This is a genomic window from Ruegeria sp. HKCCD7628 (genome assembly GCF_057221005.1).
This window is the reverse complement of the sequence record NZ_JBWVBA010000011.1, coordinates 57,071-114,235: the sequence shown is the minus strand read 5'-3', so window position 1 is coordinate 114,235 and position 57,165 is coordinate 57,071. Positions and strand designations below refer to the sequence as shown.

General features: G+C 55.2%; 54 protein-coding genes (2 of these 54 only partly in view). 31 read left to right on the top strand and 23 right to left on the bottom strand.

What is annotated here, in order from left to right; all coding sequences use genetic code 11:
• The 3 genes in view from AC2TAD_RS18910 to AC2TAD_RS18900 are tightly spaced (at most 42 nt apart) and all read right to left on the bottom strand, a layout consistent with a single transcriptional unit that may run on beyond the window.
• Window positions 1–879: the 5' portion of a malonyl-CoA decarboxylase gene (locus AC2TAD_RS18910; RefSeq protein ID WP_480869554.1), read on the bottom strand. It extends 420 nt beyond the left edge of the window; 879 of the gene's 1,299 nt are visible here — the first part of the coding sequence; the start codon lies at window positions 877–879; the stop codon falls past the left edge of the window.
• Between the two features lies 1 nt (window position 880).
• Entirely contained in the window at window positions 881–1,546 is a 666-nt protein-coding gene (locus tag AC2TAD_RS18905; protein WP_170356864.1) for a GntR family transcriptional regulator, read from the bottom strand.
• Window positions 1,547–1,588: 42 nt separating this feature from the next.
• Window positions 1,589–1,975, bottom strand: a complete 387-nt coding sequence (locus AC2TAD_RS18900) for a YciI family protein (RefSeq protein WP_353394440.1) — start codon at window positions 1,973–1,975, stop codon at window positions 1,589–1,591.
• Window positions 1,976–2,059: 84 nt separating this feature from the next.
• On the opposite strand from AC2TAD_RS18900, the gene AC2TAD_RS18895 reads away from it, so the two are divergent.
• The 17 genes from AC2TAD_RS18895 to AC2TAD_RS18815 all read left to right on the top strand — a co-directional run bounded on the left by AC2TAD_RS18895 (window position 2,060) and on the right by AC2TAD_RS18815 (window position 19,670).
• Window positions 2,060–2,944 (top strand): fumarylacetoacetate hydrolase family protein, encoded by an 885-nt coding sequence (locus tag AC2TAD_RS18895; RefSeq protein ID WP_480869550.1) that lies wholly within the window; start codon window positions 2,060–2,062, stop codon window positions 2,942–2,944.
• The gene (locus AC2TAD_RS18890; RefSeq protein ID WP_480869549.1) at window positions 2,941–3,606 is read left to right on the top strand and encodes a malonic semialdehyde reductase; all 666 of its coding nucleotides are present in this window, start codon (window positions 2,941–2,943) and stop codon (window positions 3,604–3,606) included. Before AC2TAD_RS18895 ends, AC2TAD_RS18890 begins: the two co-directional genes overlap by 4 nt.
• 18 nt (window positions 3,607–3,624) lie before the next feature.
• Window positions 3,625–4,080 carry an OsmC family protein gene (locus AC2TAD_RS18885; protein ID WP_480869547.1) on the top strand — a complete coding sequence of 152 codons (456 nt, stop codon included), beginning with the start codon at window positions 3,625–3,627 and terminating at the stop codon, window positions 4,078–4,080.
• 31 nt (window positions 4,081–4,111) lie between these two features.
• On the top strand, window positions 4,112–5,185 hold the full coding sequence (locus tag AC2TAD_RS18880; RefSeq protein WP_170755664.1) for a C4-dicarboxylate TRAP transporter substrate-binding protein: 1,074 nt from the start codon (window positions 4,112–4,114) through the stop codon (window positions 5,183–5,185).
• 30 nt (window positions 5,186–5,215) lie between these two features.
• A complete protein-coding gene (locus AC2TAD_RS18875) occupies window positions 5,216–5,767 on the top strand; it encodes a TRAP transporter small permease subunit (RefSeq protein ID WP_170475503.1) in 552 nt (183 codons plus the stop codon).
• The gene (locus tag AC2TAD_RS18870) at window positions 5,764–7,068 is read left to right on the top strand and encodes a TRAP transporter large permease (protein WP_480869543.1); all 1,305 of its coding nucleotides are present in this window, start codon (window positions 5,764–5,766) and stop codon (window positions 7,066–7,068) included. Before AC2TAD_RS18875 ends, AC2TAD_RS18870 begins: the two co-directional genes overlap by 4 nt.
• 10 nt (window positions 7,069–7,078) lie before the next feature.
• Window positions 7,079–7,945, top strand: coding sequence for a dioxygenase family protein (locus tag AC2TAD_RS18865; RefSeq protein WP_480869541.1), 867 nt, complete (start codon window positions 7,079–7,081; stop codon window positions 7,943–7,945).
• A gap of 21 nt (window positions 7,946–7,966) precedes the next feature.
• The gene (locus AC2TAD_RS18860; RefSeq protein WP_480869538.1) at window positions 7,967–8,773 is read left to right on the top strand and encodes an amidohydrolase family protein; all 807 of its coding nucleotides are present in this window, start codon (window positions 7,967–7,969) and stop codon (window positions 8,771–8,773) included.
• The gene (locus AC2TAD_RS18855; RefSeq protein ID WP_170755669.1) at window positions 8,770–9,147 is read left to right on the top strand and encodes a hypothetical protein; all 378 of its coding nucleotides are present in this window, start codon (window positions 8,770–8,772) and stop codon (window positions 9,145–9,147) included. The genes AC2TAD_RS18860 and AC2TAD_RS18855 overlap by 4 nt, the downstream gene beginning before the upstream one ends.
• 59 nt (window positions 9,148–9,206) lie before the next feature.
• Window positions 9,207–10,271, top strand: a complete 1,065-nt coding sequence (locus AC2TAD_RS18850; protein WP_480869536.1) for a cytochrome-c peroxidase — start codon at window positions 9,207–9,209, stop codon at window positions 10,269–10,271.
• 535 nt (window positions 10,272–10,806) lie between these two features.
• Complete coding sequence (locus AC2TAD_RS18845; protein WP_480869533.1) at window positions 10,807–12,294, top strand: YfcC family protein; 1,488 nt, start codon at window positions 10,807–10,809, stop codon at window positions 12,292–12,294.
• A gap of 9 nt (window positions 12,295–12,303) precedes the next feature.
• On the top strand, window positions 12,304–13,683 hold the full coding sequence (locus AC2TAD_RS18840) for an amino acid permease (protein ID WP_480869530.1): 1,380 nt from the start codon (window positions 12,304–12,306) through the stop codon (window positions 13,681–13,683).
• A complete protein-coding gene (locus AC2TAD_RS18835; RefSeq protein WP_480869528.1) occupies window positions 13,680–14,906 on the top strand; it encodes an arginine deiminase in 1,227 nt (408 codons plus the stop codon). The genes AC2TAD_RS18840 and AC2TAD_RS18835 overlap by 4 nt, the downstream gene beginning before the upstream one ends.
• 55 nt (window positions 14,907–14,961) lie before the next feature.
• Entirely contained in the window at window positions 14,962–15,960 is a 999-nt protein-coding gene (gene argF, locus AC2TAD_RS18830; protein WP_170756246.1) for an ornithine carbamoyltransferase, read from the top strand.
• Window positions 15,961–15,963: 3 nt separating this feature from the next.
• Window positions 15,964–16,902 (top strand): carbamate kinase, encoded by a 939-nt coding sequence (gene arcC, locus AC2TAD_RS18825; RefSeq protein WP_353394467.1) that lies wholly within the window; start codon window positions 15,964–15,966, stop codon window positions 16,900–16,902.
• A 993-nt stretch (window positions 16,903–17,895) separates the two neighbouring features.
• The gene (gene sstT, locus AC2TAD_RS18820) at window positions 17,896–19,125 is read left to right on the top strand and encodes a serine/threonine transporter SstT (protein ID WP_480869525.1); all 1,230 of its coding nucleotides are present in this window, start codon (window positions 17,896–17,898) and stop codon (window positions 19,123–19,125) included.
• A gap of 290 nt (window positions 19,126–19,415) precedes the next feature.
• On the top strand, window positions 19,416–19,670 hold the full coding sequence (locus AC2TAD_RS18815) for an SH3 domain-containing protein (RefSeq protein WP_234899584.1): 255 nt from the start codon (window positions 19,416–19,418) through the stop codon (window positions 19,668–19,670).
• A 273-nt stretch (window positions 19,671–19,943) separates the two neighbouring features.
• On the opposite strand, the gene AC2TAD_RS18810 is transcribed toward AC2TAD_RS18815, so the two are convergent.
• Window positions 19,944–20,729, bottom strand: a complete 786-nt coding sequence (locus AC2TAD_RS18810) for a LysR family transcriptional regulator (protein ID WP_480869522.1) — start codon at window positions 20,727–20,729, stop codon at window positions 19,944–19,946.
• 111 nt (window positions 20,730–20,840) lie between these two features.
• Between AC2TAD_RS18810 and AC2TAD_RS18805 the strand changes: the two genes are divergently transcribed.
• Entirely contained in the window at window positions 20,841–21,764 is a 924-nt protein-coding gene (locus AC2TAD_RS18805; RefSeq protein ID WP_480869520.1) for an SDR family NAD(P)-dependent oxidoreductase, read from the top strand.
• 108 nt (window positions 21,765–21,872) lie between these two features.
• Window positions 21,873–22,157 (top strand): hypothetical protein, encoded by a 285-nt coding sequence (locus AC2TAD_RS18800; protein WP_480869518.1) that lies wholly within the window; start codon window positions 21,873–21,875, stop codon window positions 22,155–22,157.
• Between the two features lie 240 nt (window positions 22,158–22,397).
• Here the strand turns inward: AC2TAD_RS18800 and AC2TAD_RS18795 are convergent, their stop codons facing one another.
• Together AC2TAD_RS18795 and AC2TAD_RS18790 are read right to left on the bottom strand one after the other, a co-directional pair.
• Window positions 22,398–24,386, bottom strand: coding sequence for a DUF1214 domain-containing protein (locus tag AC2TAD_RS18795; protein WP_170388062.1), 1,989 nt, complete (start codon window positions 24,384–24,386; stop codon window positions 22,398–22,400).
• A gap of 167 nt (window positions 24,387–24,553) precedes the next feature.
• Window positions 24,554–26,065: a DUF1214 domain-containing protein gene (locus AC2TAD_RS18790; protein ID WP_217354419.1), complete on the bottom strand. Its 1,512-nt coding sequence runs from the start codon at window positions 26,063–26,065 to the stop codon at window positions 24,554–24,556.
• A 92-nt stretch (window positions 26,066–26,157) separates the two neighbouring features.
• Between AC2TAD_RS18790 and AC2TAD_RS18785 the strand changes: the two genes are divergently transcribed.
• Window positions 26,158–27,180 carry an AraC family transcriptional regulator ligand-binding domain-containing protein gene (locus AC2TAD_RS18785; RefSeq protein WP_480869514.1) on the top strand — a complete coding sequence of 341 codons (1,023 nt, stop codon included), beginning with the start codon at window positions 26,158–26,160 and terminating at the stop codon, window positions 27,178–27,180.
• 307 nt (window positions 27,181–27,487) lie between these two features.
• On the opposite strand, the gene AC2TAD_RS18780 is transcribed toward AC2TAD_RS18785, so the two are convergent.
• The 4 genes from AC2TAD_RS18780 to AC2TAD_RS18765 all read right to left on the bottom strand — a co-directional run bounded on the left by AC2TAD_RS18780 (window position 27,488) and on the right by AC2TAD_RS18765 (window position 31,458).
• Complete coding sequence (locus AC2TAD_RS18780; RefSeq protein ID WP_480869511.1) at window positions 27,488–27,769, bottom strand: HlyU family transcriptional regulator; 282 nt, start codon at window positions 27,767–27,769, stop codon at window positions 27,488–27,490.
• Window positions 27,770–27,973: 204 nt separating this feature from the next.
• Window positions 27,974–29,242, bottom strand: a complete 1,269-nt coding sequence (locus AC2TAD_RS18775) for an O-antigen ligase domain-containing protein (protein WP_480869580.1) — start codon at window positions 29,240–29,242, stop codon at window positions 27,974–27,976.
• Window positions 29,243–29,247: 5 nt separating this feature from the next.
• Window positions 29,248–30,729 carry a GumC domain-containing protein gene (locus AC2TAD_RS18770; protein ID WP_480869509.1) on the bottom strand — a complete coding sequence of 494 codons (1,482 nt, stop codon included), beginning with the start codon at window positions 30,727–30,729 and terminating at the stop codon, window positions 29,248–29,250.
• A 114-nt stretch (window positions 30,730–30,843) separates the two neighbouring features.
• Window positions 30,844–31,458 (bottom strand): response regulator transcription factor, encoded by a 615-nt coding sequence (locus tag AC2TAD_RS18765; RefSeq protein ID WP_170752082.1) that lies wholly within the window; start codon window positions 31,456–31,458, stop codon window positions 30,844–30,846.
• A 251-nt stretch (window positions 31,459–31,709) separates the two neighbouring features.
• Here AC2TAD_RS18765 and AC2TAD_RS18760 point away from each other — a divergent pair, with 251 nt between their 5' ends.
• The 4 genes from AC2TAD_RS18760 to AC2TAD_RS18745 all read left to right on the top strand — a co-directional run bounded on the left by AC2TAD_RS18760 (window position 31,710) and on the right by AC2TAD_RS18745 (window position 37,176).
• The gene (locus AC2TAD_RS18760; RefSeq protein WP_234899560.1) at window positions 31,710–33,083 is read left to right on the top strand and encodes a WecB/TagA/CpsF family glycosyltransferase; all 1,374 of its coding nucleotides are present in this window, start codon (window positions 31,710–31,712) and stop codon (window positions 33,081–33,083) included.
• A gap of 20 nt (window positions 33,084–33,103) precedes the next feature.
• Window positions 33,104–33,985 (top strand): UTP--glucose-1-phosphate uridylyltransferase, encoded by an 882-nt coding sequence (locus AC2TAD_RS18755; RefSeq protein WP_170752081.1) that lies wholly within the window; start codon window positions 33,104–33,106, stop codon window positions 33,983–33,985.
• A 101-nt stretch (window positions 33,986–34,086) separates the two neighbouring features.
• The gene (locus tag AC2TAD_RS18750; protein WP_480869505.1) at window positions 34,087–34,593 is read left to right on the top strand and encodes a putative pterin-binding protein; all 507 of its coding nucleotides are present in this window, start codon (window positions 34,087–34,089) and stop codon (window positions 34,591–34,593) included.
• 45 nt (window positions 34,594–34,638) lie between these two features.
• Window positions 34,639–37,176, top strand: coding sequence for an ATP-binding protein (locus AC2TAD_RS18745; RefSeq protein ID WP_480869502.1), 2,538 nt, complete (start codon window positions 34,639–34,641; stop codon window positions 37,174–37,176).
• Between the two features lies 1 nt (window position 37,177).
• Here the strand turns inward: AC2TAD_RS18745 and AC2TAD_RS18740 are convergent, their stop codons facing one another.
• Window positions 37,178–38,407 (bottom strand): polysaccharide biosynthesis/export family protein, encoded by a 1,230-nt coding sequence (locus tag AC2TAD_RS18740; protein WP_480869499.1) that lies wholly within the window; start codon window positions 38,405–38,407, stop codon window positions 37,178–37,180.
• 194 nt (window positions 38,408–38,601) lie between these two features.
• Between AC2TAD_RS18740 and AC2TAD_RS18735 the strand changes: the two genes are divergently transcribed.
• The 4 genes from AC2TAD_RS18735 to AC2TAD_RS18720 are packed head-to-tail and all read left to right on the top strand — an operon-like array spanning window position 38,602 to window position 42,683.
• Window positions 38,602–39,840 carry an oligosaccharide flippase family protein gene (locus AC2TAD_RS18735; protein WP_480869496.1) on the top strand — a complete coding sequence of 413 codons (1,239 nt, stop codon included), beginning with the start codon at window positions 38,602–38,604 and terminating at the stop codon, window positions 39,838–39,840.
• Entirely contained in the window at window positions 39,837–40,751 is a 915-nt protein-coding gene (locus AC2TAD_RS18730; protein ID WP_480869494.1) for a glycosyltransferase family 2 protein, read from the top strand. Before AC2TAD_RS18735 ends, AC2TAD_RS18730 begins: the two co-directional genes overlap by 4 nt.
• Window positions 40,752–40,771: 20 nt before the next feature.
• Window positions 40,772–41,758: a glycosyltransferase family 2 protein gene (locus AC2TAD_RS18725; protein WP_480869492.1), complete on the top strand. Its 987-nt coding sequence runs from the start codon at window positions 40,772–40,774 to the stop codon at window positions 41,756–41,758.
• A 13-nt stretch (window positions 41,759–41,771) separates the two neighbouring features.
• Entirely contained in the window at window positions 41,772–42,683 is a 912-nt protein-coding gene (locus AC2TAD_RS18720) for a glycosyltransferase family 4 protein (protein ID WP_108862101.1), read from the top strand.
• Window positions 42,684–43,112: 429 nt separating this feature from the next.
• Here the strand turns inward: AC2TAD_RS18720 and AC2TAD_RS18715 are convergent, their stop codons facing one another.
• The 4 genes from AC2TAD_RS18715 to AC2TAD_RS18700 form a co-directional block, all read right to left on the bottom strand.
• Complete coding sequence (locus AC2TAD_RS18715) at window positions 43,113–43,781, bottom strand: hypothetical protein (RefSeq protein WP_480869489.1); 669 nt, start codon at window positions 43,779–43,781, stop codon at window positions 43,113–43,115.
• Between the two features lie 354 nt (window positions 43,782–44,135).
• Window positions 44,136–45,116, bottom strand: a complete 981-nt coding sequence (locus AC2TAD_RS18710; protein ID WP_480869486.1) for a CobW family GTP-binding protein — start codon at window positions 45,114–45,116, stop codon at window positions 44,136–44,138.
• A 4-nt stretch (window positions 45,117–45,120) separates the two neighbouring features.
• On the bottom strand, window positions 45,121–46,593 hold the full coding sequence (gene gntH, locus AC2TAD_RS18705; RefSeq protein WP_170754789.1) for a guanitoxin biosynthesis MBL fold metallo-hydrolase GntH: 1,473 nt from the start codon (window positions 46,591–46,593) through the stop codon (window positions 45,121–45,123).
• Between the two features lie 10 nt (window positions 46,594–46,603).
• Window positions 46,604–46,837, bottom strand: coding sequence for a hypothetical protein (locus AC2TAD_RS18700; protein WP_480869484.1), 234 nt, complete (start codon window positions 46,835–46,837; stop codon window positions 46,604–46,606).
• Between the two features lie 99 nt (window positions 46,838–46,936).
• On the opposite strand from AC2TAD_RS18700, the gene AC2TAD_RS18695 reads away from it, so the two are divergent.
• On the top strand, window positions 46,937–48,271 hold the full coding sequence (locus tag AC2TAD_RS18695) for a tetratricopeptide repeat protein (RefSeq protein WP_480869482.1): 1,335 nt from the start codon (window positions 46,937–46,939) through the stop codon (window positions 48,269–48,271).
• A 936-nt stretch (window positions 48,272–49,207) separates the two neighbouring features.
• Here the strand turns inward: AC2TAD_RS18695 and AC2TAD_RS18690 are convergent.
• From AC2TAD_RS18690 to AC2TAD_RS18665, 6 genes are all read right to left on the bottom strand, one after another.
• Window positions 49,208–50,353, bottom strand: coding sequence for an ABC transporter permease (locus tag AC2TAD_RS18690; protein ID WP_480869479.1), 1,146 nt, complete (start codon window positions 50,351–50,353; stop codon window positions 49,208–49,210).
• Window positions 50,350–51,276 carry an ABC transporter ATP-binding protein gene (locus tag AC2TAD_RS18685; protein ID WP_480869477.1) on the bottom strand — a complete coding sequence of 309 codons (927 nt, stop codon included), beginning with the start codon at window positions 51,274–51,276 and terminating at the stop codon, window positions 50,350–50,352. The genes AC2TAD_RS18690 and AC2TAD_RS18685 overlap by 4 nt, the downstream gene beginning before the upstream one ends.
• A complete protein-coding gene (locus AC2TAD_RS18680; RefSeq protein WP_480869576.1) occupies window positions 51,273–52,223 on the bottom strand; it encodes an HlyD family secretion protein in 951 nt (316 codons plus the stop codon). Before AC2TAD_RS18680 ends, AC2TAD_RS18685 begins: the two co-directional genes overlap by 4 nt.
• Window positions 52,224–52,345: 122 nt before the next feature.
• Window positions 52,346–53,236, bottom strand: a complete 891-nt coding sequence (locus AC2TAD_RS18675) for a haloalkane dehalogenase (RefSeq protein WP_480869475.1) — start codon at window positions 53,234–53,236, stop codon at window positions 52,346–52,348.
• 34 nt (window positions 53,237–53,270) lie between these two features.
• Window positions 53,271–53,669 (bottom strand): GFA family protein, encoded by a 399-nt coding sequence (locus AC2TAD_RS18670; RefSeq protein ID WP_480869472.1) that lies wholly within the window; start codon window positions 53,667–53,669, stop codon window positions 53,271–53,273.
• Between the two features lies 1 nt (window position 53,670).
• The gene (locus AC2TAD_RS18665) at window positions 53,671–54,048 is read right to left on the bottom strand and encodes a hypothetical protein (RefSeq protein ID WP_480869469.1); all 378 of its coding nucleotides are present in this window, start codon (window positions 54,046–54,048) and stop codon (window positions 53,671–53,673) included.
• A gap of 117 nt (window positions 54,049–54,165) precedes the next feature.
• On the opposite strand from AC2TAD_RS18665, the gene AC2TAD_RS18660 reads away from it, so the two are divergent.
• Window positions 54,166–54,759, top strand: coding sequence for a TetR/AcrR family transcriptional regulator (locus AC2TAD_RS18660; protein ID WP_480869467.1), 594 nt, complete (start codon window positions 54,166–54,168; stop codon window positions 54,757–54,759).
• 329 nt (window positions 54,760–55,088) lie between these two features.
• Here the strand turns inward: AC2TAD_RS18660 and AC2TAD_RS18655 are convergent, their stop codons facing one another.
• Both AC2TAD_RS18655 and AC2TAD_RS18650 read right to left on the bottom strand, forming a co-directional pair.
• Window positions 55,089–55,442 (bottom strand): putative quinol monooxygenase, encoded by a 354-nt coding sequence (locus AC2TAD_RS18655; RefSeq protein WP_480869464.1) that lies wholly within the window; start codon window positions 55,440–55,442, stop codon window positions 55,089–55,091.
• Between the two features lie 96 nt (window positions 55,443–55,538).
• The gene (locus tag AC2TAD_RS18650) at window positions 55,539–56,300 is read right to left on the bottom strand and encodes an IclR family transcriptional regulator (protein WP_480869461.1); all 762 of its coding nucleotides are present in this window, start codon (window positions 56,298–56,300) and stop codon (window positions 55,539–55,541) included.
• A gap of 70 nt (window positions 56,301–56,370) precedes the next feature.
• On the opposite strand from AC2TAD_RS18650, the gene AC2TAD_RS18645 reads away from it, so the two are divergent.
• Window positions 56,371–57,165: the 5' portion of a selenium-binding family protein gene (locus AC2TAD_RS18645; RefSeq protein WP_480869458.1), read on the top strand. It continues 561 nt past the right edge of the window; only the first 795 of its 1,356 coding nucleotides appear in the window; it begins with the start codon at window positions 56,371–56,373; the stop codon falls past the right edge of the window.

Here is a 57,165-nt window from a genome sequence, read left to right as displayed (position 1 = left end):
AAAGGTATCAAGCCCGCGAAGCTCCCGCGAAAGCTCGGTCACAACCTGCTTTATCAATAGATTCCCAAAGCTGATGCCAGCCAAACCCTTTTGGCAGTTTGAAATGGAATAGAACGCCGCGACCTTTGCCTGCTCGGCTTCGATCGGTTCTGGTGCTTCGGATAGAAGCGTATCTATTGCATCCGGGATTTCGGCGGTCAGAGCGACCTCAACAAAAATCAGTGGCTCATCTGGCATCGAAGGATGGAAGAACGCAAAACAACGACGGTCTGGCGGGTAGAGCCTTCGCCGCAAATCGCCCAGGTCGTTGATTTGGTGCACCGCTTCATAGGCGACGATCTTATCCAGAACGCGGGCAGGGGTGTCCCAGCTGATTTGCTTGAGGACAAGAAAGCCCCGGTTGAACCAGCTGCGCAATAAATGGACGAAATCGATATCTGTTCGCTTGAGCTCCGGTTTGGATTTGAGAAAGCGCAGCAGATCAACGCGCATGGCTACAAGTTCCTGCGTCGCACCAGACGGCTGGTTCAGCCGTCGCAATAACTCTTGCCGCCGTGGCTCTGAAACTTCGCTAAGTCTTTCATAAAGTTTGACACTTTGGTCACTGGCGTAGAGGCGGGCTGCTTCAGAAAGCTGATTTGCGTCCAACTCTAGCTTGTCATTCAAATAGACAAAAAAGTCTAGTTTCTCCGCATCATTCAGGGTGTGGTAGCGCTCAAGGATCGTAGACGCGAGCGTGAATCCGGAAACTTCACCTTCCGCAGACAAAAGCGCCTCACATAGTTCGGCAATGGTCCGTTTGTCATCCTTGCCACGCCTTTTGTCGGGACGGTCCAGCAATTGGTTTAGTAGATCACCCAGAAACCAATTCCGTTGCATTTCAGGGCTCCATCTGGCTGCTAAGGTACTCACCTGTTCGGCGGTAGTGATCGATTAGGTGCCGAGTTGCGCTGTCTGCGTCGTGATTTAATGCGGCGTCCAGGATTTGCTGATGTTCGGCGGCTATGTCTCGCTTTTTGTAGCTCGACCCGCCAGCCGCCAGATAGCGGTAGCGAATGTTCAGGTCATAAAGCTGCGAGCAATACCGCAGCAGCAACGGCAGTTTCGAATTATCCAACAAGGCCATATGAAACGCCTTGTGAGCGTCCTCAAAGTCCCGAGCCCCGTTCTGGCTGGCCTTTTTCATATGATGGTGACGTAAGACAAGCCGATCTTCCCAGGGCGCATCCGCATTGGTGATGGAAGCGCGCAACGCGGTTTCCTCAAGGTTGCAGCGCAACAGAAGTATTTCCTCAAAGTTACACTTGCTGACTGGCGCTGCCCGAAATCCGCGTTGATCAATCCGCTCGACCAACATGTCCGAAGTCAAAAGGCTAAGCGCTTCACGAACCGGACTAGCGCCAGTGTCCAAAAGCCCGCGAAGCTGTTCGATCTTGAGTTTTTGACCCGGAGGTAATTCTCCGGTCAGGATCATTTCGCGCAGCCTTCGATACGCTCCATGAGTGGCTGATGTCTCTTTGCCCTCAGTGTCAAGCATGGCGTCCATATCCGACTGTTCCTATTTCGCGGCTAATACTCTTGAGTGCACTTAACTGAAGGCACTTGTTCCAGTGGATAGACCAACTGAAAGGTTCAGCGAGCCTTCGTTGATCAACCAGCGCCGAAGTACAAAACTACGTGCCCCACTTTTGTGCATAGGGTCGTCTTCGGCCAGCTTCTGGGCGGATTCAAGATTGTCGGCGCGATAGATGATCAGGCCCATTCCTTGCATATGCTCGCCGGTTTCATCCGACATGGGGCCTGCAAAAGCCAGCTGCCCCGAACGTTCCAACTGCGCCTGATACGCCAAGTGATCTGGCAGTGACGCCTTTACATCTTCGGGCGCTTTGGCTGGCGTGCTCAGCGCGACGTAAAGCTCCAAAGCAAGCGCGCCGCGGCTTTTTGCTTCTGATTTGTAGTCTGCCCAAGCAACCATTTGCTGCCTCCAAAAATATCGATATTATTTGACATATGGCAAAATAGTCGGCAAAAATCAAGCGAACTGACATGGATGGTGAAAATGAAATACCTGGTGGGAGAGACTTCGGAAGGCACAGCGGTTTTTGGTGTAGACGGCGAAAACGCGGTGAATCTAACGGCTTTGAACCCTGCTGTCGGTTCGGATTTGATGGGTTTGATAGCCAGGCCTGAACTGGCCGACTCACTTGCCAGCAAAATTGACGCGGCAGACAGTGTGCCCGTGTCTTCCATCACTCCGGCGTTGCCCGTTACCGCTCCAGGAACGATCATTTGCATGGGGTTGAACTACACGGACCACATCAAGGAAGGCGGGTATGATATTCCGGAGTATCCGACGCTGTTCATGCGCGGGAAGAACTCGATCATGGCGGCGGGGCAACCCATGGTGCGGCCTGCCTGTTCCGAGAAGCTCGATTACGAAGCCGAACTTATGCTGATCGTTGGAAAACGCGGACGCCATATCTCGGAGCAGGACGCACTGGACTATGTCTTTGGCTACACTGTATTCAACGATGGTTCGCTGCGGGATTATCAGCGCAAAACCGTTCAGTGGACACCCGGCAAAAACTTTGATGATACGGGCGCGATTGGTCCATTCACCGTTACGCCGGACGAACTGCCCGAAGGGGCATCCGGTCTGAAGATCGAAAGCCGTGTGGGTGATGAAATCCTTCAAAGCTCGAATACCGCCAACATGATTTGGGGGGTTCGTCAGGTCATCGCGACGATTTCGGAATATACTACTCTGGAGCCGGGGGACCTGATTGCGCTAGGAACGCCGCCCGGTGTCGGACACGCCAAAAAGCCCAATCCCCGTTGGCTGAAGCCCGGCGAAACCGTCGAGGTCGAAATTGAAGGCATCGGAATCTGCGCAAGCCCAATCATTGACGAAAAGGACGCCAAGTCCAAGGTGGCTGCAGCATGAGCGCACCAACCGGAGCAGAGCTGGAGGCACTTCGCGCCAAGGCGCAGCAAGATCACCGCGATCTGCGCGAGCGCATTCCACGCTTGTCGGATGACGCGATCGCCTTGATCTTGCGCGAATCCAGATCGCATTACGCGTGGACCAACAAGCCTGTTTCTGACGACATACTTGAAGAGATCTACGACATCACGATCAACGGTGCGACCAGCATGAATACGTTGCCCGCGCGCTTCGTTTTCGTGAAAAGTCCTGAAGGTAAAGAGCGGCTTGCAAAGTCTTTAAAGCAGAAGAATGTGCCAAAGATGATGGATGCTCCGGTCACGGCGATCATTGCCTATGACATGGACTTCTGGAAGGAACTGCCCTTTCTTTTCCCGCACGAAGACCGTCGGCCATTGTTCGAAAACAAGCCCGACTACGTGGCAGACACGGCCTTTCGAAATGGCACGCTTCAGGGCGCTTACTTCATGATTGCGGCCCGGGCGGTCGGGTTGGACGTCGGCGCCATGTCAGGTTTTTCGAACAAGATCGTCGATGAGGAGTTCTTCGCGGGCACGACGCTCAAGTCCAATTTTCTTTGCAATCTGGGCTACGCGGACGAGACCGGATTGTTCCAGAAGCTTCCACGTTTTCCATTCGAAAAAGTTTGCTCGTATGCATGAGGAGGTGACGCTGTGGCTATGAAAGTGAAACCCGTCGTGACTTACCGCACGACAGCTCAGTGCCCGACTCACGCGCGGACCGAAATACCAATTCGCGATCTTGATGTTGTTGTCGATGAACCCGTCGAACGCGGCGGGACAAATCTTGGTCCGTCTCCGACCGAGACCGCAATGGCAGCCCTGATCGCCTGTACGAATGTCATCGGTCACAAGAACGCACGCCGGTTGGGAGTTGACCTCGGCACTGTGACAATCGACGCGAAATGCAGGCTGGACCGGCGTGGGGTGCTGATGGAGGAGGAGATCGATGTTCCGTTTCCGGAAATCGAACTCACCGTGAATTGTGAGACGCCCGCCAGTCAGGAGGAACTGACGCGCGTGGGCGAGGAGACAGCCAAGTATTGCGCCATCGCAAAACTGTTTGAAGCGGCAGGCACGGACCTGACCGTAAACTGGGTCAAAACAAACAAATAATGAAATGACCTGTCTTTCTGGGAGGAGAGAAATGAAAAACTGGACCAAACGCAGCCTAGTGGGCGCTGCTCTGGCAGGCGTCATGGCGATGCCCCTCGCGGCAGAAGAGACTATTTCAGCTGTTGTGATTGATGGGTACCCAGATCGGGCCTTATGGGTGAAGGAATTCACCAACTTCTTTATTCCAGAAGTGGACAAGCGGCTGGCTGAGTCCGGTAACTACAAGATGAACTGGCAAGAGAATTACGGCGGTTCGATCGTTAAGCCGAAGGGCGTTTTGGAAGGTGTCCAACTTGGTCTTGGCGATATTGGGATCGTCACGACAATCTTCCATTCTTCTAAGCTGCCCAGCCAGGGTATTTCGGGATCGACACCCTTCGTGGCATCGGACTCCCGTGCTGTGGCTAAGGCAGTTGATGAAATCGCGCGCGAATACCCTGCGATGCAGAACGAGTTTGCTGCGCAGAACCAAGTTTACCTGGCAACTGGAGTCGTACTCGATACCTACCAGGTGTTCTGTACAGAGCCGGTTACGGCTGTTTCTGACCTGGAAGGCCGAAAAGTGGCCGGAGCTGGACTTAACCTTCGATACCTTGAAGGTATCAAAGACGCGGCCGGGGTACGTGGTGGTCTGACCGATTTCTACAATATGCTTCAAACCGGCTTGGTTGATTGTGCAATGCTTTGGCCCGAGGCTGCCAAAACCTTCAAGATCGCCGAAGTGGCTCCTTACATGCTCAAAGCTGACTTGGGTGCAGTGAATTCCAAGACTATCACTGTGAATTCTGACTACTGGGCAAAGTTGCCCGACGAAGTCAAAGACGTTCTTAAGGCCGTCGCTATTGACTACCGTGATCATGTGGCCGGTATCGCTATGGACCGCGCCGCGGCCTCACGGGATGCCTATACCGAAGCCGGTGGAACGATTGTCGAAGTTTCGGACGAAGAACGAGCGGCTTGGGCCAACGCAATGCCCAATGTTGCACAGGAATGGGCTGCCACGCTGAATGAAAACGGCGAACAAGGCGACGCGATATTAGCCGCCTATCTTGGAAAACTGCAGGACGCCGGTTTCACCGGAGTACGCGACTGGACGGCCGAATAACTGGCTGGCGATCCACGAAAGGGGCCTTTCATGCTGAAGACCGCAGTTGCTGGCTTGTCGCGGGTCGCCAATTCGCTTGCTATCGCCGCCAACGCATTGGGTACGCTTGTCGTCCTAGCGTTGGTGGTCATTCTGAATGTTGACGTCATTGCACGGGGCCTGTTTTCGGCCCCACTGCGCGGAACCTACGAGATGGTGCAATTCTCGGTCGTGATGATCGTGTTCCTGCAGCTGGCCGACGTTGTCAGAGTGGATCGATTGACGCGCTCAGATGGGTTTCTGAACCTGCTACACCATCGTCGCCCCGGTCTGACAGCCAACCTGAGGCGCATCATCAACGCCATTTCGGCAATCTTCATGGCCTTGATCGCCTATGTAACCTTCCCTGAATTTCTTCACATGTGGGAAACACAGGACTACTTCGGAGTGCCCGGTCTTTTCACATTGCCTTGGTGGCCGGTCAAACTGGTCATCGCGTGCGGTACTGCGCTTGCCTGCGTGATCTTCCTGCTCAAGGTCGTCACGGCGCAGGACCGCCCGCAACTTATTCGCACCCCAGAGCATGACGAGGCCGCAGAATGACGCCGATTGAGATTGGCCTGATCTCGGTCGTTGCCATAGTCTTTCTGATTTACGCGGGCGTCTACATTCCGATTGCTTTGGGCGTGGTCTCCTTCGTGTCGATCTGGCTGATGCGGGACAACTTCACGCTTGCGCTCAACCTGCTGAAGGTTGCGGTGGGCGACAGCGCGATGGAATACAGTTTCGCGACAATCCCTCTGTTTACCTTTATGGGCCTCATCGTTTCAAAAGCGGGACTAGGCAGGGATATTTACGAGGTCATGACCATGCGATTTCGCAAGGTCAAAGGCGGTATCGGAATGGCGACCGTCGGAGCAAATGCCGTGTTTGCGGCCGTTACCGGGTCGTCCATTGCGTCCGCATCAGTGTTCACCAAGGTCTCGGTCCCGCAGATGATGGCGCAGGCATATAATCCACGTTTTGCGGTTGGGGTTGTGGCCGGGTCGTCGGTTTTGGGGATGATTATTCCACCCTCGGCGATGCTGATCATCTATTCCTTTGTCGCCGAACAGTCCGTAGGGGACATGTTTCTGGCGGGAGTAATACCCGGTATCATGCTGGCAATAGCTTATGTGGGCGCGATCTGGTTGATGGGTCGTTTTACACCTGCATTTGTGGGCGGCCGGGTCGTCGAAGACACCGAATGGATGTCCGGGCGCGAGATCGCATCCAAGACCCTGCCCACATTGTTCATTATCACGGTAGTGCTCGGTGGCATTTACACAGGATGGCTAACCGCTGTCGAGGCGGGTGCAGCTGGGGCACTGGTTGCGCTCGTGATCGCAGTCGTACGCAAGTCCATGACACCAAGAGCGTTCTGGGACGCGTTGCTGGAAACCGGTCACATTACAGCGGCGATCTTGTTCCTGATTACGGCGGCTTCGATCTATAGTCGCATGCTGGGGCTGGCTGGGCTGCCCAATCAGTTGCAGGATTTGCTTGCGGGAAATTCCGCGTCCTTTTGGTCGATCATGCTGCTCTACGTTCTCTTGATGCTTTTTCTGGGAACTTTGCTCGATACGGCGTCCATCATTCTGATCGTCGTCCCGCTGTTCCTGCCCATGGCCGAAGCCCTGGACATGTCGTTGATCTGGTTTGGCATTATCACTGTGGTCGGCGCCGAAATCGGGCTTTTGACCCCGCCTTTGGGCATATCTTGCTTCGTCATCAAATCGACGATCAACGATGACCGAATATCGCTCAGGGATGTGTTCATGGGCGCACTTCCCTTTGCGTTCGTGATGCTGATCGTTCTGTTTATTCTGATCGAGTTCCCGATCCTCAGCCTTGCCCTGATTTAAGGAGGCGCATATGCGCTCTGTTACCAAAGACAATATCACCGATGTGTTCATGGGATACCTGTCCAAGGACACCGATCCGCGGATGAGAGAAATCATCGGGTCTCTGGTCAAACACCTCCATGACTTCGCGCGGGAAACCAACTTGACACATGACGAATGGCGCGCCGGGATTGCGTTTCTGGAGGGGTGCGCCGCAGTAGAGACAGAAGACAGGCATGAGTTTGTTCTGGCCTCGGATGTGCTGGGCCTGTCGTCTTTAGTGGATATGCTGCATTCCAGCCCTGACGCGACCAGTTCCTCCGTGCTGGGGCCATTCCATGTCTCTGGCGCACCCCCGTTGCCGATCGGCGGCGATATGAAGCGCCACTACGGTGGGCCGGTTCTGCTTGCTGAAGGCGTGATCCGGGACACCGATGGTAATCCGATTTCCGGTGCAGAACTGGATATCTGGCAAACCGCGCCGAATGGAATGTATGCAAGCCAGGACGAAGAACAGGACACCTATTCATTCCACGCTCTGATGACGGTTGGGGAGGATGGAAAATATGCGTTCACCACGGTCAAACCGGTGGAATACACGGTTCCGTCGGATGGACCCGTCGGAGACATCCTACGGGCGTGTGGGCGCCATCCTTGGCGGCCTTCGCACCTACACTACATTGTCAAGGCTCCTGGCTACCGTTCTTTGGTGACCGAGATTTTCCCCGACGACGATCCTTATCTAGATCAGGACACGGTGTTTGGAGTTCGGGACGATCTGGTGATGACCTATGTCGAACGGCCGGCTTCAGAATTTCCGGACGGGATGGAACTTTCTGGTAAGATCACTGAACCATTCTTGCACGTGAAATTCGACGTGACGCTCGCCAGATTCTGAATGATATCGAGGAGGCATGTGGTGCTGAAACAAATCTGCATTTTGAGTGCCGCGCTGTTTTGCAGCAGTGCCATCGCACAAGAGCGCCCGATCTTTGACGCGCATATTCATTACAGCCACGACGCCGTCAAACTGGTGCCACCAGAACAGGTGGCTAAAATCCTTCGGGATGCGGGCGTGCGGAAAGCATTGGTTTCCAGCTCGGATGACAATGGCACGCAGCTTTTGTTGGCCGCGGCACCGGACATCGTCGTTCCAGCCCTGCGCCCGTACCGTCGTCGCGGTGAAATCAACACCTGGATGCACGATGAATCTGTAATCGACTATTTGGAAGAAAACCTGGCTAAGAATGACTACGAAGCCATCGGCGAGTTTCACGCTTACGGGGACGACATTAAGACGCCGGTTATTCAGCGCATGATTGCACTGGCGAAAGAGCGGAACCTCATTCTACACCACCACGGCGATCGAGAGGCAGTGGACCTGATCTTCGAAACCTGGCCTGAAGCTCGGGTATTGTGGGCGCACTCTGGCTTTGATGATCCAGCGAGCGTTGTTGACGCGCTGAACACGTATCCCAGGCTTTGGGCCGACTTGGCGTTTCGTTCAGACATGGCTTCACGAGGCAGAATTGACCCCGATTGGAAGGAGGCTTTCGAAGCCCATCCGGATCGCTTCATGGTCGGTACGGATACATTTGCGCCGGAACGCTGGTACTATGTCGGCCCCCACGCAGATTTTTCGCGTGAATGGCTGGATTTGCTGCCGGACCACATTGCGGACAACATCGCCTATGCCAACGCAGAACGTTTGCTGGCATCAGAATGATCCGCAGCGCGGTCTGGTTTATGATTTGGTCCAGCACGGCTTTTGCTTGTGACGAAATTGGGCAACGTATGACTTCGGAAGTTCAAAACGCACCCGAGGTTTATCTGTCTGTCGATGAAATTCCGTTGGCTGAGCCGTTTTCCGTACTGGTTTCTATTTGTAGTGAAACTACCGTGGGCCAAATGCGTGTGGATGCAATCATGCCCGCTCATCGACACGGTATGAACTATACCCCCAAAGTTAGCGCATTGGGCGGCGGAGCGTTCCGTGTTGATGATATGCTGTTTCACATGCCGGGTTTGTGGGAGTTGCAGGTCGATGTCGACATCAATGGCCAATCAGTTTTCTACTCGTCAAAAATTACGCTGAAATGAAGCTGTGGTTTACAGCTGCGCTAATAGCCCTGACAGGTGCAGTGCGTGCAGAGGTCTCGTTGTCTGCAGACGAAATTGAACAAACGCTTTCCTTTGGGCCTTGGCCACCATCCTTCCATTCGGACCCAAGCAATAGAGTTTCGAACAATGCCAGAGCGATCGCGCTTGGAGAGGCCTTATTCAACGATCCGGTGTTGTCCTCCGACGGTGCATTTTCTTGCGCAAGTTGTCATGATCCGGAACAGGCATTTACAACTCCAGAGGCGCGGGCGCTCGGCCGTGTACTGTTAGATCGAAACACTCCATCACTGCGGAACCTGGCCGGACTCCGCTGGTATGGGTGGGGTGGCAAAAGCGATAACCTTTGGGCAGCCAGCCTGCATCCGATCATCGAAGAACAAGAGATGGCGCACAGCCCCGAAAGCCTAAAAACAGCAATCTCTGAAAGTGCCTACATTGATGACTTTGAAGCTATTTTTGGCGTCATCCAAAATCAGGACCCAGAGCTTGTTCTGGTGAATACTGCAAAAGCTCTTTCGGCTTACTTGGAGACTTTGGTTGCCGACCGGACGCAGTTTGATGATTTCCGCGATGCCTTAGAGCGTCGAGATTTTCCAGCTGCCGCCTACTACCCCGAGGCAGCCCAGCGCGGTCTTCAGCTGTTTTTAGGGCGCGGGAATTGCGTATTTTGCCACAACGGCCCGAGGTTTTCCAATAATGAGTTCCACGATGCCGGTGTACCATATTTTCTGAATGAAACCCGGGTTGACGAAGGTCGTTTTGGTGGATTGAACTTTTTACTCTCAAGCCCCTATACACTGGACGGCGACTGGAATGACGATCCGGATAAGCATGGTGCTTGGGCGGTTCGAAATGTACGCCGGAGCCACGCTGATTTTGGAACCTTCCGCACGCCCAGCCTGCGCGGGGTGGCTGAAACCGCACCCTACATGCATGACGGCAGCCTAAGGGATCTGAACGCTGTGATCCGACATTACAGCAAAATCAATACGGAAAGGCTGCACGCCGACGGTGAAGCCATTCTCTTGCAATTGAATTTGTCTGAGCAAGAGATTGCAGACTTAGTTGCGTTTTTGATGACGCTGTCCACGGCGCCTTACTAAAGCGTTTGTGTTTAAAGCCCGGGAATGGGTTATTTGGTAAGCTGGTTCGGCGACTATCGTTAGCAGTGCCGATGAGGGGGTGCTGCTCGCTCTGGGTCAGAATCGCTTGACGTTTGGGTCAGAAATGGATGACGTGATCGGCTGAATTGTTGAGGTTTTGAAGTCGATTAAGTCCAATATCAGTAACGTTCCACAATCCTGTTGAACGTCACACGAACCCGACCCAACTGTCATAGTTGGATCAGAAAAGTGGTGAACGCTCGTCATCAGATGGCACCCCAAGTCAAACAGTCTTTCCACTATTAAAATCAGATGCCACGCTACGATTAGTTGCTGTCAAACATCAGATCGCTTTGATTGCGCGCTACAACTGACCCAAAATCGTGGAAAAGAGCCATGGCAGAAATTGTTCAATGTGTTCGGCTACCTCACGTTTTGCGAAAGTGACAAGTCGCCGCGTTAGTAGTAAGTTGAGACTTAAATATTCAAATATTTGACTGCCCAGCTTCTCAGCTTCACCCAGCGCGAGTTCCATATGTCCAAGTTCAAATTTCCTACCGCCTTTACCATTCTGTTCATTCTGATTGCCGTCGTGGCGGCCCTCACATGGGTTATTCCGGCCGGTGAGTATGACCGTCAGATGAACGAAGCTCTGGGCAGCGAAGCGCCTGTCCCGGGCACCTACCACGAAGTCGAGCCGAACCCTCAGGGGCTTACGGCGGTCATCCTTGCCCCGATTGCAGGTATGTACGACCCTAGTCTTCTGGGAAGTTCATCCAGCGCCGCAATTGATGTCGCTTTGTTTGTTCTGGTCATTGGTGGTTTCCTGATGGTTGTCACCAAGACAGGAGCTATCGACGCCGGTATCGGTTGGTTGCTGCACAGGTTGGCTGGGCGGGAAATCCTGATGATCCCAATCCTGATGATCGCCTTTGCCTTTGGCGGGACAAGCTATGGCATGGCGGAAGAATCCCTCGCGTTCTACGCTCTGATTATTCCGGTCTTTATTCGGGCAGGGTATGACTCCTTGACCGGGGTCGCGGTGATCATGCTTGGCGCAGGCATTGGGACCCTGGGCTCAACCTTCAACGCATTTGCGACAGTTGTTGCCTCGCAAGGTGCGGGTATTCCGTTCACGAACGGGATAGTTCTGAGGTTCATTATCCTTGTCCTTTGTCTTGCTGCAGGCATCGCATTCGTCATGCGATACGCATCACGCGTGAAAGCCGACCCGTCATTGTCCGTGGTGGCCGATCAGGCCGAGGAAAACCGGGCGCATTTCCTAAAGGGTTCGGAAGGCGATGATACGTTCCCCGAGATGACCAAGACGCGTTCGATCATTCTGATTCTTTTCGGGATTACCTTCGCCATTATGATCTATGGTGTTGTGGTACTGGGGTGGTGGATGGCCGAAATGTCCGGTCTCTTCCTAGTGATGTCCATCATCGTTTGGTGGGTCGGGAAAACGGATGAAGGGTCCAGAATGGACGAAGGGACCTTTGTGGAAACCTTCGTTGATGGCGCGCGCGATTTGCTGGGCGTTGCCCTGATCATTGGCGTCGCGCGCGGTGTTGTCGTCATTATGGACGCGGGCAAAATTACCGACACGATCCTTGCTGCAGCCGAGGGGTTTGTCTCGGGGCTGAGCGAGTTTGCCTTTATCAACGCGATGTTTGGCATTCAGATCCTGATGTCATTCCTGGTGCCGTCCTCGTCAGGGCTGGCCACGCTTTCGATGCCGATCATGGCACCACTGGCAGACTTTGCGGGCGTCGGTCGTGACCTGGTGGTGACAGCTTACCAATCCGCCAACGGATGGGTTAACCTTTTCAACCCGACATTTGCTGTCGTCATGGGTGGGCTAGCCATTGGACGCGTGTCCTATGACAGGTGGCTACGCTTTGTTTTCCCGCTGCTCGTAATTCTGGCCGTGATCATCTGCGCCGCACTTACCGTTGGGGCGATTACTGATCCGGGGATCGACGGGCCCGTAACCGAGACTTCAGATACGACATCAAACTGAGCTGTCGCAATGACCGATCGCTCCGCTCCAGAGACGACTTCGACATCGGGTGCCCTAGGGCTGACGGCCTGTATCGCTTTGGTTGTTGGAAACATGATCGGGTCGGGAGTGTTCCTTCTTCCAGCGTCACTTGCTCCGTTTGGGCCAATTGCAATCGGCGGGTGGATTCTGACTTCGGCCGGGGCACTGGTTCTGGCGATCATTTTTGGAAGGCTGTCGCGGGTTGTCTCAAAACCTGGCGGTCCCTATGCCTACTCGCAAGAAGCGTTCGGAGACTTTGCAGGGTTCATTATCGCCTGGGGGTATTGGATCGCGCTTTGGACCGGGAACGCCGCCGTCGCTGTCGCGTTGGTGGGGTATTTGGGGTTCCTGTTCCCGATAATCATCGAAGTACCGATGTACGGCCTCTCGACCGCGTTGGTTGCAATCTGGACGCTCACCTTGGTTAACATCCGAGGAGTCGAAGGCGCTGGTTTGCTTCAGATCGTGACCACGGTGCTTAAACTTGCTCCGCTGGTCGTCATTGGCACATTGGGTATCTTCTGGATCAACACCGAGAACTATGTTCCGGTCAACCAAAGCGGCACCACGGCGTTTACGGCGATTTCTGCCGCGGCTGCTCTGACGCTTTGGGCCTACCTGGGCCTTGAATCTGCGACGGTTCCCTCTGGCGATGTTATCGAGCCGGAAAAGACCATCCCGCGCGCCACCGTGATCGGCGTGATTATCGCCGCAAGCGTCTATATCTCGGTAACCGCCGTTTCGATGGGCGTCATTCCTGCCGAGCTGCTTGCTGTTTCCGCCGCACCTCTGGCAGCCGTCGGTGAGGTGATGTTTGGTCCCGTTGGCGGCGTCCTTGTTGCTGTGGGCGCGGTGATTTCGACCTTTGGCACTTTGAACGGCTTTACGCTGCTCAGTGGCCAGGTCCCTTACGGTGCCGCTTTGGATCGCGTCTTCCCCGCAGCCTTGGGCCAAAAATCCAAATTTGGAACGCCTGCTAATGCGTTAATCCTGTCGAACGCGTTGGCCTCGGTTTTGATTATCATGAACTATGCGCAAGGGCTGGTCGCCGCATTCAACTTTGTCATTTTGCTCGCCGTTGTCGCCAGCCTGTTGCCCTATGCCATCTGCTCTGTGGCGGAGATTATGATCCGGCTGAAAGGCGGGCAGGTCCTGCATGGCCCGGAATTGGCCAAGGTCGTCGTTCTGGGCGCGCTTGGGTTCATTTATTCGGTCTGGGCCTTCATCGGCTCCGGCGCTGAAACCGTTTTGGTTGGCTCCGTCCTGTTGCTTATGGGCGTGCCAATCCATGTCTGGGTCCGCTGGAGTCAGGCCAATGATATTGAAGACATTCAGAAAACAGATAGTTCGAAAGGAGAGTTGCAATGAAGCTCGGTGTTCATTCCGAGATCGGAAAGCTCAACAAGGTGATCGTCTCGCGCCCTTCTCTGGCGCATGATCGTCTGACGCCACGAAACTGCGAAGAGCTTTTGTTCGATGACGTGATCTGGGTCGAACAGGCCCGCAAGGACCACGCAGAATTCTGTTCCCTGATGCGGGAACGCAGGGTCGAGGTCTACGACATTCAGGATCTGCTCGCCCAAGCTATCGCAAACGACCCCGCAGCGCGCGCCTTCCTGTTGGACCGTCTGATCACGCCCAACATGGTCGGCCTGGGCTTTTCCGTGGAAATGCGTGCCTGGTTGGACGAGATGGATGCCAAGCTGCTTGCTCGCCATATGCTCGGCGGCATCATCTTTGCAGACCTGCCCAAGGGTATGATCGACGAACAGTTCGGTGATCTGGTTTCTCTGGGCGACTTCATTCTTCCCGCGATCCCCAATGCGCAGTTCCAGCGCGACCCCTCCTGCTGGATTTTCGATGGCGTGACGACGAACCCGATGTTCTGGCCTGCTCGTAAGCCGGAAACCCTGATCATGCGTACGGTGTATCGCCACCATAAGATGTTCAAGGACGCCGAGTTCGAGTTCTGGTGGGGCGATAGCGACGATGATTTCGGCCTAGCCTCGGTCGAGGGTGGCGACGTTCAACCTGTGGGCAACGGCACAGTCTTCATTGGAATGGGCGAACGCACTACCCGGCAAGCCGTCGCTCAGGTGGCGGAAGCGCTGTTCAGGAAGGGCGGTGCCGAGCGTGTCGTCGCCTGTGCGATGCCCAAAAGCCGCGCAGCCATGCATCTGGATACGGTGTTCACTTGTCTTGACCACGACAAGGTCACTGCATTCTCGGAAGTCGCGGACCAGATCACCTGTATCTCGATCCGCCCGGGTGACCGCGGGGACTTGGATATCCACGTGGAAAAAGGGCACCTTTTCGACGTCTACAAAGAAGCGCTGGGGCTGAACTCGCTGGAGGTCATCTCGACCGGTGGCAACGAGTTCCAGGCCGAGCGCGAACAGTGGGATGACGGGAATAACGTCGTGGCCCTCTCGCCCGGTGTGGTCGTCGGTTATGCGCGCAACACGTTTACGAATGGCAAGATGCGCGCAGCCGGCGTCGAGGTGATCGAAATCTCGGGTCAGGAACTGGGGCGTGGTCGCGGTGGTGGCCACTGCATGACCTGCCCGATCGACCGCGACCCCGCCTATTGAATTTACCATGGGTGCAGCCCCTGCGCCCACTGATTTTTTGTTAAGGAGAGACAAAATGGCATTCAATCTCAAAGGCCGTAGCTATCTGAAAATCGCCGATTTCAGCCAGCGTGAAATGCTGTACCTGCTGGATCTGGCCCGCGATCTGAAACGCGCCAAATACGCCCGCGCCGAACAGCCCTCGCTGACCGGAAAGAACATCTGCCTGATCTTCGAGAAGACCTCGACGCGTACTCGTTGCGCCTTTGAAGTGGCGGCCTACGATCAGGGTGCGAACATTACGTATCTCGATCCATCGGGCTCGCAGATCGGGCACAAGGAGTCGATGAAAGACACGGCGCGCGTTTTGGGCCGCATGTTCGACGGGATTGAATTCCGCGGTGCCGGTCAGGACATGGTTGAAACGTTGTCAGAATATGCCGGTGTTCCGGTCTATAACGGCCTGACCGACGACTGGCATCCGACCCAGATGCTTGCCGATATGCAGACCATGATCGAGCACGCTGACAAGCCTCGCAAGGACATTGTCTATGCCTATTCGGGCGACTGTCGGTCGAACATGGGCAACTCGCTACTGATGTTGGGCGCGATCATGGGCTGCGACGTCCGGATGATTTCTCCGAAAGAAACCCAGCCCCATGACGATGTGCGCGACTTGGCGATGGAGCGGGCTGAAAAGACCGGCGCACGTGTGACCATCACCGACGATACCTCGGCCGTAGAGGGCGCGGACTTCATTCATACCGATGTCTGGGTGTCGATGGGTGAGCCTAAAGAAGTCTGGGCTGAGCGGATCAAGCTGCTGAGCCCTTACCAGGTCAACATGGATCTGATGAAGAAAACCGGTAATCCAGCCGTCAAGTTCATGCACTGCCTGCCCGCCTTCCACAATCTGGAGACTAAGGTCGGTCAGGACATTCACGAACAGTTCGGCATCACCGAGATGGAAGTGACCGAGGAAGTGTTCGAAAGCGACATGAACATAGCGTTCGAGCAAGCCGAAAACCGGATGCACACCATCAAGGCGATCCTCGTCGCCACATTGGGAGCCTGAACCATGGGACGCGTTGTTGTAGCACTCGGCGGCAACGCGCTTCTCAAACGGGGTGAGGCGATGACAGCGGACAATCAGCGCAAGAACGCGAAGATTGCCGCAGAAGCCCTCGCCCCGCTCTGCGAAGCGCACGAAACCGTCATCACTCATGGCAATGGCCCGCAAGTCGGAATGCTGGCTCTGCAAGAGATCATGTATACGGATGTCGAGGAGTACCCGCTGGACGTTTTGGTCGGCGAAACGATGGGCATGATCGGCTATATGATCGAGCAGGAGCTTGGGAATATCCTGCCCTTCGAGCATCACATCGCCACCCTGTTGACCATGATCGAGGTTGACCCAAGCGACCCGGCCTTTGACAACCCGACCAAGTTCATCGGTCAGGTTTATTCCGAAGCGGACGCCAAGAAAGAGGCGGCTGACAAGGGCTGGACGGTGAAACCGGATGGCGAGTACTGGCGACGCGTTGTGCCGTCGCCCCGCCCGAAACGTATCTTTCAGGTCGAACCTATCCGTTGGATTCTGGAAAAGGGCGCGACCGTGATCGCTGCTGGCGGTGGTGGCATCCCGACGATGTACGAGGCAGGTGCTGAACGGAAACTGGTCGGGGTCGAAGCCGTCATCGACAAGGACTTTGCCTCGTGCCTTCTGGCGCAGAACCTTGGAGCAGATTTCTTTGTTATCGCTACAGATGCAGAAGCCGTGTTCCTGAACTGGGGAACGCCTGAACAAACAGGTATTAGATCGATCACTCCGGATTCATTGGATGAGTACGATTTCCCCGCCGGGTCAATGGGCCCCAAGGTCCAGGCTGCACAAGACTTTGTGCGATCCTCGGGCGGTCGCGCCATCATTTGCGCCCTAGCAGATGTTCCTGCAGCCGTTCGCGGTGAAAAAGGGACAACCGTATCGATGGAGGCGGGGAAAACACAGTTTCACTAGGCCCCAAGAATAGGCCCTGTTCATTATGATGTCCTCTATGGGACGCGAGGGACGACGCTGCACGCTGCGCGACACGAGATCGCGCATAGGGGGTGTCAGGCCACTAATTTTTACTGTCTCTGAAGTTCTTGTGAGCGGAATGCTGGCCAGGCAAGATGCTGACCCTCCGCCAAGATATCGTTGCGGCTACAGCGCGGAACTCGGCAGACTTTATAATTTTGGTCCTAAATTTTTGACGCTTCGCAGGCAGTTAGTTTCTCAGTTGCTTATGTTGCGAAACGAATAACAGGCGCTAAGCCTACTATTGAGCAAAAGGGGTTTAATTGTCGCGCAATCTTGAAGCCACCAGAATGGAGCCCTAAGCGCGGAATCGGTGGCCTCTGGGAATAGCCTTCGGCCAAAATTTGAACATATATTTTCTAAAAAGCACCATACGGTAGGAAGCGCAGTTCTGTTGAAATTTCGAAAGTTGGCAAAGTAGTAAATCTAATTTGAAGACCAGCTGCTTTGTCCGCGCTGTAGGCATTCGTTGAATTCTGTCGAACGATCGCGTTGCGCCTAAAGCAGACGTTTTGGCACGCTTTCCTTGCCAAGGCTTATGGCAGTCAACGAAGGGTTGGCGTGGTTCGATAAGAGCCTTCAGCACACTGTCCTTGCCGTTCCAGTTACGGGCTCATCGTTTGGCGGGAAGGGCAAGTTATAACCCGATTTGGAGAAAACGAACTTTGGGAAATACATTAATAAACATTTATGTTTAGGTGAAATTTGCGAGCAAATTGACGTAAGGTAAGTTATTGTAATGCATTAACAAATTGAACTCTTTTTGGTCGTTAAAACAACCACTTCAGAAATGTGCGACAAAGTCTTAGGCCATCTAGAGACGTTTAATTTTGCGCCAAGACCTCCAACTAGCCACCAGCCTTTGAATTTCAACCGTGCCTGCGCGGGCGTGAGCTTCGTCCGTATGGCCCCTACTCAAACAGGATGGTCCCAATGAATTTTATTCTGCGTGGTAGCCTGGTTACCCAAATCACCATCGGCCTAGTCGCGGGTGTTCTGCTTTCCACCTTTTGGCCCGCTGCCGGGTCAGCCGTCGGCTTGCTTGGCGATTTCTTCGTCGACGCATTAAAAGCCGTTGCACCCGTTCTGGTGCTGATCTTGGTTTGCGCTGCGATCACCAACCACAAAAAGGGCAGCGATGCCCTTATGGGCCCCGTGGTACTCTTATACCTAATCGGAACCTTCGCAGCTGCTCTGGTTGCGGTTACAGCGAGCTACATGTTTCCGGTTACTTTGCATCTGACCGGCACGCCCGAGCTTTTGGATGCGCCGGGCGGTCTTGCCGAGGTAGTTAAGAATATCTTGCTTAAAATCGTGGACAATCCAGTAAATGCTCTGGCAACCGCAAACTACATCGGCATTCTAGCTTGGGCCGTTGGTCTAGGACTTGTTTTCCGTCACGCCAGTGACACAACCAAGACCCTGATGTCGGATCTGGACGGCGCGATCACCAAGATCGTCGCAGCAATTATCCGGCTGGCTCCAATCGGTATCTTCGGTATCGTGGCTTCGACGATTGCTGAAACCGGCTTTGAAACACTTGCAAGTTATGGCCAACTTCTGGCGTTGCTGCTTGGCTGCATGATTTTCATGGCGCTGGTTGTCAACCCGCTGATCGTGTTCCTGCGCATCCGCAAAAACCCATATCCGTTGGTTTTCACATGCCTGAAAGAGTCCGGTATTACCGCGTTCTTCATGCGCAGTTCGGCGGCCAATATTCCTGTGAACATGGAGCTTTGCCGCCGTATGGATTTGGATGAAGAGACTTACTCGGTCACGATTCCAATCGGTGCTACGATCAACATGGCTGGCGCTGCGATCACCATAACTGTCATGACGCTGGCAACCGTTCACACAATGGGTATTCAGGTTGATTTCATCTCGGCCGTGTTCCTCAGCATCATTGCCTCGATTGCTGCCACCGGGGCTTCGGGCGTAGCAGGAGGATCACTGTTGCTGATCCCAATGGCCGCCAGCTTGTTCGGCATCGACAATGCAACGGCCATGCAAGTGGTGAGCATCGGCTTCATTATCGGCGTGTTGCAAGACTCTGCGGAGACCGGTTTGAACTCATCGACCGACGTTCTGTTCACCGCGGCGGGATCGTATAAACAAGGAGATCCTTACCCACGAAAGTTGGCCGAGGCTCAACTGCCCGCTTAGGAATTGAGTGAAACACTTCAACCGCTGGCACTGGTCGGCGGTTGAAGAACGGATCGGTACGCAAGACAGGCATCGGGTGCAAGTCACTGAACAATCGCATCGAGCCCAAACCTTAGTTTCGGCTTATTTTAGAATTTTTTGTTCAATTGTCGGTTTAGACGCACGCATACTTTGGTCGAGGAGTTACGCTTGATGATCAGAGACGCTAAGATTGCAGTTAACCAAACAGGCAGGTTAACGTTATGCGCAGTGCTATCTTCCTACATTTATTTACATTCTTCCTGGGCGCTATGGTTGTTTCTGAGTCCGCATCGGCAGCTTCTCTCGGACAATACGAGGTTTTTGGCGTTGAAGACGGAGACATGCTGAAATTGCGTGCAGGACCGGGAATAGGGTTCAACGTGATAGCGGGCTTTCCAAATGGAACCGTTTTACGAGTTCACAGTTGCGAGCAGACCGGCGGCACCCGTTGGTGCCGGGTCTCCTTGAAACGTGCGCGTGGTTTAAAGGGATTTGTATCTTGGGCATATTTGCGAAAACTATGATTTTGGCTTTGCAGGGTGCCACCTTAGATATCCAGGTCTTGTCAAAAGAACCAAAATTGAAGCGGTTAGGATGTTTCCCTAACTTCGGCATATTTTGTACGACAGGTAGCGATTGAACTGGAGTGCAGTGACTGTCATCTATTGGCGCAGTTTCGTTCCGGCGACCCAGAACTCATTCCGCCTCGATTGGACACTTGCAGCCAAGAAATCTACGAATAGTCTGACCCGGGCCGTGTTCTTCAAGTCGCGATGTAGCAGTAACCAGATGCTTCTTTAGGGCATGGGTTTCTGAAACGGTGCTCTGATAAGGTTTGGGTGCCGGTCTCCCAGATTGCACGCAAGGTAAGCCATGCCAAGCCCGGATGCGGCCAGCGTGATCAATGGGACAAGTTCAGATACTCGATGTTTAAGCGTGGCTTTTGGGTAGTAGCTGTTCTTAACCCAGTTCGCCGTGGTCGCCTCTTCTGGCTCGTGCCAGCCAATTAGGTGGAGCCCCTCACCACCGTTATCGGAGATCCGCTGAGCATATTCTCGTGTGCAATAGGCAGCCTGCGACATTTGCACGAGCTTTCGGCCCACGACATCATCCGTCACCTCACTTGCAACTCGGAGCGATACGTCCGCTTCCCGTCGCGTCAAATCACGAACGTCATTTGTGAAGTTCATGTTCAGGGTGATGTTTGGGTAGAGATCGGCGAAAGTGGCGAAATCGTCCATCAGAGAGGTCATTGCCAGACCATGGGGCAATGTGATGTAGACCGTGCCAGAAGGTTGAGCATCGCGGCCGACAATTATTCGAGACGCCGCTGTCATTTCCGCCTCAACGCGTTCGGCGTGAGGCATTAGGTCTTCCCCAAGCTGGGTCAGCGCCAAGCCTTGCTTTGAGCGATCAAAGAGGCGGCTTCCGACCCGTTCCTCCAAAACCGATAACCTCCGGGTCAGGGTCGTATGGTTGACCTGAATGCTATCGGCGGCGCCCCGCAATGTCCCAGTTCTTGCAACAGCAAGAAAATACTTCAGATCATCCCAGTTGAGAGAGTGGCTTTCCTTGATCGACATGGCTCTTGTGTTTCATTTTTGAAGCAACGTGCCCAGAAATACCTATCTACAGATCAATTTTCGGGCGGAATACCTTGGGCTAATCAAACGCAAACTCAAGGACTATGACAGATGAACCATATACAATCTGTGTTGATCACCGGCGCAAATGCCGGATTGGGTCGCGAGGCAGCCCGGCAGCTTGCGCTTCAGAAAGGTATATCCAAAGTCTATCTGGCTTGTCGTAACCCAATCAAAGCGGAAGGCGCAAAATTAGCGCTGGAACGTGAGACCGGGCGCAAGATCTTTGAAGTTGTCCTGATGGAGGTGACAAGCCCGGCTTCGGTTCGCGCCGCTGTAGCCGCACTTTCCGCCCCAATCGACGCGGTAATCCTGAATGCAGGAGGCACGGGCGGGCGGCACCCAAACAGCATTACCAGCGATGGCGTGGCAAATATCTTCGCAACAAATGTTCTGGGCCATGTGGTGTTGGTGGACGCATTGTTAGAGCGCCAGTTGGTGACGTCTACAATTCTATATGCCGGGTCCGAGGCTGCTCGTGGTATTCCCAAAATGGGTATGTACCGCCCAAGCCTGTCCGATGGGACGGTGGACGAGTTCAAGTCAATCGCCGATGGTACCAAATTCGGCCCCGACGGTGATCCGATGCAGACCTATGGCTATGCCAAGCTTACCGCGACCCTCTGGATGGGGGCGATGGCGCGTCAAAACCCTCATATTCGCTTTGTAACCATGAGCCCAGGCGGCACGGCCGGAACGGCTGGCTTTGATGACCTGCCATTTATGAAACGCATTGTCTTCAAACATGTGGGCGGTGTGCTGATGCCTCTGTTAGGCATGATGCACAGCGTTGAAGCCGGAGCAAAACGGTATCTGGACGGGTTGCTCGACCCGGAGTTCAAAACCGGCCATTTCTACGCCAGCCAAGCCGGTTATCCCACTGGGCCGATCGTGGATCAAGCCGGCATCGATGGGGCTCTGTCGGACATCACCACCCAGGACAACGCGATCAAGGCATTGCGCCAATTCGCCTAGAAAACAGGAGTAATGAAATGGAAACCACACTGAACATCCTCGTTATCCTCGCAACCCTCATGATGTCTGGTCTTGGCATCATGTCGATGTTTGCACCCCGGCGCATGGTTGCTAACTTTGCAATCGAGCCGGTTGGCACAGCCGGGGCTGAGCACAATCCGTTCGGTGATCGGCGGGCTGTTTCTGGCCTCAGTGACTTCTCTAGTGATCGCACTGACCACCGGGCAGACCCTGGGCTATGCGGCTGTCGCGGTCCTGATGGCGGTTGTAGCTGCCGGGCGTATTGTCGGAAGTTTAGCGGACGGGTTTGACAAGGCAGTTGTGCCACCCTCGGTCGCTGAACTGATGATCATCGGAGTGTTGGTCACCGCGTATTACCAGCTTTCCGCGTAGCCGGGTTTGCTTCAATCGGACGGCGGCGAAGTTGGAATAGCCGCCTTCCGATCAACCAAGCACAAACTCTATGAGTTAACACTCTCGCAATATCCGCTTTGTCCGCATAGCGGTCATTCAGACAGATCGCAGCGTACGACCGCACCGAGCCCAAAGCGGCCGGTTTTGGAGACGCCCCAATTTCTTGGAGCGTCCATGTTCGCCATAAGACATTTGCTCGTCTAGCCTAAACTTCCAAGACTACTCCACGAGTTCCAAATCACCGGGCCGCCAGCTTTTGTCGAACCATGGTTCAAGCGGCCCGTAAAGGCGCATCATAACATTGAAGCTTCGACCGGGAACTGTTTGCGCCCAGTTGTTTTCCCAACCTTCCGGCGCTTCCGGTCCAAAATAGATGCTGAAGCTACCATCGTCGTTCGGCTTTATTCCGGGCCGGTTGGAGTCGATCCCTCCGGATTGTTGGTCTGTTTCCAAGATCGAACGAGTCTGCCCACTATAGAGCATGAATGACGCAAAGTTCTTGGCAGGGACCGGCGCGGGAAGCGTTACCTTATAGGTCTTTGAACCATCCAGATACTCCCCATCTTTGTCGCGGGCCGTCATTGCATACACCGACCCGGTGCCAACCGGCGGCGCAGTCATTGCAGGTGTGATACCTGTCGCCATGTAAAAGAAGTATGTCCGATCATCCAGAATACGCGCGCCATCCTCAAGGAACAGATAGCTCTGGCGTTGGAACGGCGAGTTCCATTGACGATCTTCATAGAAGTACACCCCCGGATCCCGTGAGGCATATGTGATCGCACGCGCTGTCGCGTTTGCGATGGCTGCTGCTTCTTTGAAGATTCCCTTCATTCTGGCGTCCGGTTCGAACGGTTCGCCTTTTTTGATGCCAATGGAAGCAAATGTCCCAACAATTTCTGGATCAAAAGCGCCGACCGGATTGTTATCCAAGGCTACATGAATCTCCTCGAAGAAGTCTTCGTTGTTGGCATGGACTGTGTTGTGCTGAACGCCGGAGATATTGATGAAGTTCTCCGATGGCGGATTGTCGGCTGCGCTGAGCGGATAGATGTTCAGCCCTGCCTTGATCTCTGCAACTGGTCCTGTTGTGTCACCATCTGCCCCGGGGGAGCGACGCAGCAGCAACCAGTGTTCATTTGTTCTTGTACGAAGTTCAAAATATCCTTCTGGCACTGCAGTTTCATCGTCGTGATGCATCAACAGGTATTTCCCGCCTTCGCCTTTGTCTGCACCAAGCGCGCCAATGTCTGCGACGTAGTCGAACCCTGCGTCGTCCAACAGGCCCAACATGCCAGCGGGCACCTCTATGACCATAGGACCTTCGGAGATATCAACGTTGGAACCAACGTAAATAGTCGTTGTATTAGGCGTCAGCCAGATTGATCTGGCATCCAGAAGATTTTCTGCAATGACGACATCATTGGGTTGTGCGCCTACATCTTCATAGCCTTGAAACATTCCACGCAGAGACGCGATTTTCATGCCATCAAGAAAAGCAGTCGTTGCGCGCATCAAGTCCAGATTGTCGAAGACTTTCTCAACCGTATCTGGTGAAGGCATGCCATCGAAAAACTCAAGTGTGCCAAGTGTCTCTGTTTTCACTCTGTCCGGTGTCAAAACGTTTTGCGGTACGATTGCGGCGAACTCTCTGTCTGATTGTGGAGGCAATGCAACTTGTTCGTTTGCGCCCTCGTTTTGTTGAATCATATCTTCGTTCAGCAAAACGAACTCCACGCGCCGGTTCAGCGCGCGTCCTTCCTCGGACAAGTTCGAGGCAACAGGCGCGATTGGACCTGCTCCCATGGCGACCAGACGTTCCGCCGCGACGTTGTAGGGTTCGCCCATCAGTGCATTGCGTACGGCCGCAGCACGGCGCTCAGCGAGGTCAATGTTGTATGCAAAGTCACCCACCGAGTCCGTATGGCCCACGATCGCCAGTCGCATTTCAGGCAGCGTCGCCATCGCGCTGGCAACTTTGAACAACACCTCGGGTGACGTGCCGGTTAGCGCGTCACTGTCGGTCTCAAAAAAACCGCCGCTCATTGAGACGCGACCATCTTCGCGCAGAGCGGACACAACCGCTTCATCTGTCAGTTCACCGACCGCTCGTGCTCTTTCTTGGCCAAATTGTTGCGCCTTAAGCGGTCCCGTGTTGACTGCGAGTGCAATCGCAATCGCTGTCATACAAGTCTTAATGTTTCTCATTTTGAAACTCCCATTTTCATTGCCTTTATGCGCTTGTCGCGACTTGGCACTTTGGTGTTTGTTGTGGAGAGACGGTGTCCCGAGGCATACACCGCCTCTCCAATTACTGACCAATTGGTTTGTGCCAATACCGGTCAGTGTCCGAATTCAATTGCGAAAAGTTTCAGCTACTCGACCTTCTTGAGATCTCCGAGCATCCAGCCGCTTTCCAGCCAGCCCTCTTCAGGGCCGTAGAGGCGGAACAGGAGGAAGTAGGGCTCGGTGGTTGGGATCCAGTTGCTTTCCATGCCCTCTGGCGCTTCAGGCCCGAAGTAGATGTCGTAAGAACCATCTTCGTTTGCTTGCATCGTGTCGGTGTCGCGCTCGGAAAGTCCCACAGGATCGACGTCGCGGATGAAACTCTTGGTCTCCATCGAATAGACAATGACTGACCAGAAATCCTCGGCGGGTGTGTCCGCTGGCACGTTCAGCTTGTAAGTCTGATTGTGGTCATACATCTCGCCTTCGCTGTCGCGCAGACCAGTTAGGTAGAACGTCCCGCCGCCAAGTTGTTTCGGCAAATAGGTAATCCAGAAGTAGCTGCCGCCGGCACGGGCATCGACAAGCACTTCGGTTTCAGTTTCGTAAGGAAACCCAAGCTCGGCCTGACCCTCTGCAAAGTCCCAGATAAGCCATTGGCTTTTCATGTCGCCGTTTTCGTCCACCCATAGCGGCAACATCGCTTTGCCTGGCGTCACAAAATAATGCTGCATGGATGCATAAGCCAGCAACAGACCTTCCTCCATTGCCTTCACCTGAAGTTCGGTTGGCTCGAACGGCTTACCCTTCTCAATCCCGAGATCCTTCAGAAAGTTCACCATGACTTTGTCTTGAGGACGGATTGGGTTGTTCTGGACGTAGTCGTTTAGGTCCTGAAAGAAGGTTTCGTTGTAGTACGGCAGGGAGTCGTAGGGAACCTCAGAGGCTTCATGATAGGTGTTCGGTGGTGGGTTGTCGGCTTCTGACAGGTAGTAGACTTTTATCGTCTGTGCGTATTCAGCCGCGTCCGCATCAGTCGCGCCGTTGGTCAGCTTTGGGCGGAATGAAAACCCGTATTCGTAAGTGTCTGTCTCGAACGGCAAGTATCCTGCGTCAGTCAGTTCCTCGATTGACATGTCGCCATCATAGTCGGGTGGCAGCATGAGATATTTACCACCTTCTCCTTCGTCGAACCCGTCCGGACCAACATCGGCAATCGGGACATCCCAGGCGTTTACAATCGTACCGAAGTAATTGACCTTGTCTGTTGCTGCCGGAACTTCGATCACCAAAGGCCCGGGCTCAGATGTCATGGACGCCCATGCGTAAGCTGTTACATCATTGGCCGTCAGAAACCCGTGTTTGGAGTCGAACGGTTTGTTGAGATACACAATGTCGTTGTAATCCCCGCCCAGATCTCGGCGAATACCTTTCAGGAAGTCGATCATGCCTGCAGCAGGCATGCCCCAAATCGCGGTTTGCGTCGCGCGCTGCACCATTATTTTGTATTCGATGTCTTCAACCTGCGCCGAGCGCGCGAGAATGTCGCCCGTGTCGTTAAATTCCTGCGCCTCGACCTGAGCAGCGGCGCCGCCGACGCAAATGGCCGCAACTAAACACTTGGTCGATAAGTCTGTGAACAATGTGCCCATCTGTTTCATTCGTGACTACTCCCTTGAGGTTTTCGCGAGACTTGCACATCCGAAACGCAGATGCGTATCATTTCACGACAGGCGCATTTCCGGAGAACTCAATGGCACTGCCACCGATGATTTCAGCGAAGGCGCTTGGTGCGATGCCGCAGTTTGTCCATGAGGTCGCTGGAGAAAAAAGATTAGCGAAGGCCATGGATGTCGCTGACCTTCCACATCACTTTATCGAAGAACGGTCGGGATACATTTCCGAGCATTCGCTGGCGACATTCGTCGAGGAGGCGGTTCGATTGGCGGGCCATCAAAACATTGGCTTGCTTTGGTCTCCTTACCTAACGGTCGCAGACTACGGGCTTTGGGGAGAGTATGTCCTGTCCGCGCCTACGTTGGGTAACGCGCTACGTCGCGCAACATCGGTTATGCCTTTGCACTCATCAGTTGATCGTGCATGGCTGGAAGCCTCTGGCCGACGTTCGCGCTATTGCTACAAATTCGGAATGCCGGAGCACCCCGCTTACGCCGATATAGCTTTTTCCGCGATCGGCGTTTTCCTAAGTATTTTTCGCGAGTACCTAGGTAAGGAATGGACGCCTACGGTAGTTCTCTTGGATTTTGCAAAAGTACCGAACTCGGTCGAAGTCGAAGACACATATGGGTGTCCCATAGTTTGGAACGCACCAAGGTTGGGTGTGGAATTCGAAAGCTCATTGCTTTTGGTCGAGAACAGAAGGCAATATCGCGTTCGCGGTTTTGTGACGGTTGACGATGTTGCGAGGGAACGCGTCGGCGGACCACCTGAAACAATGGCTGGTCGGGTTGCCGCAATAGCCCGACAGCAACTCCACCACAAAGAAATCTCGGTTGATGCAACCGCTCGCGCACTCGGGCTTGGTGTTCGCGCTCTTCAAAGGAAGCTCGAGGAAGAAGGCGCGCAATTCCGTCGCATAGTAACCGATGTTCGCGTAAGCCGGGCGAAAGAGTTACTTTCATTGCAGTCTGGCACCATCGCCGATATTGCTACTGCGCTTGGATACGAGACAGCCAACAACTTCAGCCGTGCATTTAAGACCGCCACTGGTGTCTCGCCATCTGAGCACCGAATTCTTGGGCGCGATAGGTTCTAAACCTTCTGAAACCGCTCCAGTACCACCGACTGCTTCGTCCGCAAAGGAGCCATTCTCTCTGCAGTACATTAATGACTGCGATGCGGGACAAACCTGTCTTACAGTGTTTTACGCGAACGTTCGCTTTCCGCGCTTTGCGGAATCCGTTAACAAACCAACAGGACGGATAAACAGTCTCCTTTGCCTAACAAATGGTTAACCAATGATAACCTAAGCCGTCCGTTCAATCTTGGACGTAGAAGCATGCCTAGCGGCGCGCGCACGGTGCCGCTCATATAGTGCTCCCGATCATAGATCGAGCTTCAAGCTACCGGCTTGCCAAGTCGAAAACGTTTTCGTCCTGCTCACCAATCATTTGCTTCGGCTTTGCAATGCTAAAGCTCTCGACTTGATTCCGGCCGTCAAACACGTCCGCCCTGATCAAAGTATGGGTCTTTCGATCTCCGTCGATGGTCTTCTCCAAACGGACCAACAGACGGTATTTGCTGCCTTCCGCCATCAGGTCGGGGAAGATCTCGAACCCTTTGTAAGAGAGCGGGTCCGGCTTGGACTTCTCAACGCCGCCGAAGAGTTTTGAGTAGAGAGACAACGAGCGGCTCCTTTCAGCCGGCTCTAGTCGGCGACTAGTGCCACTAAATGCCGGGCTGAAGAGCATTTCACGGTCAATTCGTTGGTTGCCCGATGTGAAAGTACTCACTTTACAAGGTCAAAATGTCCCTATCAGCAGTGAAGAACCAACCCAAAAGAGTGACGTCTGACACTACGCTGGTGTCGCAACAATCCTAGCGGCGTATCAGCTTCCCAGACACACTGATTTGACCTCTCGCAAATGCAATCCGAGCATCAGTAAGGTCGGCCAGAGTAGATAGGTTTGGATTTCAACGTTCTCTCCAAAGGTCAGCAGGAGAACTGTGAGCAACAGCCCGAGCGGCAGCCTCCCGCGTTCCGACTTTATGGCGTCCAGGGTGACGATTGCTAAATGACCGAGGAAAGGAACGAGAAACGCGGCAAATCCGGTCAGCCCTTTCACGAATAGCAATCCGTACCAGGTGTGATGGCTGCCGATCGGCATGTACTCAACAAGATGCGCACCGGGTCTGACTGTGCCGTGCCCGAAAACCATCGCATCCGATTGCCAGCGCTCATAAGCTATACGCTGCAGAGTTTCGCGTACGCGGGTACTATCGGCGCGCGCGGATTTGAACCTGTAAAGGGCTCGGTTGCCGAATTCGACAAAGACTGCGCTCCAAACGGCTACGGTGGTGGTGACTGCAGACAATAGAATCCACCCCAAGCTGCGGGCGACAAGTGGCAAGAGGCGGGGTGACAGCGAGCAGATCACCAATCCGACCATACCCATTCGGGACTTGGACATAAGGATCATCAGAACTCCGGCAGCCAAGCCGATGACCTTCCAGCTGCTGTGTTTTTCTTCCAGGGCAAATAGGACCATGCAGACACCCAACAAGGCTGCGAATGGCGACCAGGGCGCAAAGAACTGCCACCGTGGCGTGCCGCTGGCGGGGTCGATTGTATACAGGTAGACCGAGAAATATTCAGGTCCCGGGCCGCCCACTGCTTTAAGGGGAGATGTAAACAGCAGATGCGGCAGACCGGCATACGGGGCGGCAATGAGCAACGGCAGAAGGCACAAGGTCCAAAGGCCTACCACACATTGCCCTCTGACCAAAACCTCGCGCCGTATTGGCAAAACCGCCCCTGCTAGGATAAACAACGGGATCAGCGCCCAACCCTTTGCCCATCCGATACTCGATTTGATCGTTTTGGTGGTGCCAAGGTTCCAGTCCGCGTGGCCTGCCCAAAGTGAGACCAGCATCACCAGCATGCCAACGCTCCAGATCCAGACCAGAGCAGGTACAGGGCCCGTTGCACGCATATCCAAACGGATCACCGGGCCGAGATAAAGTGACACCCCGGCTATCGTAGCCAACATCCAACCTAGCACCGGACCGACAACATACAGCGCGCCAAGCCCGTAGAACGGCCATGTCCAGATCAGCGTACACCAGACGATCTTTTCGGCTGGCGTTTGAGGGGCCACACGCGTCAAACTGCGGCCTCTTTCTGGTCTTTCAGCAGCTTTGAGATCAGCGGGTTTCGGATCCATGCCAGAACCAAACCCATCAGCAGCATAAGGCTTGCAACGATCCCGGCGGCAATCGAGATCTTCTTGTTCGGCGAAGACGGGCGAGCCGGCAGAGACGGGTTCTCCAGAACTTGGATCAAGGGATAGGAGGCATAAACATCGGTCTTTTTCGACTCGGACCGCGCGATGGCAGAGGCGAACACGGCTTCTGCCACGGCGAAATCTCTCTGCCGGTCCTCCAATTCAGCGGCGATGGGGGCGAGGTCTGACAGGCGCAGGGTTTCCAAACGAACTTGCGCGCGCTGTGTCGCGACATGCTCTTCCAATCCGGCGCGCAAGGCATCTTCGCGCACCAACTCGCTGAGCAACTGCGCCCGTTGCCCTTCCGGCGCGCGATCCAGTCCACCGAGCTGCTCGACCTCAAGACCAGTCACCTGCGCCGCGCGTTTTAAAGCAACCGAACGCGCCCCTTCATATTCGTTTTGGGCATTCACATAGATTGGGTGGCGCGATCCGTAGGTCGCGTCGACTTGCGCCAGCTTTGCAGCCCCCACCGACACATCCGCAAGCAACGATAGGTACTGCGCATCAGCATAGAGTTTCAGCGTTGCCGCCGCTGCGTCAGAGGGCAGATTCAACGCGACTTGAAGCGCGGCGACACGTTCCGATTGGCGTGCCAGCTCGCTCTCCTGCGTTCGCAGCTCCTGCTTTGCACGGTCATTAGCGGCGACCTGCTCTTGGTATTGCGCGACTGATATCAGACCGCTTTGCGATTGCAGCTGTTTGATCTCGGCCCGCGTGGCCTGAATTGCTCGTGTGTAGTCTTCGATCGCGCCAATATTGCTGGCCTCGCGGGTGGCAAGTTCGTCGGCCCGCAGGGCGTCAATCTCAGCGAAAAAGGCGGCCACCAAGGCGTCTCCATATTGCTGAGCGTCTGCCGGAGAGGCCGCCTGAAGCTCGATATGGATCAGGCTGGTTTGATCGACCAGTTGCACCCGCGGCTTTCCAAACGCGTCCCGGTCAGCCTCTACCGCCTTGGCTGCCGCGTCGAGTATACGGTCGGCCGACAACAAACGTTTATACGTCTCGGTCGGGCTGATTGACCCGTTGGCAAAGGCGGAATTCGCGTACGAGGATGCCTGACCGATATTGGCCAGATTGACCGATGCCGAAGCGCCAGATCCTGGCAGGATTAATGATGCGTGAGAGGTGTATTTGACAGGCGCGGTCGCCAAATGGCCGCTGATCGGGGCCCAGATGCAACTCGCCCCAAGAAGGTATAATGCCACGTAACGAGGCAGGCGGCCTACATCGCTAAGGCGCCCGCCCTTTACGATGCGGCGCCACCCGAGCGTTCTGAAATTGGATCGGGAAATGCGCACCCAATGCAGAAATTGCATGTCGCGCGTGGACTCAGAGGAGTTCGAAATCTGTTGCGGCATGGAAAAACCCTTTCTTACAAGGGTGATACACCGCATCTGATTGCTGATCATTCGCTCAGCAGGCTAGGGGCCGAGGGGATTGGGAGCGTCCCCTATCCCTTCGGATAGTTAGGCCTAGAACAACCCAGCCTCGCGCGCGGCCAGGGCGGCCTGCGTTCGATTGCTGACACCAACTTTTCGGTACAAAGTCTTCATATGCAGTTTGATCGTCGGCTCTGACAGATCCAGATCACGAGCGATTTCCTTGTTGGATTTGCCCTCAGTCAGCCCTTTCAGAACTTGCCGCTCACGCTCTGTCAGTTTTTGAGCCATGGGGTGGGAGTCTTCCGGCTGCTCTGCGTTCATGAAACCCGCAGGAAGGTATTGTTCCCCCATCGCCATAAAGCGGATCGCGTTGACCAGAGATTTAGCCGGTAAAGTTTTTGGGACGAAACCGGCTGCACCAAGCTCTAGCGCGCGTTGCGCCAGATCACGCGAGGTGTCGCCGGTAAACAGGGCCACATGCTGGGCACCGTCCAAAGCGATGCAGGTTTCAAGTCCGGCCAACCCGTTCATGCCGGGCATGTTCAGGTCCAGAAGAACCAGATCAAAGGCTCCGTCGTTCTCAATCAAAGTTTTCGCGGCTGGGAAATCCGGCGCGGTCTCCACCTCGATCCCGCCTGCTGCATCTATGAAGGCAACGAGCGTATCCAAAATAAGGTCGTGGTCGTCAGCAATAAGAACTTTCATCTCAAATCTCCGTCTGCCCCCAACCACACCCAAATGCGTTAGTAAAACATTGAACCCATGGCATGAAGCCTTCCTGACGGACAGGTGAATATCCAATCGGATAGGTCAGCCGGCCGTTTTCACCACGCTATGTGCTGCGGGGTCGTTTTAATAGACCTATTCTCCGATCCCTCTCCGGATGCTCGCCTATCGGTTGCAGGGTCTCATTGGCAGTCTGAAGCACAGATTGTCATCGTTGATCGGAGAGTTCCATGCAGTTCCTGTCAGTCCAAGATATGCATAAAGGCGCGCAGCCAACACCCAAACCAACTTTGGAAAAGCCTGAGATTTTGGGTCTGCCAGTTGTGAACGCCCGATCCGGACAGGTGATCTCAAAACTGCTGGATGGGACCCGCCGGACTGTGTTTTTCCTGAATGCACATTGCGCAAATATAAGGGCCCGCAACCATACATATCGAGCAGCTTTGGCCCGGGCAGATATGATCCTACCTGACGGAATTGGGGTGGAGGTCGCTGCGAAGTTGCAAGGCGTCCCGTTGGCCGAGAATCTGAACGGTACGGATTTTGTTCCAAAACTACTAAAACGTGCCGCGCGTCTTGGCCAGTCGGTCTACCTGTTGGGGGGAAGTCCCGGAACAGCTCAGGCTGCGGCGGCGCGGTTGCAGCACATGATCCCCGATTTGGTCGTGGTTGGTACGCGCGATGGCTATGAAGGGGCAGCGCGGGTTGATGAGGCGATCGACGATATCAACCAATCTGGCGCGGACATTCTGTTGATCGCTATGGGCGTCCCACTGCAGGAGCTTTGGATTACGCAGAACCGTCACCGGCTTGACCCTGGAATCGCGCTTGGCGTGGGTGCTTTGTTCGACTTCCTGGCCGGGAATGTGCGTCGGGCACCGCGCATCGTTCGGCGCGCCCGGATGGAATGGGCATGGCGGTTGGCGATGGAGCCCCGCCGTATGGCCCGCAGATATCTAGTGGGTAATTTCGAATTCCTCGTGCGTGTCGCGCACAATTCTGTTCCCAAGGTCTCAGCATGTCGCCTGCTGGACCTCACTTTGGCGGTGGTCGCGCTGTCTCTTCTGGCCCTTCCCATGGCCGCAATCGCCGCATTGGTGCGATTGGACAGTCGCGGCTCCGCCTTTTTTCGGCAGACACGTATTGGTCGAAACGGGGTGCCCTTTACGATGTACAAGTTTCGCTCGATGACGCAGGACGCCGAAGCGCGACGTGCGGATTTGCTCACCCATTCGGATCGTAAGGGCGTGTGCTTCAAAGCCAAAAATGACCCACGCATCACCCGCGTTGGGAAGGTTCTGCGCCGGTTCTCGCTGGATGAATTACCGCAAATCTTCAACGTGCTAAAAGGGGACATGTCGCTGGTCGGCCCGCGCCCAGCTTTGCCCGAAGAGGTTGCTGCCTATCCCGAACAAGCGCTGGAGCGCCTGCAGGTGCGTCCCGGCATCACCGGCCTCTGGCAGGTTTCGGGCCGCGCCGGCATCGGCTTTGACCACATGATCGCACTGGATGCAGCCTATGTCCGCTCCCGCTCGCCCCTTCTGAACCTCATCCTCATTGCAATGACCGCACGTGCCGTCGTGTCAGGTCGCGGCGCTTACTGATCAAACCTAGGAGCATTGAAATGACAGGTATTCGCAAAGCTGTTTTCCCGGTCGCGGGTCTGGGCACAAGGTTTCTGCCCGCCACCAAATCTGTGGCAAAGGAAATGTTGCCGCTGATCGACCGCCCTTTGATCCAATACGCTGTGGACGAGGCTCGCGCCGCGGGGATTGATGAATTCATCTTCGTCACCTCAACCGGACAATCCGTGCTCGAGGCGTATTTCGGGCGCAACTCAGGGCTGGAGCGCAAACTGAAGGATGGTGGCAAGACCAACCTGCTGAACCGTTTGCGCCGATCGAATCTTGATGATGAGACATACAACTTTATCCAACAAGACAGCCCTCGTGGTTTGGGCCACGCGGTGTCTCTGGCGCGCGACTTTGTAGGTGACGATCCCTTCGCGGTGATCCTGCCGGATGATGTGATCCACGCGCGGCGCCCGGTCCTGGCGCAAATGGTCCAGAACTTTCAAGGCAGCCACATGATCGCAACCGAGGCCGTTCCATCCGACCGGATCAGCGACTATGGCGTGGTCGATATCGCGCATGGGACAGGGCAGGTACAGCATCTGAAAGGGTTGGTCGAAAAGCCCGCGGCCGATCAGGCTCCGTCTGAGTTTGGCATTGTCGGGCGGTATCTGCTGCACCCTTCGATCTTCGATCAGCTGGACGGTTTGGCACCCGGCGCGGGTAATGAAATTCAACTGACCGATGCGATTGCGGCCGATATCGAAGCGACCGGATGCTGCGGTTTCGCTTTTCAAGGAGAGCGCTTCGATTGTGGGTCAGTCGCCGGATATCTGGAGGCAACGACCGTCTTTGCGCTGGAACGTGCCGAGCTGCGTGACGGTTTCAAATCCATGTTGCGTCAGCGCATGAACCTCCTGTCTGCCGCGGCATGAGACCTGCGCACCTATCCGTTCGGATAGGTGCGTATCCCCATGCCCATCTGTCGCGGCGGATCTCTTTCTGGTTTCTTGAGGTCAATGAAGTGGAGACTACGATGCGTATGTTTTTTGCGATCCTCACAGCGGCGTTCACCATTTGCCTGACGCCTGCGCAAGCCGCAGACTTGGGCACTCCGACAGGAGGAGTGGTCCTGACCGTTTCGGGCAACATTGCACAGACCGGCCCCGACGGGGCGGCGCAGTTCGATATGGAAATGTTGCAGGCGCTACCGCAGCGCAGCTTTGAAACCTCGACGATCTGGACTGAAGGCGAGGCCACTTTTGTCGGCGTTCCCCTCTCTGTCTTGCTGGAACAGGTCGAAGCAGAAGGTGCTACGATCCGGGCAACGGCGATCAACGACTACGCGGTTGAGATACCTGTGGGCTCAATATCGGCGCAAGACCCGATTGTCGCCTATGAGATGGACGGCGCGGCGATGTCCCGGCGGCAGAAAGGACCGCTATGGATCGTATATCCATATGACAGTGACACCAAGTACCAGACCGAGGTGATTTACTCTCGCAGCATTTGGCAACTCGACAGGTTGGAAATCGTAAAATAGCGTGGGGTTAAAACACAGTGTGAAGTGGGTGATACGGGCCAGACTTTGACAAGAAATTTCCAATACCACTCGCGTCGCCGGTGGGCTCTCGGGCTCATCGGTATCGCCGTTTTGGGTGCCCTTGCTTTGGTCGTGTTGCTGTCCGTCAAGGTGATATCCGACCTAAGCGACCGGCAGTCAGCCCAGACAGATAACGTGCAATGGACGTTGACGCAGGTCGAGGTCGAGTTCCTGTTCTACCTCAACGCGCTTGAGACGGGTGTATCGGACGCAGAGCCAAGCACAGAAAACCTGGACCTTGTCCGGCGCCGTTTCGATCTTTTTTACAGCCGTATCGAAATTCTAGACACCTCGCGTCTGTTTGAAACGCTGCGAAGTGACCCGAAATTCGCTGAACCTCTGAACGACGTCTCCGCATATCTGGAGGTCTCAGTGCCTACAATCGATGCTGAGGACCCTGGGTTGAAGGCGGGGCTGCCGGTTCTCTATGACGGCGCGCAGGGGATCGCTCAAAAAGTGCGAGAGCTTTCGGTCTCGGCGATCTCGTACTTTGCAAGCCAGTCGGATCAGCGCCGTGAAGAAACCGCGCTCAGCCTGTTTCAACTAGCCGTTTTGTCCGGGGGATTGTTTCTGACGCTGACTGCGGTCAGCGCCTATCTCTTGGTGGTCAATCGCAAGGCAGATCGACGTGGTGGGGCAATCCAGCAAGCCAACCAGCGCATGAATACGATCCTTTCTACATCATTGGATGCCGTGATCGTGGTGAACGCCGACGGCGAAGTGCTGGAGTTCAACCCAGCTGCACAGGCGATTTTCGGGTATTCCGAAGATGAGGCCAAAGGGCGTTCGATCGGCGACTTGATTGTTCCCGCGCATCTACGCGCGGCGCATAATGCAGGCGTGGAGCGGATGCAGAGCGGGGGCGACCGCCACGTGGTTGGCAAGGGTCGCGTTCAACTTGAGGCGTTGCGCAAGAATGGCGATGTATTTCCCGTCGAACTCGCCTTGCAATCCGCTCAGGCCGGGGACGAGGAAATTGTTATCGGTTTTGTCCGCGATATCTCACAAAGCGTTGCGGATCAGAAAGAGCTTGTCTCGGCCCGCGACCGTGCCCTTGCCGGGGAAAAGGCCAAGTCGGATTTTCTGACTGTTATGAGTCATGAGATCAGAACCCCGTTGAACGGGTTGCTGGGCAACCTCACCCTTCTCAAGAATACACGCACGACCAAACAGCAGTCTCAGTTTGTCCGCAACATGGAGATCTCGGGCCAGGTTCTGCAAAATCATGTGGATGCAGTGCTGGATATTGCTCGGTTCGAGGCCGGCAAGCTGTCTGTCGCGCACGAGCCAACCGACCTGAACGCGATGTTGCAGGACCTTGTGGATGGTCAAAGCGGCAATGCGGCCTCGCGCGGCAATTCAATCTCGTGGCAATGGGTGGGCGGAGCTTATCCGCATGTCGCGACTGACGCGCAAAGGTTGCGGCAAATTCTGCTGAACCTTGTGGGTAATGCGATCAAGTTTACCGAAAATGGCCGTGTGTCGATCGAGGTCGAAAGATGTGAACCTTGCGGTCAGGGTAAAGCGCATGTCTACGAAGTGCGTGTGATCGACAGCGGGGCTGGCATCGCCGAGGATGAGATCGACGCCATTTTTGATGACTTCCACACCAGCGATCCCTCTATCGGTCGAACGGTCGGAGGAACCGGGCTTGGCCTGGGAATTGCCCGCAGGTTCGCGCAGGCCATGGGTGGTGAGGTGGGGGCGGAAAGCACATTGGGCGAAGGAAGCGTTTTTTGGCTGCGGATACCGTTACAGCCGTCAGCGCGCGACCAACTGCTAGAAGCTGCTCAGATCATTACCGAGACCGCTCTCTCGCTGAACTTGTTGGTGGTCGAAGACAACGAGATCAACCTCGAGGTCATCTGCAATATGCTTGCGCTGGACGGGCACCGTGTAACTACGGCGGAGAACGGGCAGGTTGGCGTCGACAAGGCCAGCCGTCAGAGGTTCGATGCGATCCTGATGGATATCAGCATGCCAGTGATGGATGGGCCAACTGCTGCGCGCCATATTCGTGGCGGTCAGGGTCAGTCGACCGATGTGCCGATTATCGCTGTGTCGGCCAATGTCCTGCCAGATGCGGTTGAGACCTTTCGCGCGGCCGGTATGACGGCTTTCATTGGAAAACCGATTTCGCTGAGTGCCCTGCGCAGGGCGCTTTCAGTGGTCACGCGCACCGACGGGCAGATTTCGGAGCATGCGCAGCCAGATCCGTTAGCGGAGTTGAAAGGCAGCCTCGGCCCTGAAGTCTTTGCCCGCCTGCATGCCAAGTTCATTGCCGAAGGGGATGAATTGGTTGAACAGCTAGAAACCGGGGCATTTGACCAGACAGATTTAAGTCAAATAGCTCAGGCCTGTCACAAACTGGCTGGGAGTGCAGCAACCTTCGGCGTGGAAGAGTTTCGAGAGGCGTTAGTTGCGGTAGAGACTGCAGCCAAAGAACACAAAGACATCACTAACAAACTCGCTGCAGTCTCCACTGCTTGGGAGCGGGCGAAATCATCGCCCGCTTGGGATTGACTTAGGGCGCCAGCAGCGCCGCTGCGCCGACGATGCCAACTGCGCGGGCGACCTCGGTCAGGCCGGTAACCTTACTGTCGTAGCATGCAATCGCATCTCCTGGCAGAACATAGGGGTCATAGTCATCGCGATCCCCACGTCGCAGCAGCTTTTCGATATTGCGTTCAATAACGATCGAGTTCCCGGTCATCGGGTTGCGGGTGAACAGGACCGCACTGCGATTGGCATTGGTCGTCTTGGTCCCGCCGACGCAGTTGGTGTCGACCACGGCCTGCAGATAGCGCGTGCCATAGGGAACCTCTCGCACGTCGCGTCCAATAGCGGATTGCGCGTTGCCCGCGGCTGGTTGCGTAAGGTTGGACATGTACAGCGTCACACCGGGCGGGCTGATCGGGCTGGGTCGCATCAGATCGTCCTGAAAACACCCGCGGCTATTGACCACGATCTGGTCCCCAGTCAGCAGCATGATGTCAGTCGGGTCCGAGCCTTCGAACACTCCGCGCAGGTCCATCCGGTAGATCGTGCCCTGCCGGTGCAACTCGACCGCTGACAAATCCGCATCCGGGCGTACCCCTCCGGCGGCGCGAATGGCGACCGATAGATTGCGCGCCTCGGTCGACGCCCCAAGCGCGCCTTGGCGCCCTCGATCGAGCGCATCGCCGGGGGTGCCTCCGATCTCGACCGAGTGGGGTTCGAACACTGCGCCTTTCACACCGACAGTGACCGAGGCGAAATCGCTGATGCGTGCCGTGACGCGTGGGGAGCTGTCGTAGAACTGCGCCGCCACCAGAACGCGGGCGACATCCCGCTCCACCTGTTCGGTTGTTCTGCCCTGCGCGCGCACCGGCGGCAGGTAGGGCAGTTTCAGGTCGCCATCGCGGGATACAACATAAGTGTCGCTAAGAAGCTCATCCCCGTCGATGGTAATCTGCACCATGTCATTGCGCGAAAGCTTCTCGCCCAGCAGAGGGCTCAGCGTTGGCTGTGACCATTTAGCAAAGGCGCTTGCGCCCTGATCCCCGGTTTGAGGTATACAGGCGCGCCCGTTCAGATTTTCCGCTTGTAGCAGGGCCGTATTTGCCCTTCGCCGCGATGGGGCACGGTACTGCGCCTGATAACTATCGCCTTTCGCAACGGATTCGATGTTGCGCGGGGTTTTCATGCTGCTGCAACCCGACAGAGCGATCGCGCTGACGGCCCCTAAAACCAATACTTTGAAATGTCGTGTCATTTTGAACTCTCCTGAACTGCATCCACAGCTACAGCAGTGTCTTGATGTGCGTCAGACCGGCATTGGGATTGCCGTTTATCCCATTCGGATAGGTCGCTCGCCGGATGGTGCGCCCAGCTGTTCTCCCGCGTCTGGGACAGGGATGCCGCGACCAATTAGAACTGATCCCGACACTATTTTGGACATTTGGCGACATGACTCAGCGATTGGCACATACCAGTTTCTTGCGGCATCTGCTGGCCTATGCTGCGTCCGAAGTGGCTGCAAAGGCGTCGCGTCTTGTGGTCGTTGTCGTCGTGGCCCGCAGCCTCAGCCCCGAGGCGATCGGTCTGGCTGCCGCTGCCCTTGCAGCGGGGGAAATCCTAAAGGCTCTGACCGAAAACGGCGTGGGGCAGATGATCATCCAAGCCCCGCCGGCCGAGCTGGAAAAACGCTGCAACAGCGCGCATCGTATCTTCTGGGTCTGGTGCGGAGCGTTGTTTTTGCTGCAACTGGCTATCGCTGCGTTCCTCTACGCGATAGGGCACGAGACGCTGGCACTGTTGCTCGCCTTTCTGGCCGGAGAGTACCTGTTCATGCCTGCCGGTCTGGTGCAGGCCGCGCTCGCGATGCGCGAGGGTAAGTTGCAACAGACCGCCGCCATTGCCGGAGGGCAGGTGGTTGGTGCGAATGTCACGGCGGCGCTACTGGCGCTGCTCTGGGCCTCGCCATTGGCTTTGGTACTGCCCCGTTTGCTGGCGGCGCCGATCTGGCTGGTCCTGATGCGCCGCCTGCGTCCCTGGGCACCTGACGCCAAACAAGGGTTTGCCGCCCTTCGCCCCTTTGTTGGCTTCGGCTGTGCTGTACTGGGGGTTGAGGTTGTCAAAGTTCTGCGTCTGCAAGCTGACAAGCTTGTGGTCGGCGTGATGCTGGGGGCTGAGAGCCTTGGTATCTACTTCATGGCCTTCAACGCCGGGCTCGGCTTGGCGACTTCGTTCACCCAGGCCTTTTCAGTCGTTCTTTTCCCACATCTGTGCGTAGCCCCGGACAAAACCAAGGCGCTGCGTCACGGGCTCGGCACGTCGCTCCTGGTGCTGAGCCCGCTGGTTTTGCTGCAAGCCGCGCTCGCGCCGATCTATGTGCCACTGCTGCTGGGAGCCGAGTGGCACCAGATTTCACCCGTGGTCTCGGTGCTGTGCCTTGCCGCATTGCCCAGTGTTATCTGGTCTGCCGTGGCCGGTTGGCTGCGGTCCGAAAACCGCGCGTTTATCGAGCTACGGGTCAGCGCAGCCTTGGCTTTCGCACTGATCCTTAACACCGCGATCATGGCGCCGTTCGGGCTGATGCCAGTGGCGATCGGATACTTGCTGACGAGTACTGCTCTGATGCTGACAGCCTCTTGGTTGCTGCTGCCTCGGGATCACCAAACAACAGAAGGGCTCCGCTACCAATGACCCGCTTTACCGTCATCGTGCCGTTTCACACCGACGCGGATACAATTGCCGAAACGCTGACCAGCATTCGCGCGCAAAGCTTCACGAATTGGGAGGCGATTTGCGTCGGCGATCGTCCCTCAAGCGTGTGCTTGTCCACCGTGCTGGACCACATCGCGCAAGACCCCCGTATCCGGGTCGTAAGTAACCCCTTCGATGGCCCAAGTGCCGCGCGTAACTATGGGGCGGAACTGGCCAAGGGTGACATACTGGCATTCTGCGACGCGGACGACTTGTGGCACAAGGACAAGCTGGCGCAACTAAACGAAGCCTTCCAACCTTCCTCTACGGACGCGGTTTTCGGACAGATCCGGTTCTTTGCCGATCAGCCCGGAGATTCTCAGACATACTCGACCGTTCCTGGTGCCCCCCTGACCGTTCAGGACCTGTTGGCGGAAAACCCGGTCTGCACCATGTCGAATCTTTCGATCCGCGGTGAAGTCTTCAACGCAGTGGGCGGTTTGGACACCAGAACGGTTCATAACGAAGACTTGGAGCTGTTGATCCGCCTCGCAGGCGAAGGGTTCACAATCAAAGGGGTCAATCATTTTCAGGTCTGGTATCGCACCAGTGCCGGGGGATTGTCTTCGGATTTGGCCGCAATGCGCGCTGGGCGGGCCTACGCGGTCAAAACGGCTGCGTCTTATGGCGTGTTCCCGTCCCGATCGTCCGAGGCCGTCTATTTGCGTTATCTCGCGCGTCGGGCATTGCGGCTGGGGCATCAAGATCAGGCCCTGTCTTACACACGCAACGGTTTGAGTCTGGATGCGCGCAGTTTCCTGCTGCCCCTGCGCCGAGGTCTGCCCACCGCAGCAGGGGCCGCACTGGCTCCGATCCTGCCGCAAGCACTCAAAAGCGCGTTGTTTTCATGAGAATTCTGAAGGAGATCACCATGCCCACAGCATCCATCGTCGTACCCGCTTACAATGCCGAAGCAACCTTGGCCGAAACGCTCGCCTCACTGCAGGCGCAGACCTATGACGATTTCGAAATCATCATCGTCGACGATGGATCGCAGGACGCGACCTCCGAGATTGCTCGCGCGCACCAAGGCGACACACGCGTACGACTTGTCCGGCAAGCCAATCGTGGGCTGGCGGGGGCAAGAAATACTGGCATCGCTGCCGCGCGGGGTAAATTAGTCGGCTTTTGCGACGCCGACGATCTGTGGATGCCCGAGAAGCTGGCGGCTCATGTTCACCATCTCAAGGCCGAACCGGACGTGGGGGTTAGTTACTCCGGCAGTGCCTTGATCGACGAAGCGGGGTGCATGATGGGGATCAAACAAGCACCCCGCCTGAAGAATGTGACCGCAGCACATGTTCTGAACCGCAACCCGATCGGCAACGGATCGGCGGCCGTTATTCGAAAGACAGTGCTGGAGGCTTTGGCCTACCGCCCGAGCTTTGAAACCGAGCGGGATTGGGTCTTCGATGAGACCTTCCGGCAGTCCGAAGATATCGAATGCTGGATGCGGCTGATGTTGAAGACCGATTGGCAGATCGAAGGTGTTCCGGGGCTGCTGACCCACTACCGGATCAATGCAGGCGGGCTTTCGGCGGCTTTAGATCGCCAGTTAGAGGCGTGGGAGAGGATGGTCGCGAAGCTGCGCCCGCTGAACCCTGAATTCTTTGCCCGGCACGAACCCTCGTCCCGTGCTTATCAGCTGCGCTATCTGGCGCGGCGGGCTATCACCAACCTCGATCGGGACAAAGCTTGGGAGTTGTTTGCACGCAGCGTCCAGGAAAGCCTCCGCCCGGTGTTTGAGGAACCTGTGAAAACGTTCAGCACTTTCGCCGCAGCCCTTGTGTTGAAAACGTTCGGACCCGGCCCGATCACCCGGCTGGGACAAATGAAATCCAAACTGCAATCGATCTGAGAGAGGCGTCATCATGGAACAGAAAAAGATACTCCACCTGGTGGACGACACGACAGCGGGCGGCGTGATGCGGATGCTCGACCATCTTTTGGCGCAATCAGATCTGTCCGAAACGGTCGATCAAAAGGTGTTGAAGGTCAAACGGACTGCATTTTCTTGGGGCAAACTGAATGCGGATGTCATCGTGTCCCACGTCGTACCAAGCTGGAGAAGCTTACCCGCGTTCTCGGCGCTTCGCGCAATGCATCTGGACACTCGACTGGTCCATGTCGAACACAGTTACACCCGGGCATTCACCACTCTGAATGTCCCACACAAACGTCGGTTCTTTGCAATGCTGAGGGTGATCTATTCCTTCTTCGATCAGGTGGTCGCGGTCAGCCATTCGCAGTCGGGCTGGATGAAGGAAAGACGCCTGGCCGCCTCGGAAAAGCTGACCGTCATTCCTCCGACCGTTGATCTTGAGCAGTTGTCGCGCAACACGATGCCTCCCAAGTCAAAGACCACAATTGGTGCCATCGGGCGGCTCGAGCAGCAGAAAGGCTTCGACATCCTGATCCAAGGCTTTCGGTTAACCCGAACGCCGGGCGCGCGTTTGTTGATCTTTGGCGAAGGCAGTCAGCGTTTATACCTTGAGACACTGGCAGAGGGTGACCCGCGCATAGAATTTCGGGGCCACGCCGAGGACCCTGCAGAGGCCTATCAAGCCGTCGATATTGTTGCGATTCCGTCGCGTTGGGAGGCTTACGGACTTGTGCTGGACGAAGCGCTTGCCGCGAAGCGCAATGTGATCGCCAGTAAAGTTGATGGGTTACGTGACCGTGAAGGAGATACGAGAGTTTCATTCTGCAACCTTGACCCTTATGATTGGCGACTTGCGATCAATAATTTTCTGCTTTCCAACACTATTGAGAAAAGCAGCTGAATCAAAATTTGACACTGGATCTTTTGCGTTATTGCCGAGCCATTCGCTGCAAAATCAACTGTGATTTCAAAGAAATTGCCTGAGGCCAGCTTTGCGTTTTGTGCGCGAGCCTACTTAGCGCAGTACATCTTGGTGCCCTCTGTGGACTGCGAGCGGTTATTGCCTTGTGCCAAGTGGACGGCAGCTATGTCCGCAGAACGGTCATTCGTCGCAACTCTGTTCAATGTCTGCTTCGCGGGACTTTGCAGACATCCGCAGTATTGCTTCAAAGGACCGCAATCAGCCCAAAGCGGACCTTCAAAACCGAGTTTTCAATGTCCGAGAGGAGAACAAGTCCGTTCATTCGCATTTAGCGCTGCAATACCTGCAACCGGCCCGGCCGGGCATTTTCGGCCAAAAGCCCATTCGAACAAACCTTAAAGCAGTTTGTTAATTGGGTTTTGACACAAATACGCTGGTTTCTGGGTTTAGGTCATCATTCGGATCCGTGAAAATGCCAGCTGGAAAGGAAAACGAGATGGGTCGATCCTTTGTATCAAGGCAGAGCATGTGGTTATTGTCCCCGTCACCCAGATCGGCAAGCGCCGCGGGAGTTACTATGCGTTGAGATCCATCCTCGGCCTCTACGATGATCCTGTACAGATCACGCTCCGCATCGCCAGGTTCCTTGCCGTTCGCCAGCGTGACGCCACCCGCCCAAGTTACCCGAATGGCCTGTACGATGTTGTCACTTGGACAAAGGCTTCCTCTGGTTCGGCGTGGCCCCAAGTTTCCGACCAAAGTCCAATCTTCAACAACCTCGGCAAAGATCATTGACGGCCCGTCTTCCAGCGGAGTCACGGCTACAGTGGCACCTCGAAAATCAAGCGTTCCATCGATGGAATGAAGGTGTCCAATAACCTCGACTTGAACCGGTGGATCCTCGGAAGCGTTCCCAAAATCCCCGATGAGAAGCACCGTGCGCAATTCACCGGGATCGGTGGCAGGCAATACTGATGCGCAATGCATTGTTCCGATCTGGCCTGATTTTGTTACGACTCTGAAGTCGCCAGCTTGCAAAGTTTCCAGATCTACCTCGGCAGAAAAAACAACAGGCATCCCATCTTTGCCCCTAGAACCTCTGCAAATGAGATTTGCTACTCGGGGCAACGCCTCGAGCCCGTGGAACGCAGAAAGCAACTCGGCATCTTGTCCTCCAGCTGAACTCGGCAATCCGAGGTTTGGGGTTGTGTCTTCAAGTTCTCGACTTGAAACGTCCTGCGCGCGCACAGCCGTTCCCGACAGGGCAATCGCAGTGGCAAGTGCAAGCAATCTGATCGCTTGGCTCCATTTCCTAAACTGCTTAAGCAATAGGGTATTTCTCCACTTTTGGTCCTCAGCGCTGTGGGCTTTCGAGCTGTTACGTGTTGGAATTCAAGAAAAACACGCAAACAAGTTTTGTCGAACTTGCCGCTATGCGCTTGCTAACAACGCATCGGAAAGCTCGTAATCCGAAAGAGCTCCGGGTGCGCCTATTGCAACAAGCCTTGTTTCGGGTTTTCGGTGGCCCCATGCGCCATCCCTTGCGATGTCCATGCGTTTTCCGACTACCTGTACAAGAATGCGATGATCCGGATCCTCCTCGCTAAAAACAAAGCCCTTGAGGCGATAAACGTCGCCGGGAAGCTTTCGAATTGCACTCCGAAGAGAAGACAAGCTTATCGGGCTTTCAGCTTTCATCATAGTTGTTGAGAAGCCGTCCGAATGATCAGAGTGGTGGCAACCACAATCCGGTCCATGCTCGTGATGATCGGGTACTTCTGTTTCTAGCTGTTCGGCGGCGAAGCGACCAACGGAAAGAAGTATATCCAGTGGGACGTCTGCGTTGACAGCTTCGACCAGACGATATCGACGGAAGCGAGACCCGAGCCAATCGTGCACCCTTTGAACGGCCGCCCTGTCGACGAGGTCGACCTTGTTCAAAATAACCATGTCCGAGAACGCGATCTGACGGAGCTTCAGTTCCATTTGTTCTGGCGCAGAAAAGAGCTGTTCCGCATCGACCAGGCACATGAGGCTGTCCAAGCGGATCATGTCCCGAAACTTTTGATCGGTGAATGTCATTGCAATTGATGACGGGTCCGACACTCCGCTTGCTTCAAGGACGATGTATTCCGGTTTCTCAGGCCGGGCGAGAACAGCCTCTATCGTTTCGATCAGGTCATCTCGGATCGAGCAGCACACGCAGCCATTTGCCAAACTCATCACATCATCTTCGAGACCGACGATCAAGTCGGCGTCTACGTTTATTGATCCAAAGTCATTCACCAGAACCGCAACCCGCAACCCGTGATTGCCGGTCAGGATGCGGTTCAAAAGCGTTGTCTTACCGGCTCCGAGAAAGCCGGTAAGGATCGTTACAGGGATTGCGGATGACGATCCAAATTCGATCATGTCGTTACTCCGCCTTCTTCTTTCGGTTTGGAATGACGTCATCGACCTTGATCACGAAATCGCTGGGCCACTCGGGATCGGGAGCGCGGAATACGTCAGCTGGATAGTATTCTTTAGGATCGATCTCCATGTCCCGGTATTTCTGGTCTTGCTGTTCGGCACGTGACGACCGCGGCGCAGGCGGCTTGATTTCATCCGGCAACGTGATCTTGCCTTCTGCTTCCATTTTACCCAGTTCGCGGAAGGGCGCGACCGAACCAGATTTTCCGGGAAGCGTCGCCTTCCGATACCAGATTGCATCCTTGGTTACGTTGACGACGGCGACGTCCAAACCCCAGGCGAACAGCCCATCATAATGGGCTCGGATTCCCGCCAGCATTTCGGCATCGATATCCTCGTCTTGCGTATAGTGGGTCACCATTGCAAGCCGTGGGCGCGCCTCGGCCATCATCTTACCAACAGCGTAGTGAGAAGTATGGTGCGTATCGATTGTGTAGTTAAACAGCTCTTGCGGCAGACCGTACTTGTAGGTCATCAACTGACCGATATCCTGTCCGGACATTTCGGTCACAAACACATCGACGCCTTTCCCGTATTCAAGACTCAGTTCATCGGGGCGGCCGTCGCCGGTCCAAACAAAGCTCAGTCCGTTCCAATCCAGCCGATACCCGACTGCACCGTCTTTGGCGTGGCTACGAGGCCAGGACCGAACAGTCACGCCATCTTGGTCATAAACAATGCCGCCTTCTTGGCGGAAATCGAATTCGTTAACTTCGATCTCGTAGCCGTCCCCAATCGGGAACACATCGAAGGCCTCAAGATGCCATTTGAGCATCTGCTGCATGCCTTTCACCATTCCGGCTGTACCAAGCTCTGGCGTCCGACCAGAGGGGCCGTGAATGCGCAGCGGCGTGTAGCCACCAGACCAAGCCCGAAACGGGTAGATGTAAGGGATGTCGGCATAGTGATCGACATGCAGGTGCGTAATGAATATGTCGTTGATCAACTGACCAGGAACTTGCATCCCGATAATGTTGCGGACGCAGCCCGAGCCGAAGTCGAAGAAAAACCTCTTTCCGTTACCCAGTTCGACCATGATACAGGTGCCAGCCTGATCTTCGCGGGGCGGAAATGGGGTGGAACCACAGAACGATATCCGCATTTCGTCGGGCCCGAGGTCCTCGGAAAGCGGGAAATAGTTCGCGTTCGAACCTGTCATGTATTTGGTGGGACGGAAGTACTCCGGAAGAGTGATGCCCCCGGCAGGCCGACCGCCGTAAGGGTTCTTTAGGCTTTCGCCCAGTGGTCCATCACCGGGGTGCGCCTGTGCAGTTCCTGTACCGTAGCTTATGGCGCCGGTTGCGACCGCACCTGCTGCCAGTCCCTGCATAACGTGTCGCCGGGCGGGGTTTTCGATGTCGTCAGATTTCTGGATTTGTTCGTGCTTAAGTTCTTTACCGTTGTCTTCTTTTGTCATGGCTGTGCCCTTAGTTGGAAATGCTACGAAGGTTGCGCTTCACCATCCGGCGAAGCTCGTTCACGAGTTCGGATCTGATGTGGGCCCATTCCGCGCGCTCTGAGGCTGTGATCGATGTGTCATCCAACAGCGCAGTAACTTTCTTTAGGTCTTCAATTGCCTCGCTGAGCAACGCATCCGTTCCGATACGCCCTGAAAGCGCATCGGAAAGTTCTGGAAGCTCGTCACTCAGTTCCCAAGTCAATGGATAATCCCCGGTTCCCACTATCTATTCTCACATCAAGATGAGTGCGGTTGACGACATGCGCCAAGTGAGTCACCGTGAGTTGGGGGTGAGTTTGCTTTGAACCAAGCTAATGAATTGCCGATAGATCAAGATGTTGCACCGCCATCGCCGGAGCTTGTCCGACAGGCACTTCAGAGCGTTGTTTCCAGCGTCGCGTTCCAAGCTTCGCCTCGACTTCAGCAGTTTCTTTCTTACGTGGTCGAAGAAACTCTTGCCGGTCGTGGTGCTCAGATTCGTGGCAAAGCAATCGCGGTCGAAGTCTACGGTCGGAGTATTGATGGCACTGGTGGTCGAAACCTTGTCCGCGTCGAAGCCAGACGGCTGCGACGACTGCTAAATGAGTTTTATGAAGATCAATGGGACGGTCAGGGAGTTCGAATTTTTGTTGATTCCGGCGGATACAAGCCACGGTTTTCGCAAGGAAGTACGACAAGAAGCGACAACTCAAATGCTCAGGACAGCGAATTGCTTGGCGGGCATCGACGTCTACAGCAAGTGCTGCCACTTGGGCTGGGTTGCCTGGCGTTGATTGTGGTGACAGGCTTTTGGTTCACTCGGGATAACAAGGTGGTCTTGCCCACAACTCAATCCATCGAACAGGCTGAGCGAACTGCTCTTGGCGAGCAGTCTTTGACAAGGCTTCAAGCGGCTAATCTTGCGGATCAGGCCCGAGGAATGTTTTTTCCTGTTTTCGACGTCAAGCGCCAGCAAATAGCACTGGGAATGTTTCAGCATGCCGCGGAGCTCGACCCCGCACTATCGGACGGTTATGCCGGATCGGCACAGGTCCTGGCGACTTTGGCCATGCTGTCCCCTGATAATGCACAGAGAGATGACCTCTTTAGCCAAGCTTCCGAGATGTCGGAAAGAGCGCTTGATCTATCTCCCACTGATGCGTGGGCAAACGGTGCAAATGGTTGGGTATTGGCCACCCAAAACAATCCAGTCGAGGCTATGAAATACGCAAGACTGTCGGTCGAGCTTGCGCCGAATGATGGTCATATTCTGGATCTTGTCGGCATCACCGCCATCATGGCGGGTGCCCCAGAACTTGCGGCTGAGGTTAGCGATCCAGAAAGATCAAGGTCAGGATCGGGCCGCTTTGGCGCACGAAACATCTGGGGTGTATCGCAACTGATGCTCGGGAAATACGAAAAGGTAGTAGAGGCCTTTAAAGGAGCGCCCGCAGCCGGTGCGCCTGTGAGTGCTCCTTCTCTCCTGTTCCAAGCCGTTGCGCAGGATCAGTTGGGACATGCCGAAGAAGCTCAGCGACTTATCACCGAAATGCGCAAAACGTGGCCGGAGTTTCCATCTGAGTTTCTCGCCGGCAGGGTTTTCCAAAATGATGACGCAACGCGGCAAGCGATAGTGGATACTCTGATCAGATACTGATGAAACGCGTCGCATGGTTGTCGACGCAAAGTCTGCTTTCTACGCATTGCTGTCATTGGGCAACGCGCAGCACCGGCCAGAGTGGGCTCTCAACAGACTTTGGCCGTAGCTTCAATGAATTGCGGCTACTGGTATTGGGTCAGAAATGCTTGACGTATGGGTCGGAATTGAAAGACGTGGTTGACCGATTTATTGGGTTTTTGTGCGTCGATTGAGTCAGAAATTAGTGACGCTCCATAGTGATTTGTCAGGCGACACATATTTCTGCCACCAGCGACAGAACCTTACCATTTTCGCCTCACTTCCTTTATCCAGCACCTTACCCCTGATGGCCAGAGGCGTTTGGCTCGTCCAAATCCAGCTGGCCCTAAAAAAGTGCGGCGGAGCAGGCTGCGCCGTTACTTTTTCCGCCACAACACGTTGCTTTTCAAAAGTATCGTAGGCAATGTCCAAAACGGGGGCGGTCGGATGACAAAAAGAGGACAACCTCATGGACCCTACGAAAAGACTCAATGATGCACCCAAGTGCACAGCAACGGCAAAGTCCACCGGCAGGCGGTGCAAAGCTCCGGCGGTTCGAGGTTGGCGTGTTTGCCGAATTCTTGGTGCAGGCGGCGGGCATGCATCAGGACCTGACCATCCGTCCTGGAGACATGGACAAAGGTCCAGAGAAGCTGAGGAACTGCGCAAGACCATCAATGAATTGATCCGAACAGACAAGACACTGCAGAAGCTGATCCATTGATTGGGCAGGGGTTGGTAACCGACACAAAGTAGTCATTCGACAGAACTAGTCGGATGTCTGCACCGAGCCCACTTTGACCGATGCTGAGCGATGCCCCAATCGCAGCAGTGCGCAGAAAGCTGACTTTGCAATGTCTTGGGTACAGGTCGTAACAGAAGTCTATTTTCTCAGTATTCCGCGCCTAGCCGTCTTCAACCCAACCGTTTCTTGAATCTTAGAGTGGCCGCCAACAATCCGAATACCCCAAATCCGATCATCCAGAGAATGCCCCAGCGCAACTCGTAGAGCGAGGCGTCACGTAGGACCACGCCGCGGATCATGTCCATGAAATGGGTTGCCGGCAGGATCTGAGCAATCACCTGGACGGGTTTTGGCATGCCGTCGAAAGGGAACATGAAACCCGACATAAGGATCGAGGGAAGTAGGACGAAGATGGTCATCTGCATCGACTGCAATTGATTCTGCGCAAGTGTAGAGATCACCAGTCCAAGTGACAGGCTGGCAATGATGAACAGCAATGTCACCACCAGCAAAACGCCCAGCCCGCCATTGATCGGAACGTCGAACAGGAAGTGGCCAAGGCCAAGGATAATTGCGACCTGTATCAAACCCAGAAAGATGTAGGGGACGATTTTGCCAACCATCAGTTCGATCGATTTGATCGGGGTGTTGATAAGCATCTCCATATTGCCGCGCTCGCGCTCGCGGACGATGGCGGCCGAGGTGAACAGGATCATCGTCATAGTCAGTATGACTCCAACAAGGCCCGGCACGATATTCACCGCCGATCGCTGTTCAGGGTTGAAGTAGAGCGTGACTTCGAACGTGGGTACTTGCCGGTTTGGAGGCTGTTTCAGCAATTCGGTTAAGGGCATCGTTCGCAGAGATTTAATTGCGCTGGCGACCATCGTGTCTGAGCCATCTACGATCCAATGGGCTACAGGCCGGCTGCTGGTCTGATCCGTTGCGTTGGGCAGGCTCAGCCCTACGGACGGGCTGCGGGCAAGGCGTTGGCTGACGTCTTGAGGTATGATCAGCGCGGCACGCACGCGGGATTCGGTGATCGCGCGCTCGGCTTCTTGAGGGGTGGTCAGTTCTTCGGTGATGGTGACGACCTGCGTGGCCTGAACGATTTGCGCCAGCGTGCGAGACAGCTCGGTTCTGGATTCATCTACCAGCGCGACGGGCACGTGACGCAGATTGGTGTTGATCGCGTAGCCAAACAACAGGAGTTGGATTAGCGGGATCATGATGACCATGGCGAAAGTCATCCGGTCCCGCCGCAGTTGCAACAGCTCTTTCTTTAGCACGGCGACTATGCGGCGCGCAGAGATCACGGTTCCTGCTCCCGTGTTGCACTGACGAAGACGTCTTCCAGATTTGGGCGTTGCGGCGTCAGCGACAAGTCCGGAAACCCAACAAGCTGCTTTTGCAGCATTTCCACAGGCTGAGTCTCGGACTTGTCGACAAGCACACGCAGCCGCGAACCCACTTGTGCTGTCGAAAGCACCTTGGGCTTGCCGTCCAACGCGTGTTTGACCTTTCGCAGGTCGGGACCCTCAACTTCGACAACATCGGCCTGCAAATCATCCATCAACTGACGCGGAGACCCGTCTGCCTTTTTGACGCCATGCTGCAGGATTGCCAGCCGGTGGCAACGTTCTGCCTCGTCCATGAAATGAGTGGATACAATCATGGTCGCGCCCTGATCGACCAGATCGAACAGTTGCTCCCAGAAGGTGCGGCGGGTTTCGGGATCAACGGCCGAGGTCGGTTCGTCCAGAAACAGCAGTTTCGGTCGGTGCATCACAGTGGCCGCAAGCGCCAGCTTTTGTCGTTGTCCGCCGCTCATGCTGCCACTGAGTTGATGGACGTTCGTCGTCAGGTCGTAGGTATGTAGCAGCTCGTCGATCCGGCTTGCGGCCGATTTCGCTGGAATGCCATAGATTTCCGCTGCGAAGCGGAGATTTTCCAGCACTGTCAGATCGCGGTAATACGAGAAAATTTGAGTCATATAGCCGATCTCGTTCTTAAGCGGCTCTGCTGCCTCGGGCATCGACCTACCCAATACCGAGATCGCCCCGCGACTGGGGGTCAGCAAGCCGGTCAGCATCCGCATGGTCGTGGTCTTGCCGCAGCCATTGGGGCCGAGAAACCCGTAAATCTGGCCCGTTCTGATCTCAAGGTCCAGATTGTTGACTGCGGTGTTTTCCCCAAACCGACGGGTCAGACCCTGCGTTGAGACGACGACATCGTTCATGGCATGGGAACCTGCACTGGCACACCGGCGGGCAGGTCCGGTGTTGCAGTGGGCAGGTCAATCTCGGCCAAATAGACAAGCCGGGTTCGGTCATCCTGGTTCAATCCGTAATATGGCGTGAAAGACGCGTCGTCGCTTATCCAGCGGATCACGCCGTCCAACGGATCGGCTAGCCCGTCAACGCGCACTTCCAGCGTGTCGCCGGGTTTCAGATTGACGCGATGCGGCTCCGGAACATAGACGCGCGCGTAAGGCGTCTGGCCCGTGACAATCACGGCCACCGGGCTACCGGATGTTACGCGTTCGCCCAAATTCCACGGCAGGGAATCCAGCACGCCGTCGCGGGTAGCTGTAACCATCAAGTCGTCCAAAACGGTTTGCTCGGCGGAAACCATCGCTTCGGCGGCCCGTACGTTGGCTTCGGCAACTGCAAGGTCTTCGGGGCGGGTGCCGTTCTGCAGCTCTTTCAGCGATTGCTGAGCGCTGGCCAGTTCTGCCCGCGCAGAATCGCGCAGGGCCAGATCATTTGCCACCTGCGCTTCGGTCACGACCGAGTTCTCGACCAGTCTGGCGTTTCGGTCATAAATGGCTTCGGCATCGGCAAGGCGTGCAACAGCGCCCGCGACTTTGGCTTCGGCTATCGCAATCTCCTCCTCACGCGGTCCCACCTGCATTTTCAGAAGCGTGGCCTGCGCCTTTTCCAGCTCAGCCTGCGCCAGTGCCAGCTTTGCGCTTTGCAGGGTGGGGTCAAGCTGAACCAGCGTGTCGCCTGCCTTGACCACAGTTCCCTCTGCAACCGGTAATTCGACGACGACTTCGCTGGCCGTCGCGGTCAAGGCCACCCGGTCGCGCGCCAATACGCCCAAAGCAACGCTGGTATCGGACCCGGAGCACCGGTCCAGAAAGGCGGGCAGTACAGCCGCCAGTATCAAGGGTATCGGGATCATCAGATTCAACAGTGTTTCCCTCCGGTGCTTGGCCTTTGAACGCGCTGGATAATTGTCAAAGCATACAATCAGGAAATCCGATTTATGTATACGGCTCAACCGCTACACGTCGCAGCACTGGTTTATGTGGGCAGTCGTGCCAACCACTCCTCCAGTTTTTCTCCGATCAGATGGGGGTTATCCTCCTGCAGGAAATGAATACCTTTCCCGATATCCACCACTTCCAGATTCTGGATGGTCTGACGGCACCATTCGACCTCTTTAAGCCCGATGGTGCCTCCGGGCGTGGCGTGGAACATCAGCATCGGGGTTTCTGTGTCACCCAGCCAGCGGCTATAGGCGCTGACGATCTCATGAACGTCAGAAGGCGTACCATCGATCGGAATTTCGCAAGGCCACACACGAACCGGCTTGCGGCTGCGCGCTGTGGGAAAAGGCGCACGATACTGCAACATTTCTTGCGGTGTCAGATCACGCACGATGGCACTTGGCAGAATTTTTTCGACGAACATATTCAGCCCTGAGATCATCAGCCACCCAAGACCGGGCGTCCGCATCATGCGAAACCCGGCGCGGAAATCTGGCGGAAATCCGGCCCAGGTCATTGGACGCACGACACCTTCCATGAAGGCAATGCCGCGTATGTTGTCAGGATGCCGGTGCGCATGATGGAACCCCAATGCGGAGCCCCAATCATGAATAACGAGCGTCACGTCCTTCAGTCCCAACGCCTTGATGAACCCGTCAACGTAGGGAACGTGGTCGATAAAGCGGTAGGGTATATCCGGCTTATCCGACTTGCCCATACCGATCAGATCCATTGCGATAGCGCGGTTCTGCCGGGCGGCATAGGGGATGATGTTGCGCCAAAGATAGGATGAGGTCGGATTGCCGTGCAGAAATAGAACGGGCGCGCCTTCGCCTTCGTCGACATAGTGGATGCGCTGCCCATCCACCTCGACATACTTCGATTCAAACGGGAAGTGGGGTGAGATCTCTTGTTCAGTATTCATTGAGCCGCCCTTTCAGGATTATGCGTTTCTTCGATCAAACCCAGCGCCTCGTCATACCATGCGGGGCGGGACGCCCAGCCGACAATCGCTTTAGCGGGTTGGGACGGCGGGCGTGACAGGCTGCCAAGGGGACAGCCAGGAATTTGCCATTCTGAGTCTCGAATGGCAGCGTCGTCCCGCAGTTTCGGCAAAACACCCGACGAACTTGGGAATTGGGCACATCGAAAGATGTAAATTGCTCTTGGCCTTCCAGCCATTCGAGCCGGTCGGGCGAGTTGAACGCATTCGCAACATGGGCCGAGCCCGAGGCCTTCTTGCAAAAGTTGCAATAGCAGAGTTTGAAGGCGACCATGTCGTCCTGCACTCGATAGCGCACTGCGCCGCAGATGCATTGCCCCTTGATCTTGTTCTGGTGAACCGTCGAAGTGCTCATCCTAGCTACGATACGCAAAATACGCGCCGACAGATGTGGTGAATGTCAGGCCCATGCTGATGATAGCGATGACAAAGCCGATGACCGCGGTGGCCGGGATCGAGACCAAAAAATCAACAGCAATCGCCGAGCGGACACCGACCATACTGCGTCTGATGATCGACGCGACAATGCAGGCGAACGTCACCATGTACCCCAGCATCGTATAGAGCATCAGGCTGGCGGCCTGTGGGCCGACCAGCTCTCCGACCTGCAGGCCGTAGAACTTGAAGGCGGCGAAGAAGCCAAAGGCCAGCAGGATTTTCAGCGCGTTCAGGATGAAGATCACGCGCAAAGTGACGGGCTTTGTGGCCCCGGTTGTCGGGTCAATGGCGGTCATGACAGGTCTCCGTTTCAGCTGGATCGCACGGTATTTGCCGCCGCGCGCCTACGATGCTATCCATGTGGATAGGAACAAATTACTATCCAGGCGGATAGAAAATGCAAGGAGAAATCTGTGGCGCGCAAACGCAAGACGGATCACGACAGTGCGGTGGCAGGGGCGCTGGACCTGTTCTGGCGGCGCGGATACCACGGTGCCAGCACGCGGGAGCTTGAGCAGGAGACGGGGCTGACCCGGTTCACACTTCAAACCACCTATGGTGGGAAGGAGAAGTTTTTCCTAAAGACTCTTGATACTTATCTGGACAATGCCGAGGCCCGACATTTCCCTGATCCCGAAACCTATTCGCTGGATGATCTGGCTGGTTGGTTCCGGGGCATCGCGTCAACCCAGCGGATGCCAAAGATTGAGGATGCCGGGTGTCTTGCCTTTAATTCGATCAGTTCATTCGATCGCTCTGACCTAGAGGTCAACGCGCGAATCGAGCGGTACCTGACCGCACTCGACGGACGGTTCGCGACGATACTGAGGCGAGCAAAGGCTGACGGGGCCATCCGTTCTGAAGTCGATCCGGATGAGGCCGCACGGGTGCTGATCGGTCTTTTGCTGGGCCTTCACACGATCATGAAAGCTCGAACCTCGGATCAGTTTCCGCGGAGCTACGCCGAGGCGGCGGTCGGTCTGATTGAAGGATGGAAAAACCAGTAAGTTATCCAACGTACAGGCGCGCCTAACCTCTTGTGGCGTAAGAACTGCGCACCTGCAACGAATTTCTGGATGGTGGACTGCCCCTGCTGTATTCCGGTTGGCTGTTGAGTGACCGCGATGGTGAAGCCGTAGTGCCGCGCGCGCAGCTTGCTCAACGGCAGGTTTGGGCCGTCATCACAAATCCTAACGAACTGAATAATCCGCAGCTTTGCCCCGCGCTGCGGTAATTGATGCACTACACAGCGAAAGACTGCTTCGAGCCCAACGCGGTCCAGCACCAAAATCCATAATTTTCTCGCACCGGCGATAGCTTCAAACGTCGGTCAATTTTACCATAGTAGCAGGCTTGCTTTTTGCGCCTCGAAACCTTTTGGCGTCGGAAAAAGCGAGCGCATCCTGGCAACAAGTTCAATCTCGCCATCCAGCATCTTATGGACTGTGTCTAACCAGTTATTGAAAGTTTCAGAGTTCCAATAGTCCTGAATTGCAGCTTCGTTCCTGAACACTTCGTAGAAATAGAAACGATTTGGATTTGCCTCATCCACCATAATTTGAAGCTGGAAAACTTCGGGTTCTTCACTGACAACATTTTGCGCTTGGTAGATGCTGGCCTCCAAAAAGGACTGCCGAAACTCGGGCTTTACGTTGATCACGAAGAATCCGCCAAACATTGCATCGTCCATATTTGTCTCCCTCATTGACCTAAAAGCAGCGAAGGTCGCAAAACACACCTGTCTTGCAGAATGGCGTTAACCTACAGCACTGCGATACCCATGAACCTAAGCGGGTATCCTTTCTTTATCTGCTTCACCCCATCCTAGCCCGCGTGCAAGTTCGTGTGACATTGTGGTAAGTGTATGCCCAATCTTTTCTCGCTTCGAAGGTGTAAACACCCGAAGAGACGCCGTAGCGCCGATTGAAAGCGTTGCACCAACACCTGTCTTAGTCAGCGTTGTTGCGACAGAACTGACCCCGCGCTCGAGCTCTTCAACACATTCCGCATACCCTTTTGCTCGAATGACATCGAGTTCCGCGGCCAGATCCTTAGGGTCTGTAATCGTGCGATCTGTGTACCGCTTAAGCTGCCCATCCAATCGGTCTTGAGACAGCAGCTCAGGGGACACGGCGGCGATTGCCTTGGCGCAAGAGCACGCGTGCATTGGTCGTTTGCCCATACCTGGATGAAGAAAAGACACGCCCGTCTGCGGTGTCTCCACATGAATAATCTCAACCCAATGGCCCCGTAGCCGAGACAAGAAAAACGCAGCGCCGTAGTCATTCGCGGCACCAGAGAGGACAGGCGCAATCACTTGCAAAAGAGCGGGATCAGAGTGATCGCTCAACGTGATACGCTTTAGCCTATTCCCAATCGCGAACTCACCTCGGGTTGGTGATTCAAGGAGGCCGAATGAAACAAGGTCTTGAACCAGCCTGTAGGCCGTCGGTTTAGGTATATCGGACTGAGCACAGATATCCGCAACGGACGCACGTCCTTTTTGACCCACGATTTCCAAAATCAGCGCTAATCGTTCGAGATGCATTTTTCTCACTTTATGATAATTAAATTTTCGATATACGATACAATTTAGGGAATCAAGGGAGGAGCACTCGATGGATGGACAATGCTGTGGGCCGGGCTTCAAGAGTCCGCAAGAAGCCATCAAAGCCCCCCGAGAAAAACTACTCTACACGATCGCCATCTACACTGGGACAGGGATCCAGAAACCTGATTACCTTGCTACAGTGGATGTCGACCCTGACAGCCCGACCTATTCCCAGGTAATCCATAGGCTGGAAATGCCAGAGATTGGGGACGAGCTTCACCACATGGGGTGGAACGCCTGTTCGTCCTGTCACGACGACGGCTCAATGTCCCGCAAATACCTGATCTTGCCGGGCGTACGCTCTAACAACCTTCACATCGTTGATACAGCCACTGACCCGCGTGCGCCGCGGTTGCATAAGATCATCGATGGGGCCGAGATCAAGGCCAAGGCAGATCTATCGGGCCCGCATACGGTGCACTGTTTGGGCTCGGAAATCATCATTTCCTTCCTTGGAAATGCCAAGGGTGAGGCTCCTGGAGGCTATCTGCATCTCGACAAAGAGTTCAACATCGTCGGTCGCTGGGAAACCTCGATGGGCGATATCAAATTTGGCTACGATTTCTGGTACCAACCGCGCCACAACGTGATGGTCAGTTCCGAATGGGCTGCGCCCAATACCTTCATGCCAGGCTTCGATCTGGAAGAAGTGGGCCATCTGAAATATGGGCGGGAGCTGCATTTTTGGGATTTCGAAAAGCGCGAACCGGTCGAAAGCTTCTATTTGGGTGAAGACGGACTGTTGCCACTGGAAGTCAAGTTCCACCATGACCCCGACAGCACGCATGGGTTCTGTGGCGCA

What these genes read in the sequence shown, in the direction of transcription:
- gntH (WP_170754789.1), bottom strand. Translation starts at nt 46,593, where the DNA reads ATGACAAAAGAAGACAACGGTAAAGAACTTAAGCACGAACAAATCCAG.
- AC2TAD_RS18755 (WP_170752081.1), top strand. Translation starts at nt 33,104, where the DNA reads ATGACAGGTATTCGCAAAGCTGTTTTCCCGGTCGCGGGTCTGGGCACA.
- AC2TAD_RS18750 (WP_480869505.1), top strand. Translation starts at nt 34,087, where the DNA reads ATGCGTATGTTTTTTGCGATCCTCACAGCGGCGTTCACCATTTGCCTG.
- AC2TAD_RS18795 (WP_170388062.1), bottom strand. Translation starts at nt 24,386, where the DNA reads ATGAGAAACATTAAGACTTGTATGACAGCGATTGCGATTGCACTCGCA.
- AC2TAD_RS18870 (WP_480869543.1), top strand. Translation starts at nt 5,764, where the DNA reads ATGACGCCGATTGAGATTGGCCTGATCTCGGTCGTTGCCATAGTCTTT.
- AC2TAD_RS18710 (WP_480869486.1), bottom strand. Translation starts at nt 45,116, where the DNA reads ATGATCGAATTTGGATCGTCATCCGCAATCCCTGTAACGATCCTTACC.
- AC2TAD_RS18805 (WP_480869520.1), top strand. Translation starts at nt 20,841, where the DNA reads ATGAACCATATACAATCTGTGTTGATCACCGGCGCAAATGCCGGATTG.
- argF (WP_170756246.1), top strand. Translation starts at nt 14,962, where the DNA reads ATGGCATTCAATCTCAAAGGCCGTAGCTATCTGAAAATCGCCGATTTC.
- AC2TAD_RS18740 (WP_480869499.1), bottom strand. Translation starts at nt 38,407, where the DNA reads ATGACACGACATTTCAAAGTATTGGTTTTAGGGGCCGTCAGCGCGATC.
- AC2TAD_RS18720 (WP_108862101.1), top strand. Translation starts at nt 41,772, where the DNA reads ATGGAACAGAAAAAGATACTCCACCTGGTGGACGACACGACAGCGGGC.
- AC2TAD_RS18655 (WP_480869464.1), bottom strand. Translation starts at nt 55,442, where the DNA reads ATGGACGATGCAATGTTTGGCGGATTCTTCGTGATCAACGTAAAGCCC.
- AC2TAD_RS18715 (WP_480869489.1), bottom strand. Translation starts at nt 43,781, where the DNA reads ATGCCTGTTGTTTTTTCTGCCGAGGTAGATCTGGAAACTTTGCAAGCT.
- AC2TAD_RS18675 (WP_480869475.1), bottom strand. Translation starts at nt 53,236, where the DNA reads ATGAATACTGAACAAGAGATCTCACCCCACTTCCCGTTTGAATCGAAG.
- AC2TAD_RS18815 (WP_234899584.1), top strand. Translation starts at nt 19,416, where the DNA reads ATGGTTGTTTCTGAGTCCGCATCGGCAGCTTCTCTCGGACAATACGAG.
- AC2TAD_RS18685 (WP_480869477.1), bottom strand. Translation starts at nt 51,276, where the DNA reads ATGAACGATGTCGTCGTCTCAACGCAGGGTCTGACCCGTCGGTTTGGG.
- AC2TAD_RS18680 (WP_480869576.1), bottom strand. Translation starts at nt 52,223, where the DNA reads ATGATCCCGATACCCTTGATACTGGCGGCTGTACTGCCCGCCTTTCTG.
- AC2TAD_RS18890 (WP_480869549.1), top strand. Translation starts at nt 2,941, where the DNA reads ATGAGCGCACCAACCGGAGCAGAGCTGGAGGCACTTCGCGCCAAGGCG.
- AC2TAD_RS18665 (WP_480869469.1), bottom strand. Translation starts at nt 54,048, where the DNA reads ATGACCGCCATTGACCCGACAACCGGGGCCACAAAGCCCGTCACTTTG.
- AC2TAD_RS18835 (WP_480869528.1), top strand. Translation starts at nt 13,680, where the DNA reads ATGAAGCTCGGTGTTCATTCCGAGATCGGAAAGCTCAACAAGGTGATC.
- AC2TAD_RS18905 (WP_170356864.1), bottom strand. Translation starts at nt 1,546, where the DNA reads ATGGACGCCATGCTTGACACTGAGGGCAAAGAGACATCAGCCACTCAT.
- AC2TAD_RS18810 (WP_480869522.1), bottom strand. Translation starts at nt 20,729, where the DNA reads ATGTCGATCAAGGAAAGCCACTCTCTCAACTGGGATGATCTGAAGTAT.
- AC2TAD_RS18885 (WP_480869547.1), top strand. Translation starts at nt 3,625, where the DNA reads ATGAAAGTGAAACCCGTCGTGACTTACCGCACGACAGCTCAGTGCCCG.
- AC2TAD_RS18900 (WP_353394440.1), bottom strand. Translation starts at nt 1,975, where the DNA reads ATGGTTGCTTGGGCAGACTACAAATCAGAAGCAAAAAGCCGCGGCGCG.
- AC2TAD_RS18650 (WP_480869461.1), bottom strand. Translation starts at nt 56,300, where the DNA reads ATGCATCTCGAACGATTAGCGCTGATTTTGGAAATCGTGGGTCAAAAA.
- arcC (WP_353394467.1), top strand. Translation starts at nt 15,964, where the DNA reads ATGGGACGCGTTGTTGTAGCACTCGGCGGCAACGCGCTTCTCAAACGG.
- AC2TAD_RS18770 (WP_480869509.1), bottom strand. Translation starts at nt 30,729, where the DNA reads ATGCCGCAACAGATTTCGAACTCCTCTGAGTCCACGCGCGACATGCAA.
- AC2TAD_RS18730 (WP_480869494.1), top strand. Translation starts at nt 39,837, where the DNA reads ATGACCCGCTTTACCGTCATCGTGCCGTTTCACACCGACGCGGATACA.
- AC2TAD_RS18855 (WP_170755669.1), top strand. Translation starts at nt 8,770, where the DNA reads ATGATCCGCAGCGCGGTCTGGTTTATGATTTGGTCCAGCACGGCTTTT.
- AC2TAD_RS18765 (WP_170752082.1), bottom strand. Translation starts at nt 31,458, where the DNA reads ATGAAAGTTCTTATTGCTGACGACCACGACCTTATTTTGGATACGCTC.
- AC2TAD_RS18865 (WP_480869541.1), top strand. Translation starts at nt 7,079, where the DNA reads ATGCGCTCTGTTACCAAAGACAATATCACCGATGTGTTCATGGGATAC.
- AC2TAD_RS18725 (WP_480869492.1), top strand. Translation starts at nt 40,772, where the DNA reads ATGCCCACAGCATCCATCGTCGTACCCGCTTACAATGCCGAAGCAACC.
- AC2TAD_RS18790 (WP_217354419.1), bottom strand. Translation starts at nt 26,065, where the DNA reads ATGAAACAGATGGGCACATTGTTCACAGACTTATCGACCAAGTGTTTA.
- AC2TAD_RS18670 (WP_480869472.1), bottom strand. Translation starts at nt 53,669, where the DNA reads ATGAGCACTTCGACGGTTCACCAGAACAAGATCAAGGGGCAATGCATC.
- AC2TAD_RS18760 (WP_234899560.1), top strand. Translation starts at nt 31,710, where the DNA reads ATGCAGTTCCTGTCAGTCCAAGATATGCATAAAGGCGCGCAGCCAACA.
- sstT (WP_480869525.1), top strand. Translation starts at nt 17,896, where the DNA reads ATGAATTTTATTCTGCGTGGTAGCCTGGTTACCCAAATCACCATCGGC.
- AC2TAD_RS18875 (WP_170475503.1), top strand. Translation starts at nt 5,216, where the DNA reads ATGCTGAAGACCGCAGTTGCTGGCTTGTCGCGGGTCGCCAATTCGCTT.
- AC2TAD_RS18895 (WP_480869550.1), top strand. Translation starts at nt 2,060, where the DNA reads ATGAAATACCTGGTGGGAGAGACTTCGGAAGGCACAGCGGTTTTTGGT.
- AC2TAD_RS18845 (WP_480869533.1), top strand. Translation starts at nt 10,807, where the DNA reads ATGTCCAAGTTCAAATTTCCTACCGCCTTTACCATTCTGTTCATTCTG.
- AC2TAD_RS18785 (WP_480869514.1), top strand. Translation starts at nt 26,158, where the DNA reads ATGGCACTGCCACCGATGATTTCAGCGAAGGCGCTTGGTGCGATGCCG.
- AC2TAD_RS18735 (WP_480869496.1), top strand. Translation starts at nt 38,602, where the DNA reads ATGACTCAGCGATTGGCACATACCAGTTTCTTGCGGCATCTGCTGGCC.
- AC2TAD_RS18840 (WP_480869530.1), top strand. Translation starts at nt 12,304, where the DNA reads ATGACCGATCGCTCCGCTCCAGAGACGACTTCGACATCGGGTGCCCTA.
- AC2TAD_RS18880 (WP_170755664.1), top strand. Translation starts at nt 4,112, where the DNA reads ATGAAAAACTGGACCAAACGCAGCCTAGTGGGCGCTGCTCTGGCAGGC.